This is a genomic window from Collinsella sp. AF02-46-1, assembly GCF_003465825.1.
Taxonomy (GTDB): Bacteria; Actinomycetota; Coriobacteriia; order Coriobacteriales; family Coriobacteriaceae; genus Collinsella.
In genome coordinates this window covers 1-41,578 of the sequence record NZ_QSBV01000019.1, presented here as the reverse complement: position 1 = coordinate 41,578, position 41,578 = coordinate 1, and the positions used below count along the sequence as shown (strand labels likewise).

Sequence of the window (41,578 nt, the reverse complement as noted above, 5' to 3'; positions counted from 1 at the left end):
AAGAAGGGGGAGGCCTCGCGGCCTCCCCCTTTTTTGCGTTTTATAGAGAGCTGTAATACAAGAACTCGCCTTCTTTTAGCTTGTCTTACTGTTTGGCTGTATTTTGAGTCCTTCTTTTGTATTTGCGCGATAATAACTCCCATTGGCGTTAGGGAGGACTTGATGTTTACCGTTTTTGTTTTGGGCAATATTGCTTCGGGTAAGTCGACTGCCTGCCGCTATCTCGAATCTCATGGCGCCATGCTCATCGATCTGGACGAACTTGCCAAATCGCTGTATGTGCCAGGCTCAGATATCGTCAATGCCCTCGCGGAAGAATTTGGCTGGGATATTTTGGACGAGGAGGGCGGCGTTCGCCGTAACATACTCGCTTCTCGAGCTTTTGTTTCTCCTGATGCGGTCGCGAGGCTCAATAGCATTGTGCACCCCGTTCTCATTGAGCAACTGTCACTGAGGATTCTTGATCCGGTTTGCTGCACGGTTTCTTCCCCCCGTTATCCCTTTGCGGTGGTCGAGGTTTCTGCTCCGACTGGTTTTGAGGATGCATTTGGCTTGGCTGATGAAATTCTGGTCATCAGCGCCCCTTTGTCAGTTCGTCGCGAGCGTGCTATTCAGCGTGGCATGGAGCCATCTGATTTCGATGCCCGTTCTGCTTGCCAGCCCGATGAGTCTGCGCTGTGCAATCTCGCTACAACGGTGATTGATAATGCCGCAGGCGATAATTCGCTCTTTGAGCAGCTTGACTCATGGCTTGCATGCCATGGGTTTATAGACACTGCGAATAAGGAGGATGCCGATGCCTAAGACACGTTTCTTTGCGTGGTATCGCCTTATTCCGCTGGCTGCCGTTTTTGCCTTCGGCCTTATCTCATTCGTTTACTCGTGTGCTCCCGCGGCTTTCTTTAAGCCGCTGTATCCCATTGACCACGAGGCGTATGTAAAGCAATCGAGTATTTCGCATAATCTGGATCCGTATCTGGTGTGCGCTGTCATTAAGTCGGAATCGAATTGGGATCCCGAGGCTGAGTCGAATCAGGGTGCTCAGGGATTGATGCAGCTGATGCCTGTGACTGCTCAGGATATGATCACCAAGGGCCTTGTCGACGGTGACGAGTATTCGGTCGACAACCTTAACGATCCGGCTACCAATATCGAGTTTGGCTGCGCATACCTCTCGTATCTTCTGACCTATTTCAATGGGTCGACGGATAGTGCCATTGCCGCCTATAACGCTGGCATGGGCAATGTCGACGGTTGGGCGCAGCAGAGCACGTCGCTTCATAATGCAATCACCTTTCCCGAGACGCAGGCGTATCTGATTCGTGTCAATAATGCCTGGGTTCGCTATAAGACCCTTTATCCCGATCGGTTCGTATAGGACTATGCCTGCCGCCTGCGTATACTGCAGATATATGAGTTAGGAGTATCCATGGCGGAATTTGAAGTAGAACGCGTTGGCGGTGAACTTAAGCGCTTTGGCGTTGAGGGCGCTGAGGTGCCGTTTGAAGTCGTTTCTCCCTATGAGCCTGCAGGTTCTCAGCCTAAGGCCATTGAGTCGCTTGTGCAGGGTGTGAGGGATGGAGATCGCTATCAGGTTTTGCTGGGCGTGACTGGTTCGGGCAAGACCTTCACGATGGCTAAGACTATTGAGGCCCTGGGGAAGCCGACGCTGGTCATGGCTCCCAATAAAACGCTCGCCGCTCAGCTTGCGAGCGAGCTCAAAGAGTTCTTTCCCAACAACGCTGTGGTCTACTTTGTCTCGTACTACGACTACTATCAGCCCGAGGCGTATGTGCCGCAAAGCGATACATATATCGAGAAAGACTCCTCGATTAACGAAGAGGTCGAGATGCTGCGCCATCAGGCGACCGCATCGCTGCTATCTCGACGCGATGTGATCGTTGTCGCATCGGTCTCGTGTATCTATGGCATTGGCTCTCCTGAGGACTATGCGGGTCTGGCTCCAAACGTCGACAAGAAGGTGCCGCTCGAGCGCGATGACTTTATCCATGCGCTTATCGACATTCAATATGATCGCAATGACTATGACCTGGCGCGCGGCACGTTCCGCGTGCGCGGTGATGTCGTCGACGTGTATCCGCCTTATGCCGAGCATCCGTTGCGGTTTGAGTTCTTTGGTGACGAGGTTGAACTGATAGCCGAGATCGATGAGGTCACCGGAGAGATGCTTCGTGAGTACGAGGCCATCCCCGTATGGCCGGCATCGCACTACGTGACCGAGAAGCCGAAGGTCAAGGCGGCTCTGAAATCGATCAGCGAAGAGTGCGAGAAGCGCGTGGCGGAGCTCAAGGCGACTGACAAGTTGCTCGAGGCGCAGCGTCTGCAGCAGCGCACCGATTATGATCTTGAGATGCTCGAGACGATGGGCTTTTGCAACGGCATCGAGAACTACTCGCGTCATCTGGACGGTCGCAAGCCGGGTGAGCCGCCGTTTACCCTGATCGATTACTTTCCTAAGGACATGCTCTGCATCATCGATGAGAGCCATGTGACGGTGCCGCAGATTCGCGGTATGCACGAAGGTGACCGCTCGCGTAAGGTAACGCTGGTGGAACACGGTTTTCGCCTGCCCTCGGCACTCGATAATCGCCCGCTTCGTTTCGATGAGTTTGAGGCAAGGATACCCCAGTTTATCTATGTTTCGGCCACACCGGGCGACTACGAGCTGCGGGTGAGCCAAAACGACGTGGAGCAGATTATTCGTCCGACCGGTCTGCTCGACCCCAAGATCGATGTGCGTCCGGTTCGTGGGCAGATTGACGATCTTGAGGACGAGATTCGCGAGCGCGTTGCCCGCAAGGAGCGCGTGCTGGTGACCACGCTCACCAAGCGCATGGCCGAGGACCTGACCGACCATCTGCTTGATGCCGGCATTAAGGTCAATTACATGCACTCCGATACAGCGACGATGGACCGTGTCGAGATCCTGCGAACGCTGCGCGAGGGAAAGATTGATGTTCTCGTTGGCATCAACCTGCTTCGCGAGGGCCTAGACCTTCCCGAGGTCTCACTGGTGGCAATTCTCGATGCCGATAAGGAAGGCTTCTTGCGCAACCGCCGTTCGCTGATTCAGACGATTGGCCGCGCGGCCCGTAACGCCGATGGCGAAGTCATCATGTATGCGGACGTTGTGACCGATTCGATGAAAGAGGCCATCGAGGAGACGCAGCGCCGTCGCGAGATTCAGATGGCATATAACGAAGAGCATGGCATTGTGCCCAAGACGGTGCGCAAGGCCATCAACGACATCTCAAGTTTTATTGCCGAGGCCGAAAAAACCGTGGGTTCCAAGGGGCGCTCGAAGGGCGACTCTCTTGGACATGGCGCATTCTATACGCCCGATGAGTCGGGCGAGGGTGGCGTGCCGGAAACGGTGGCGCCCGAGCAGACACTTGCGGAGCAGTTGGAAGAACTGCCGCATGACGAGCTTGTGCGGATTGTCGAAACCATGGAAGAGGATATGCGTAACGCTTCTGCCGCCATGGACTTTGAGGAGGCGGCGCGCCTGCGCGATGCCGTCGTTCAGATTCGGGCGATGCTCGAGGGTGCGTCTGAGGACGAGACGATTGAGCGCTTACGTTCGCAGGCCCGCAAGGGTTCCACGTTCGCATCGGGCAGAAGACGCCAGGGTGCACGGTTTAAGAAATAGTGAACAGGCCCCGAGTTCCCTGTGGAGCTTGGGGCCTGTGTCTTTTGCGCGCTGGAATTCGTGCGTTAGAGGTCTGCGATCAGGGCTTCGGCACAACGGATGCCGTCGGTGGCCGCGCTCATGATGCCGCCGGCATATCCAGCTCCCTCACCACAAGGATAGAGGCCCGGGGTCGACACGGCATGGCACGTTCGGTCTCGGGTGACAGTGACCGGTGAGCTCGAACGAGTCTCCACGCCGGTAAGAACGGCGTCGGGGCGGTCGTAGCCTCGTAGCTTTTTTCCGAGTAGGGGAAGTCCCAGGCGGAGCGACTCGACGATATGCTGCGGCAGGGCTTCGTCAATTGCCGTCCAGGTCACACCGAGCGGATAGGTGGGCTTTACCTTTCCGGGCGCCTTGCTGGCGCGTCCTGCGAGGAAATCTCCGACGAGCTGTGCCGGTGCGTTCCAGTTGGAACCTCCCAGGCGGTAGGCGGCCGCCTCGCAGGCGCGCTGGAGCTCGATGCCGGCGAGTGGGTCATCGTTGGGAAGGTCCTCTGGCGTGACGTTAACGAGCAGGGCGGCATTTGCATTGCGTCCGTCGCGGGCATTGAGACTGGCGCCGTTGACGCACAGGTGGCCCTGCTCGGAAGAGGCGGCGACAACCTGCCCGCCGGGGCACATGCAAAACGAGAACACGCTGCGGCCGTTGGGAAGATGGGCGACGAGCTTGTAAGGGGCTGCTCCGAGGGCAGGATGTCCCGCCGAGGCTCCGTATTGGACTCGGTCGATGTCGCGCTGCGGATGCTCGATGCGAACGCCCATGGCAAAGGTCTTTTGTGCGAGGGCCACGTTGTGGCCCTTAAGGAGCTCAAAAATATCGCGAGCAGAATGCCCGCAGGCGAGGATGAGGTGCTTTGTCTCGATTGGCTCGCAAGCGGCGTCTTGGGACGATTGGACATCAATACCGGTGATGGCGCCAGACGCGTCGATGCGAATGTCGACGAGCTTCGTTCGATAGCGGACGACACCTCCGAGCTGCTCGATGCGCTGGGATATAGCGGTGACGACCGTGGGAAGGATGTCGGAGCCAATGTGCGGCTTGGCATCCCACAGAATATCGCGGGGCGCGCCCGCCTCGACGAAGGTTTCGAGGATAAGGCGATGGGCGGGATTTTTGGTTCCCGTATTGAGTTTGCCGTCCGAGAAGGTTCCCGCGCCGCCCAGGCCAAACTGGATATTGCTCTCGGGGTCGAGGATGCGCTCCTTTAGAAAGAGGTCGATCGCCTGCGAGCGGCGAAATGCCGGGTCGCCGCGCTCGATGAGCAAGGGCTTAAGACCTGCTTCGGCGAGCGTAAACGCAGCGAAAAGGCCGGCGCATCCGGCGCCGACAACGACAGGGCGTTCTTGAGGCGCGTCGGAGGCGGGGGAGGGGAATGAAGGCTCATCGTCTTCTATCGCGCGTACGCGCGAACGGTCACGCTCGGCAACGCTGTCGACCGCTTCTCGCTCGAGGTGGGGACTAGTCAGCTCAACACGAAAGCTCAGGATAAAATGGACGTCTCGTTTTTTGCGAGCGTCGATTGACTTGCGGTGGAGCTCGATGGACTTGATCTCGGAGTCCTTGCAACGTAGGACGCGCTTGGCGACTCGCTTGCCAACAATGAGACAGGCATTTTCATCGCCGGCTTCATCGAGCGACGCGTTGACTTGGGTGATTTCAATCATCGAGGTCTCCTTAGAGGCAAGAAAGAGGCCGTCCGGTATCCCAGACGGCCCGAATGCATTTTTGATTATAGACTGCGCGGCTACAGGCTGCTTGCAGCGCGAATGCCCGAGATCCAGGCCCACGCAAGGTTAAAGCCTCCGCAATCGGCGTCGATGTCGAGCGCTTCACCGCAGACGTAAAGCGGGGCGTCGACAACGCTGCGCGCGCGTAGGCTGGGTGTTGAGATGCTCTCGACAGATATGCCACCACGCGTGACCTGTGCTGAGCGCTCCTCGGCTGTTCCTTCGACGAGCAACTTAAAGTGTTTGAGGATCGAGACCAGGTGGATGACATCGTTGGAGCCTGGATGGCACTGCTCGAACGCTGTGCAGACGACGCGGGAGAGTTGCGGGGCGAGCATGCCGTCGAGCCAACGGGGATCACGGGGCGAAAAGCCGCCGAGCAGCTCAACACGCCGGTTGAGCATATCGAGCAACTCGTCTTTGGAGAGGTCGGGGAAAACGTCGAGCAGGATCGTATCGCCGTGCTGGATACGACGAGAGAGGTTGAAGACAGCGACGCCCGAGATACCGAAGGTTCGAAACAGCACTTCACCGTCTTCGTGCCAGAGCTCATTATGATTGCGGGCGAGCGTCAAGCGGGCGCGGACGCGCAGGCCATCCAACGTCTTGAGCGCTGCCCGATCGCCAACGACCGTTGCCGATACGGGGCAGAGGACGGGGCGTAGCGAAGTGAGGGGGAAGCGAAACATATCGGCGATACCGGTGGGGTTGCCGCCCGTGGCGATAATTACGGCATGTGCCTGCAGGGCCTCGTTCTTGCGAGGGACATCGGCGAGCGCCTTCCGAAGCGAGCGGAGCTCCGATTTTCGGTCGTCGTGCTTTTTTGCCTTGAGCGCCCGCGCTGGACGGTCTATTTGGAGTGCCCAGCCTTCGGAAGCTTTGCGCGCCGAGGCAACGTTGGCTCCGCAGATTAAGGTGATACCTAGGCGGTCGCAAGCGTTGAGAAGTGCGTCGCGCACCGATTCGGCGCGAAGGGAGCGCGGGTACAGCCGGCCTTCCTCGGAGGTTGTCATGATGCCCAGCGAGGAGAAGAAACCCATAAGCTCTTGTTCGGGCTGGGGGCCCATGACGGATTCGACGAATGCGGGGTGGTTATACCGCTGAGGATCAATCGATTCGTTGGAGAGGTTGCAACGGCCGTTACCGGTCGCAAGGAGCTTGAGGCCGCAGGCGACATCGCGCTCAACGATGCAGACGCTTTTGCCAGCGCGTGCGGCCGTAATGGCGGCGGCGAGGCCTGAAGCCCCGCCGCCGATTACCAAGACGTCATAGAGGGCGCTCGCGTTCACTTAGGCCTCGTCGGTCTCGTGCGGGGTAATAGCCTCGACGGCAGAGACTGCCTTGGGCAACATGCCATCGGGCAGCGCGGTCTCGACCTCGCCCTTATCGCAGGCCTCGGCGAGTGCCGGATTAATGGGAAGCTGGCCCAAGATGTCGAGGTTATAGCGCTCTGCGACCTCGGGGAGCTTGCTCTTGCCAAAGACCTCGATCTTCTTGCCGCAGTCGGGGCACTCAATATAGCTCATGTTCTCGACAATGCCCAGAATGGGGACGTTCATCTTCTCGGCCATGTTGACCGCCTTGGCGACGATCATCGAGACCAGATCCTGCGGGCTCGTGACGATGACGATGCCGTCGACCGGCAGCGACTGGAAGACGGTGAGCGCGACGTCGCCTGTTCCCGGAGGCATGTCGACCAGCAGGTAGTCGATGGGGCCCCACGAGGTCTCGCTCCAGAACTGCCTAATGGCGCCTGCGATGACCGGACCGCGCCAAAGGACGGGGTCGGTCTCGTTTTGGAGCAGCAGGTTGGAGCTCATGACCTTGACGCCGTGCTCGGAGATTTCGGGCAGCATAAGGTTGCCAAGCGCATGGACGTGGCGTCCACTCATACCGAACATCTTGGGGATAGAGGGACCGGTGATGTCGGCATCGAGGACGCCGACTTTGTGGCCGTGACGGGCAAGCTCGGTGGCGATGGCACCGGTGATAAATGACTTGCCGACACCGCCCTTGCCGGAAAGCACGGCGATGACGCGCTTGACCTCGGACAGCGTGTTCTCCTCAAATTGCGACGGCGACGTTTGTCCGCCGGCGGCCTGTGCGTGTTCGCAACCCATGTATGACTCCTTTGTATATGCTGGGGCCGGGGCCCCGCGATGTGACACGAGCGTCATTGTACCCTCGTTTGCGAGCGGGAGTCATTTGCGATGCGTTTGGGCCGAGCGTGCTTGCAATACGATGGGCCCAAGCGAATGGGCGGGCTTACTGAACTTTGCTGGCGAACTCGAGGTATTGCATGCGCTGCAGCTTGTCGATCGTCGAGGCGTAGGGGCTGTCTTTAGATTCCAAGTCGTAGCGCAGCCCATCGGCACCGAGATAGCCGGCGACATTGATGGTGGGCACATCTGACCTTGTCGCAAGCAGGGCCTTTTGGTAATTGGTGAGCGGGGCGCCGATCTTATTAAGGGTAATGGCTGCAATCTCGTTTGCCCCGACGGTGTCGTTGACGTTGAGCTCGGTATTGCCGGCGATCTCATAGTTAGCCCAGACGAGATATGTCGACTGATAGATACGGAAAGCGTGGCTTGCCGTATCTTCCTGAGGGTACAGCTCGTCGTTGAGAGTCGTTGCGGCGCTCGGCTGATGGTCGCCAAAAAAGACAAGAACAACCGGTCTGCCGATATTGCGGAGCTCGTTGATAAAGTACTCGAGGTCCCGGTCGGATGCGTTGATGCAGGTGAGATAGGTGTTGAGCGCGCTGTTGGCGCCCTCGCTGGCTCCCTCGACCCAATAGTTTGTCAGCTCTTCGGCGGGAACGGTGCCATAGTCGTAGCCGCCGTGATTTTGCATCGTGACGTCAAAGATGAACTGCGGGGCTTCGTCGGTTCTAAGCAGGTCGAGTATCTTGTCGTAGGTGGCGTAGTCGCATACGCCGGCATGGTAATAGGGCGCACCTTCGAAATCGCCGATTGAAAGAAAGTCTCCAAAGCCCAGCTGCTGATAGATTTTATCTCGATGGTAGTTGACGGGGTTTTGCGGGTGCATAGCGGTGGCGGTATACCCAAGCTCTTTAAGGTTCTTTGCCAGGCTGTTGACGCCATTCATCTGATACAGCTGATAGGGGATTTTGCCTAATCCGACAAAGGCCGTTGTCGCTCCGGTCAAAAATTCGAATTCGGAGTTAGCCGTTCCGCCACCGGCGACCGAAGCGAGCATGGTGCCGCGAACAAGTGTGTCGGGAAGCGAGTTGTAGAATGCGGGGCCGGTGTACCCGGCCGTCTGGAGCTGCTCAAAGCACGAAAGGTCGCTAAAACTCTCGTTCATGACGGCGACAATCGTCGGCTTGATTTCATTGAACTGGGCAACGGCCGCCGCGCGCTGTTCGCTCGAGCCATATGTGCAGTCGTAGACGGCGGCGAGCTCCTGCTCGATGCTCTGCGCCTCATCGGGCGTATAGTCTTCGGGCTTCTCAATGGGCAACTCGTTGACCATTTCGGTGAACGAAGTGATAAAACCCTGAGACGCATACGTGGTGATGGGCTGCCAACGGTCAAATCCAAAATCCAGCGCCTGCTCCAAGTCGATGTTGGAAAAGCCTGAGAGCCCCACAACGGTCACTAACAGAAAAGCACAGAGGTTAGCGGCGATAGCGGGGAAGACATGGGTGGGCGTACGGAGCTTTCGCGGTCGGATGAGCGAAAGAAGCCCCAGGGAAATCTCCAGCAGGGCGAGAGAGGTTACGATTCCGGCGGTAAAGGTAAACTCGTATCCCTCGCTCACTTCCATTGCGGTGCCAAGGGCCAAGATATCGCTTGGCAGGATGGCTTCGCCTTTAAACGTTATGACGAAATGCTCGGCAATGCCAAGGATGCAACAGACGACGGGCACGAGGGCCATGACGCCTCCATGACGCTGTCCCACCAAATAAAGGGAGAGCAGAACCGTCGCGAGCAGCCCGACGGAAAACCCGAATGAGTTGGCGGGAATGCGATAGAACGTTTCGTTGCAGGCAATTTCGAGTGAAACGAACGAGAGCGCTGAAACAGCGGCGATGACAAGGATGTCACGGCATCTACAGGCAACCGTTCCCGTCGCAAGGTCGGTTTGGTCGATAAGTCCCGAAACCAAGGGCTCGACAAGAAGCATGACGGCGGCAGCACCGAGCGCCGAATAAGAAAGGACCCATAGGGAGCTGCCCTCATTTACGAGCAATTGATTCGTAACCCATGCAGCTACCACGCCGAGCGGGATGAGGAGCGTCGCGCACCAAAAGACGCGGGCAATGGGTGGCTTTTCGTTGCGTTTGATTGAAAAATACACGCGCACGACGACGGCGGCCACGATAAGGACGGCGATGAATATGGGCAGATTGGCCATGTCGCTCGAAGTGATTTCAAGGGGGATATCTTCGGTCATGGACGTTCCTCTGGTACAGCAAATTAAGTTCAGTATTAGATTACTGTAACCTTTCCACGGCATTTCGAGAAACAAAGCGCCCGATACGCAAAGCTAAAGGTCTGCGAATCTTGTATTACGAACATCTGTGCGCGTCGAGTGCGCTAAACTCATCAGCAGTATGATTCGATGCAATAGGAGGCAAGGAGCTTCCATGTCTGATTCTTCTATCGTTATTCGCGGCGCTCGTGAGCACAACCTCCGTGATATCGATGTTTCCATTCCGCGTGACCAACTCGTGGTCATTACCGGTCTTTCTGGCTCGGGCAAGAGTTCGCTGGCATTTGACACTATCTATGCCGAGGGCCAGCGTCGATACGTCGAGAGCCTTTCGAGTTATGCGCGCCAGTTCTTGGGCCAGATGGACAAACCCGACTTGGATTCAATCGACGGCCTTTCGCCGGCGGTGTCGATCGACCAAAAGACGACGTCTAAAAACCCTCGCTCGACGGTTGGCACCGTAACCGAGATTTATGACTATCTGCGCCTGCTGTTCGCCCGTGTGGGCACCCCGCACTGTCCCGAATGCGGCCGTGTCATTGAGCGCCAGACGACCGACCAGGTTGCCGACAAGGTCTTGACGGCGGGGGAGGGCCACCGCGCGTTTGTGCTGGCACCGGTGGTGCGCGGGCGAAAAGGCGAGTACACCAAACTGTTTGAGGATCTTCGCGCCGAGGGCTTTAGCCGCGTGCGTGTCGACGGTGAAGTGCGCTCGCTCGACGATCCGATCGATCTGGACAAGAAGTTCAAGCACGATATCGAGGTCGTGGTCGATCGCATCGTGATCCGTGAGAAGTCTCTGGGCCGTATCGCCGAGTCTGTTGAGCAGGCGACCGCGCTGGCGCACGGCAATGTGAACGTATACTTGCTGCCCGACCGCGACGCTCCCGAGGGGACCGAAGGCGAGTTGCTGGAGTATTCGCTGGCGTTAGCGTGCCCGGAGCATGGGCACTCCATCGATGACCTGCAGCCGCGTGATTTCTCGTTCAACGCGCCCTATGGCGCGTGCCCAGAGTGCGACGGCCTGGGCTTTAAGAAGACGGTCGATGCCGAGGCCCTAATCGAAGACCCCTCGAAGTCGATCGCCGACGGGGTCTTTGGCAGCCTGTTTGGCAACTCTAACTACTATCCGCAGATTTTCGCTGCGGTCTGCAAACACTTTAAGGTGAGCGTCGATACGCCGTGGGAGGATCTGCCTCCGCGGGTGCGTCGCGCGTTTTTAGACGGCATGGGCGACCAGAAGATTTCGGTCGACTATCAAAAGCTCGATGGGCGCCGCAGCCAGTGGGACACCAAGTTCTCGGGCGTGCGCAATATCCTGTACGAGCGCTATGCCGAGACGACGAATGAGAACACCAAGGCGCGCTTGGAGAAGTACATCCGCGAGGAGCCGTGCTCGAGTTGCCATGGTGCTCGTCTGCGCCCCGAGATGCTCGCCGTTACCGTAGGCGGTAAGTCCATTTACGAGGTCTGCTGCCTATCGTGCCGCGAGTCGCTCGAGTTTTTTGAGGACTTGGAGCTTACCGAGCGCCAACAATTTATCGGCGGGCGCATCGTTAAGGAAATCCTGGAGCGCCTACGCTTTCTGGTCGATGTCGGACTCGACTATCTGACCCTCGACCGTGCCTCGGCGACGCTTTCCGGAGGCGAGGCCCAGCGCATTCGCCTGGCAACGCAGATCGGCGCCGGCCTCATGGGTGTCCTGTACATTTTGGACGAGCCATCGATCGGCCTCCATCAGCGCGATAACGAGCGCCTGATCAAGACGCTTGAGCGCCTACGCGATATCGGCAATACCGTCATCGTCGTCGAGCATGATGAGGATACGATTCGTGCTGCCGACTATGTGATCGACATGGGCCCCGGCGCGGGCGTGAACGGCGGACACGTGGTCGCCGCGGGAACGCCTGCCGATATCATGGCGTGCCCCGATTCGATGACGGGTGCCTACCTGACCGGCAAGCGAATGATTCGGGTTCCCGATGAACGTCGCAAGCCCGGTCGCGGCTGCCTTAAGATCACGGGCGCCCGCGCCAACAACCTCAAAAACGTTACCGCCAAGATCGAGTTTGGTACGCTTACGGTTGTTACCGGCGTGTCGGGATCGGGTAAGAGCTCCCTGGTTACCGATACCATCGCACCTGCCCTTACGAATGCCATTCATCGTTCGACGCGTCCTGTGGGCCCGTATAAGAAAATCGAGGGCATCGAGTGCATCGATAAGGTTATCGATATCGACCAGTCGCCGATTGGCCGCACGCCGCGTTCCAACCCTGCTACGTACATTGGCCTGTGGGATGATCTGCGCGCGCTGTTTGCGAGTACGCCGGAGTCGAAGGCGCGCGGCTACTCGCCGGGTCGTTTCTCCTTTAATGTGAGTGGCGGGCGCTGTGAGGCGTGCAAGGGCGACGGACAGATCAAGATCGAGATGCACTTCCTTCCCGATATCTATGTCCCCTGTGAGGTCTGCGGCGGTAAACGCTACAACCGCGAGACGCTTGAGGTCACCTACCGTGGCAAGACCATCTCGGACGTGCTCGACATGAGCGTCACCGAGGCGCTGGCCTTCTTTGGGAATATCCCGCAGATTAAGCGCAAGCTCCAGACGCTGTACGATGTAGGCTTGGGCTACGTGAGCCTGGGCCAGCCCGCCACGACGCTCTCGGGCGGCGAGGCGCAGCGTGTGAAGCTCGCCAAGGAGCTTCATCGACGCCAGACGGGCAAGACGTTCTATATTTTGGACGAGCCGACGACCGGCCTTCATTTTGAGGACGTCCGCCAGCTGCTCGATGTGCTGCAGCGCTTGGTCGATGCGGGCAACACGGTGCTGGTGATTGAACACAACCTTGATGTCATCAAGGTTGCCGACCGCCTAATCGATATGGGCCCCGAGGGCGGTAACGGCGGCGGAACCGTCGTGGTTTCGGGCACACCGGAGCAGGTTGCGGACTGTCCGCAGAGTTATACGGGCAAGTTTTTGGCGCCGTTGCTCAGGCGTGACCGGGAGCGTCAGGCTCAACTTGATGCTCAATAAATAGGCGATTCAGTTTATGGGCGCCATCGACTCCTTGTGATTCGATGGCGCTTGCTGTGTCGAAGTGACGTATGCAGCCGAATTGGACATATACTTAATCCTCGCGTCCGAATGCGAGGGAAAGGATATGTCATGGCAAGGGCTGTAAAGACGCCAAAAACCAATGCGATGCGCGAGCTGGAAAGCGCCGACATTTCCTATGTTCTACATACGTACGAAGACGATGGTGATGAGTCGGCGGGCCTGGGGGTCGCGATTTCGGAGCAGCTTGGCGAGGAGCCCGGTCAAGGATTTAAGACCTTGGTCTGCGTGACGCCGTCCAACGACCACGTCGTGTGCTGCATCCCTGTTGCCGACGAGCTCGATCTAAAGTCCGCTGCGCGTGCCGCGGGGGAGAAGTCCTTGGCCATGATGCATGTGAAGGATTTGCTTGCGGCGACTGGCTACGTTCGCGGCGGCTGCAGTCCGGTCGGTATGAAAAAACGTTACCGGACGCTCATTGATGAGACATGTGTCCTTTGGGATACCATTTTTATTTCGGGAGGCAAGCGTGGTTATCAGCTCGAGCTTGCACCTGATGATTTAATTGCATTTTGCGGGGCGACGGTCGCCCCAATTACGAGAGAGGACTGAGCGATGCCGCAGGAAGAATTGAAGTGCGGAGCTCATTTTGCAAAAGAATCTGCGCCTCAGACACCCTCATCCGAAACTTCTTCGTCGCGAGACGACACTGACGACATGGGCTCGTCGGACTACTCCACGGTTGGTCGTTCCGCCGGGCTTATGACCATCCTGACCATCGTGTCTCGCGTCACCGGTTTTATCCGCACGTGGGCAATGGCGGCCGCTATCGGCATGTCGCTGCTCTCGTCTTCCTATCAGGTCGCCAACAACCTGCCCAATATGCTCTACGAACTCGTGATGGGCGGCATGCTCGTGACGGCGTTTTTGCCCGTGTACATGGGCGTGAGGCGTGAGCAGGGTCGCGAGGCCTCTAACGAGTACGTGGGCAACCTGCTCGGTATTCTGCTATTGGTGCTGGGTGGCATTTCGTTGCTGGGGACCGTGTTCGCCCCGGGCTTTATCTGGACGCAATCGTTCCTTTCGGGTGACGGCGGCAGCATGGATACCGCTGCGTTCATGTTCCGTTTCTTTGCCATCCAGATTCTGTTTTATGGTTTGGGCTCGGTGTTTTCGGGCGTCCTCAACGCACACCGCGACTACTTCTGGTCGACGTTTGCCCCGGTCCTCAACAATGTGATCGTCATTGCGAGCTTTATGGGCTTTGCGCCCGTGTCCGCACAGTTTGGCGAACGTGCCGGCATCATCTTGATTGCGGCCGGTACGACCCTCGGTGTCTTTGTTCAGATGGCATGTCAGATCCCCGCGCTTGGCAAGCACGGCGTGCATCCCCATATCCATATCGACTTTAAGGACCCCGCACTGCGCCAGACGATTGCGCTCGGTATCCCGACGCTGCTCGCCACGGTGTGCATGTTTGTCTCGACTTCTATCACCAACGCTGCTGCGCTGGTGGTCCAGCCCGAGACTGGTCCTTCCGTCATCGCCTATGCGCGCCTGTGGTACACGCTGCCCTACGCGCTGATTGCCGCCTCGCTTTCGACGGCGCTCTATACCGAGCTCTCTCACGACGCACAGGAGAAGGATTACGACAGCGTCCGCACGGGCATTTCGCGTGGCGTCGCCCAGATGCTGTTCTTCCTGATTCCATTCGCGCTGTACCTGATTGTCTTCGCGCGTCCGCTCAACATGATCTACTGCGCTGGCAAGTTCGATGAGTCCGGTGTGGCGCTGGTGTCGGAGTTCCTTATCTACCTGGCACTTTCCCTGCCGCTCTACGGCGTGGTCGTGCTGATGCAGAAGAGCTTCTCTGCCTTGCTCGACATGAAGCCCTATAGCCGCTATTGTCTGTATTCCGCCATCGGCCAGGCCGGCTCGGTTCTGCTGTTTGGCGTTGTGCTGGGCTTCGGTATGCCGGCAATCGCGCTTTCGTATGTCGTCGACTACGTGATCTTGGTCGGTTGCTCGCTGTGGTGGCTGCGTCGTCGTCTGCGTGGTCTTCAGGTTAAATCTATCCTGCATGGCGGTTTCTTTGGCCTTTTGCTCGGTGGCCTGGGTGCTGCCGCAGGCGCCGGCGTCATGTGGGCGCTTGAGCACTTTGTCGGGGCACTTGGCGGCTCGATTCTGATTACTCTTGGCTACGTTTGCGTTGCGGGTGTCGTCTCGCTTGCTGTTACCTTTGGCCTTGCCGTCGTCCTTAAGATGCCCGAGGTCTCGGCGCTGATTCGTCGCAAGTAGGTGCGCGTGGCCGGTCACGACAACATTCCAACGCTTGCCGAGCAGGTTTCGCGCGTTCCCACGCAGCCCGGCTGCTACCTTTGGAAAGACGCCAAGGGCGATGTCATCTACGTGGGCAAGGCGAAAAACCTGCGCGCCCGTATGCGTCAGTACGTGACGCTGCAGGACGAGCGCCAGAAGATCCCGCTGATGATGCAGCTGGTGGCGAGCTTTGACTATATCGTGGTGGAGACCGAGCACGAGGCGTTGGTGCTCGAGCGCAATTTGATTGGTCAGTACCATCCGTACTTTAACGTCGACCTCAAGGATGACAAGAGCTACCCCTTTATCGCCATTACAAAGGGCGACCTGTATCCCGCTATCAAATACACGCGTGAGCGTCATAAGCCGGGAACGCGCTATTTTGGACCTTATACCGATAGCCGCGCGGCACGTGAGACGATAGATACGCTGCGCAAGGTTATCCCCATCTGCTCCGCATCCTGTGCGGAGTGGCGTCGTTGTCGCCGTATCGTCGAGTCCCACAAGGGCGAGGAAGACATCGTCAATATGATTTGCGCGCAAAACGGGCGCCCCTGCTTTGACTACCATGTCGGGCGCGGCCCGGGTGCGTGTGTCGGCGCGATTTCCCCGGCAGACTATGCCAAGAACGTCAAGCGTGTCGAGCGCTTTTTGTCGGGCCATCGCAAGGATGTCGTCGATGAGCTGACCTCCGAGATGACGGATGCCGCTGAGGCGCTCGACTTTGAGCGCGCGGCACGCGTCAAACGTCGTTTGGAGGTCATCAGGGGTCTGGACGATCGTCAGCAAGTCGTTTTTCCCTCCAGTGTCGATATAGATGTCATCGGTTTCTATCGCGAGGAGACCATCTCCGCCGCTTGCGTCTTCGTCGTTCGCGAGGGCCGAACAGTTCGCACCTGCGAGTTCATTCTCGACAAGGGTCTTGATGTTGACGAGGAAGAGCTCCAGTCGGGCTTTCTTAAGCGCTATTACGACGAGACGGCTGATATTCCAGCTGAGGTCAACCTTTCCGTCGAGCTTGAGGATGCGGAGGCGCTGGGGGAGTGGCTTGCGGGCAAGCGTGAGCGTTCCTGCCATCTCCATAGGCCGCAGCGTGGCGAAAAGCACCGTCTGCTCGATATGGCATCCAAAAATGCGCGCCATGCTCTCATGCGCTACATGATGCGAACGGGGTACGCTGACGACCGCACCAATCAAGCGCTCCTGGAGCTCGAAAGTGCGTTGGCGCTGCCATCGCCGCCGTTGCGTATCGAGTGCTTCGATATCTCTACACTGCATGGCACCTTCACGGTCGCCTCGATGGTGGTGTTTACCAACGGGCGCGCCGACAAGAGTCAGTATCGTCGTTTTAAAATTCAGGCCGAATTGGACGAGGCAAACGACTTCGTGTCGATGTCCGAGGTTTTGGGACGACGTTATGCTCCCGAGCGTATGGCCGACGAGCGCTTTGGCTCGCGCCCCGATTTGCTCGTTGTCGATGGCGGTAAGCCGCAATTGACCGCTGCGATCAAGCAACTTGAGGCTCTTGGGCTCGATATACCAGTTTGTGGCTTGGCAAAGGCCGATGAGGAGGTTTTCGTGCCGTGGGACGAGACTCCCGTCGTGCTGCCGACCGGCTCCGCTTCGCTTTATCTGATCAAGCAGGTTCGCGATGAATCCCACCGATTTGCGATTACGTTCCACCGCGAGTTGCGCGATAAGGCTATGACGGTTTCGGTGCTTGACGACGTTCCAGGCGTGGGGCCCACCAGAAAACGTGCAATTATGCGCCATTTTGGCTCGATGAAGCGTTTGCGCGCGGCCAGCGAGCAGGAGATTGCAGAAGTTCGAGGCGTTCCGGCCGATGTCGCCAAAGCGGTCCACGAGGCACTTGTTGCATGGAATGCCGAGCGCGCCCAGGCATCGGCCAACCGTTCCGAAAGCTAAACGCGCTTATAAACAACTGATATACATGATTGGCCGATTTTCAATCATTTGTTTCGCGGCGATTACCTGCCGATTTCGGGTTTTATTAACGCTAAAACGTTTGACTCGACATGGTGAATAACACTGCTATCCTGCGGGTTGACGAAGACTGATATCTCACCTCGTCGATACATACTGTCTGTCGAATCATTTGTCAATGAATTCGGTGAACGGTAGTAAATACCGTTCAAGCGTATGTATGTATCGGTCGCCGAGTGCGGCACCTCAGTTGGGTTTGTCGGTAGGTAAGGTATATATCGTCCGCAAGTTGCGCGGGGGCAAGTCTAGGTGCTCCCGGGTAAGATTCTCTATTGATAGGAGAAGACATGGCCATCATCAACAAGGGTATGTCCAGGCGTTCGTTCCTCGGCCTCACCGGCAGCGTCGCTGCTGTCGCAGGGCTTGGTCTCACCGGCTGCGGTGGCAGCTCTAGCGACGAGGGTTCCGCTTCCGGTTCCGCCGATTCCGCCAACCGTGGCGGCGGCGTGATCACCGCTGGTTCCGCTTACGCTCCGTCCAGCTTCGACCCCGCCAGCACCGGCTCCGCTGTGGGCCTGGGTGCTAACTGGCACGTCGTCGAGGGCCTCTACGGCATCGATTACCACGACTACAGCACCTTCAACGAGCTCGCCACCGACGATCCCAAGTCTGTGGACGACACCACTTTCGAGGTCACCATCCGCAAGGGCGCCAAGTTCTCCGATGGCACCGAGGTCACCGCTGACGACGTCGTCGCTTCCTACACTGCTTGCGCCGCTTCCGCTACCTATGCTCCGTTCTTCCAGCCCTTCGAGTCCATCGAGGCCAAGGACGCCAGCACCGTGACGGTCAAGACCAAGGTCCCCAACTTCTCCCTGCTCAAGGATCGTCTGGCCATCGTCCGCGTTACCCCGGCCACCCAGACCGAGGAGGATCGCGCCAAGCAGCCGATCGGATCCGGCCCCTGGATGTACGACTCTATCTCCGATACCGAGATCACCCTGGTTCCCAACCCCGAGTACAACGGTGAGTATGCTGCCGAGGATAAGAAGATCCAGTACAGCATCCTGACCGACCCCACCGCTCGCGTTACCGCTCAGCAGGAGGGCTCCACGCTCGTTATGGAGCTTGTTACCGCTGACGCCGTCGACCAGCTCGAGAGCGCCGGCTGCAAGATCGATAACGTTCAGGGTTTCGGCACCCGCTTCATCATGTTCAACGTCGCCAAGGAGCCTTGGAACAACGTCAAGGTCCGTCAGGCTGTCATGTATGCGCTCGACACCGAGAAGATGGTCAGCAACACTTTCGCCGGCCTTGCCACCGCTGCCAGCTGCTACCTGCCCAAGAGCTTCACCAACTATCATGAGGCTTCCACGGTGTACAAGACCGACGCCAAGAAGGCTAAGAAGCTCATTGAGGAGTCTGGCATCACCCCGGGTGCCATCACCCTGCGCACCACCGACAACGAGCAGATCAAGGGCATGGCCGCCCAGGTCAAGAACGACCTCGACGCTCTCGGCTTCGATGTGACCATCCAGACCGATACCTCGCCGGCCACCTACGCTGCCATCGACGGCGGCGAGGCCTACGATATCCTCCTTGCCCCTGGCGATCCTTCCTGCTTCGGCGCCGACCCCGACCTGCTGCTCAACTGGTGGTACGGCGACAACGTCTGGATGCAGACCCGTTGCCCGTGGAAGGAGTCCGCTGAGTGGCAGAAGCTCCACGGTCTCATGGACGAGGCTCTTGCCGCCGAGGGCGACGAGCAGCAGAAGAAGTGGAACGAGTGCTTCGACATCATTGCCGACAACGCTGTTCTGTACCCCGTTGTCCACGTCAAGACCGTCTCCGCTTCCTGGGACGATCCGTCCACTGCGCCCAACGGCGAGGCCCTCGATGGCTTCAAGGGCATCGGCACGACGAGCATGTCCTTCAGGGGCGTCGCGACCGTCAAGGCGTAAGGCTCGCTTGAGTCTGTATGCAGGATGTCGGTCGTTGGGACCGTATCCTCATAGTTGAAACAAAGACCCGGGCGGCAACGATGTCGCCCGGGTCTTGTAATGAGTATCCGTACTCATATACCAGTTGGTCCTACCGACAAAAGAAAGGGGAGAGAACGTGAACAACTTGCTACGTTTGATTGGAAGGCGTCTTGTGGCGCTGCCGATCATGGCATTGGGCGTCACCGTCCTGGTGTTCTTCCTTATGTCGTTCTCCAAGACCGACCCCGCCTACACGGCGTTGGGTGACGGTGCCTCGCCCGAGGCGGTTGCCGAGTACCATGAGAAGTATGGTCTGGACGACCCCTGGCCCGTGCGCTACGTGCGCTATATGGGCGATTTGATTCATGGCGACATGGGCACCTATGGTGCTGCTCGCAACTCCGTTGCCAAGCGCATCTCCACGGCCCTGCCCGTCACGATGCAGCTGACCTTCATCGGCCTTGCCATCGGTGCGGTCGTTTCGTTTTTACTCGGCGTCATCGCGGCACTGTATCGCGACAAATGGCCGGATCAAGTGATCCGCGTATTTTCTATCGCCGGCTTGGCAACCCCGTCGTTCTGGCTTGCCGTTCTGTTGATCCTGCTGTTCTCTTCCTACCTTAAGGTGCTTCCGGCATCGGGTGCTCTGCCTCACTTCACCACGAATCCGGTTGGCTATCTGGGACGTATGATCATGCCCGCCGTCGCCTTGGCATTTCCGCTGACGGGCCAGATGACTCGTATCGTGCGTACCGCCATGGTCGAGGAGCTCGACAAGGACTATGTCCGTATGGCTCGCGGCGCCGGCGTTCCCGAGAAGGTCGTCGTCGGCATCAACGTACTTCGCAATGCGCTGATCACCCCGGTCACCACCCTCGGTCTTAAGATCGGCTACCTCATGGGCGGCGCCGTCGTCATCGAGGTTATCTTCAACCTCCCCGGCATGGGCACCGCGATCCTGCAGGGCGTTCAGGGCAACGAGGCGAACCTGGTTCAGGGCGTCGTCATCGTCGTTGCTCTTGCCTTCATCATCATCAACATCGTGGTTGACATGCTCTACCTGCTCATCAACCCGCGCATCAGGACGGTGTAGATTATGGTAAAGATTCGAGAGAAGCAAACCGAGCAGCTCGAGAAGGCTGCCTCCAAGGGGCTCAAGCTCGGTGGTTGGAAGAAGATGACGCTGTCTTCCAAGATTGCCGCCGTCGTGCTGGTGCTGGTCGCCCTGACTGCGATTCTGGCGCCCCTCCTTGCCCCCTATAGCCCGGTCGAGATCTTTACGGCTCGCCAGGCTCCCGGTAACGGATTTATCTTCGGTACCGACGATAAGGGTCGCGACATTCTGTCGCGTATGCTCTACGGTGGCCGTTACTCGCTGATCATCGGCTTTGGCGCCACTGCCATGGCCCTGGTCTGCGGCTCGGTCGTGGGCGCCCTTGCGGCGGTTTCGCGCAAGGCCGTTTCCGAGACGATCATGCGTATCCTGGACATCATCATGTCTATCCCGGGTATCGCCCTCGCGGCCGTCTTCGTCTCCATCCTGGGCAACTCCGTGCCGTCGATCATCTTCGCTATCGGCTTTATGTACACTCCGCAGATTGCCCGTATCGTGCGCGCCAACATCGTGTCCGAGTACGGAGAGGACTATGTCCGCGCGGTCATCGTTTCCGGCGCCAAGGCTCCGTGGATTTTGATCAAGCATGTTCTGCGTAACTGCATCGCCCCGATCATGGTCTTCACCGTTACCCTGGTCGCCGACGCCATCATCTTCGAGGCCTCGCTGACCTTCATCGGCGCTGGTATCCAGGAGCCCACCGCTACCTGGGGCAACATCCTCGCCGACGCCCGCGGCGGCGTGCTCGCCGGCCGTTGGTGGCAGGCGTTGTTCCCGGGCCTGGCCATCATGATCACCTGCTTGGCGCTCAACATCCTCTCCGAGGGCATTACCGACGCCATGGCCGCTGCTCCCTCCGCCGCCCTGGATCCGACCGATTCCTCCAAGCGTCGCGAGGCCGACCTGCTGGTCTCCGACCCCGTTCGCGCCTACAAGGAGCAGGCCCAGTCCCTCTCCGCTCGCCTTGGCGCCCTGCGCGATGTCGAGCTCAAGCGTGACGATCGCCATGTGCCCGACGAGTCTGTCGAACCGATTCTCTCGGTCCGTGACTTCTGCATTCAGTTTGAGCACCACGGCGATATCAATGTCGTCGACCATGTCAACTTTGACGTCCGTCCTGGTCAGACCATGGGCCTGGTCGGCGAGTCCGGTTGCGGTAAGTCCATCACCACGCTGGCCATCATGGGCCTGACCGACGATGACGAGCACCTTTCCGGCGAGGTCCTCTGGGAGGGCCGCGACCTGCTCAAGATGAGCAAGAAGGAGTGGTTCGGCCTGCGCGGTACCGATATCGCTATGGTCTATCAGGACGCCCTGTCCTCGCTCAACCCCTCCATGCTCATCTCTGCCCAGATGAAGCAGCTCACCAAGCGCGGCGGCACCCGCAGCGCCGAGGAACTCCTGGAGCTCGTGGGCCTCGACCCCAAGCGTACGCTCGAGAGCTACCCGCATGAGCTTTCCGGTGGCCAGCGTCAGCGTGTTCTGATCGCTATGGCCCTTACCCGCGACCCCAAGCTGGTCATCTGCGACGAGCCCACGACCGCTCTGGACGTTACCGTCCAGAAGCAGGTCATCAAGCTGCTCAACGACCTTCAGGCCAAGCTCGGCTTTGCCATGATCTTCGTCTCGCATGACCTGGCGCTGGTCGCCGAGGTCGCCCATAACATCACGGTTATGTACGCCGGTCAGGTCATCGAGCAGGCACCCACCAAGGAGCTGCTCACTAACCCGATCCACGAGTACACCCGCGGTCTTCTGGGCTCCGTTCTGTCCATCGAGAGCGGTTCGGGCCGTCTGCACCAGGTGCCCGGCGCCGTTCCGAGCCCGCGCGATTTCCCCAAGGGCGATCGCTTCGCGCCCCGCTCGAGCCATCCGCGCATCGGCCTGGACACCCGTCCGGTCTTCAAGCGCGTGCCCGGCACCGAGCACTTCTATTCCGAGCTCCCCGACGAGGTGCTCAAGGCAAATGGTTTGACCCCTCACGCGGAGGTGATGTAGATGAGCGAGACCGCAGTCAACGGCGTCGAGCCGATCATCTTCCTTGATGACGTCCACGTCACCTTTAGGACCCGTACCGGCTCGATTCTGCACCCCAACCTGGTTCACGCCGTCCAGGGTGTAACGATTAAGCTCATGCCCGGTCAGACGATCGGCATCGTCGGCGAGTCCGGTTGCGGTAAGTCCACCACCGCCAACGTCATGTGCGGTCTGCAGGCCCCCACGAGCGGCAAGGTCTACTTTAAGGGCAAGGACGTTACCAAACGTACCGCCGAGGACCGTCGCCACATGGGTCGCGTCATCTCGGTCGTGTTCCAGAACCCGGCCACGGCGCTCAACCCCCGCATGGTCGTTCGCGAGCAGCTGCTCGACCCCATGCGCGTCCACAACCTGGGTACCGAGGCCGAGCAGGAGAAGCGCGTCAAGGAGCTCTTGGAGCTCACCGGTCTGCCCAGCTCCGCCGCCGAGGTTCTTCCCGGCCAGCTTTCGGGCGGCCAGCGCCAGCGCGTCGCAATTGCCCGTGCCCTGTCGCTGAACCCCGATGCCATCATCGCCGACGAGCCCACCTCGGCTCTGGACGTTTCGGTCCGCGCGCAGATTCTGAACCTGCTGACCGACCTTAAGAAGGAGCTCGGCCTGGCCATGGTGTTCATCAGCCATGACATCCAGACGGTCCGCTATATCTCTGACGACATCATCGTTATGAATGGCGGCAAGATCGTCGAGCAGGGCGAGGCCAAGCAGGTCTTCCAGCACCCTCGGGACCCCTACACCAAGATGCTGCTCGGCGCTGCGCCGTCGCTGCTGCATCCCAAGCTCGGCGAGTAGCCTCGCTTTCCCTCCCGTGCGCCCGGTTCCCTTGCCGGGCGCACCTCCGTTGCGATTTCGAAAGGTTGGGTTCACGAGCCATGCCAAGTGCTCAAGAGCTACAACAGCAATTTGGTGAATATCGAGGCGCTATGCCCCGTCCATCGGATTTCGATCTCTTTTGGAAGGACCGCATGGCCGAGGCCGACGCCGTCGAGCTCGACTACGCTATCGAGGCGGCTTCGGTTGCGGATTCCGCGACCTGTCGGTTTTTCGACCTCTGGTATACTGGCATGTGTGGTGCACGCCTGCATGCCAAGTACCTCAAGCCGGTCTCGGAGGAGCCCATGCCGTTGGTGCTTCAGTTCCATGGATATCCGGGTGCGAGCCGCAGCTGGTTTGAGCAGGCGTCGTTTGCGGGCATGGGCATGGCGCTCATCGCCCTCGATTGCCCCGGCCAGGGTGGTCCCTCCGAGGATATTGGTGGATTTGAGGGCACGACGGTCGCGGGCCATATCGTCGCCGGTATCGACGGCGACCCGGCCAACCTCTACTATGTCCGCCTACACCAGGATATCCGCATTTTGTGCCGTATCGTTCGCGAGCTCGAGGGCATCGATCTTACCCGCGTATTTGTGAACGGCGCATCGCAGGGCGGCGGTTTGGGTATTGCAACCTGCGCGCTCAATAGCGATTTGGTTGACCGCGCGGCTATCCTCTATCCCTTCTTATCGGACTTCCGCCTGGTTTGGGATCTGGATGCCGACGATATTGCCTACGAGGGTCTGCGCTATTGGTCGCGTTGGTTTGACGAGGACTCGACTCGTATCGAGGAAGCCTATGCCAAGCTGGCGTACTTCGATTCCAAGAACTTTGCCCCCATGGTCAAATGCCCTGTTCTGTTTGGCACGGGCACGGCCGATATCGTCTGTCCGCCGGCGACGCAGTTTGCGGTCTACAACAACTTGACCTGCGATAAGCGTCATAAGTTCTTTGAGGGCTTTGGCCACGAGGAGATTCAGGACTTTGATGATCTGATCATTCCGTTTTTCTGCGAGGGAGGGGAGGCTCATGTCTAAGTGCGAGAGCAATGTTGACGAGCTGATAGTCCCCGGGCTCGTGGGAATTCCTGGAACGGTTTCGTCAAGGCTCGCAGAATATCGGGACTGGCACGGTGATGTCCAAGCAGATGTTTCTGATTTAGAGACATGCGCTTCGAATCTTGAGATTCAAGGCCTGGCCATTACGGCGATTGACTTTGTTAACCCATGCGCCCGTTACTCGGAGGTTTCCTTTGAACTCGGTGACGATGCGGTCCACGCTCGTTTGATTGAGCCTGTCGGTCGTGCCCGAGTATCTGAGCGCGTGCCGCTGTGCCTGATGTTCCACGACATTGATCGGCCTGTGCGAGGCTGGCATCACATGACGAGATTTACCGCCATGGGGTATGCCGTCCTCGCGCTGGATGACGATGTTGCTGGTGCGGACGACCTGCAGCGGGGGATTGATTCGACCGCTTTTGTCGAGCGCGTCCGTTGGGGTTGCGCGATGGCGAAGGTTGCGCGCAATCTTGATGGCATGGACCCCGACCGCATCTTTGCATGGGGCGAGGGCCTTGGCGGCGGAGTCGCGCTGGCGGTTTCTGCTCTGGATGAGCAGGGCCTCGCCTGCACGGCGGTTGCCAACCCGCTGCCCGGTGGCCTCGAGGCGCTGTCGTCTCGGGTGCGCGGCTCGGTGCTCATGGGCACTTCGCTCATGGATACCGTGAGCGACCCCAAGGGCCAGTTTGCCGTGTTCAACGGTCTTGAGTGTGACCGGAGGCATATCATCTATGCCAAATACGCTCACGAGCGCATCAATGCGTTCGAAAACGAAGTCGTCGACTTCTTTAACCAAACGTTCTACCCGTGTTCTTTGGCCTAGACGGCCTGGACACTGCCAACAAGAGTGGGTGGCATAGGGTCGCCCGCCAGACAACTAAGGAGATTCTTGTGGCAACTCAGAAATTCACCGGCGTTATCCCTCCCGTTGTTGTTCCCGATACCGAAGACCACCAGCTCGACGTTGCTTCCTTTGAGCGCAGCATCAACCGCATGATCGATGCCGGCGTCGATGGCCTGTTCTTCCTGGGCTCCTCGGGCGAGGTCGTCTTCTCCACCGACGAGCGTCGTCGTCAGATCATCGCCGAGGCCGTGCGCATCGTCGATCACCGCGTGCCTGTTCTGGTCGGCATCATCGACACCGAGACCGAGCGCATGATCGAGCACGGCAAGGTCGCCCAGGAGCTGGGCGCCGACGCGCTTGTCGCCACCTGCCCGTTCTATGCCCTGCAGGGCATGACCGAGGTCGAGGAGCACTTCCGCATCCTGCACGAGGAACTCGACCTGCCCATCTTTGCCTACGACATCCCCGTGTGCGTCCACACCAAGCTCCCCTGGAAGCTCCTTGCCAAGCTCGGCGCCGAGGGCGTCCTGGCCGGCGTCAAGGATTCCTCGGGCGATGACATCTCGTTCCGCTATCTCGTTCAGGAGAACGAGAAGAACGGCCACCCGATGAGCATCCTCACCGGTCACGAGGTTGTTGTCGACGGCGCCTACCTCGGTGGCGCCGACGGTTCCGTCCCGGGTCTCGCCAACGTTGAGCCCGAGGGCTACGTGCGTCAGTGGAAGGCCGCTCAGGCCGGCGACTGGGCTACCGTCAAGGCCGAGCAGGATCGCCTCAACGAGATCTCCCACATCTGGGATGTCACCTCGGGCGTTCAGGGCTATGCCGGCGGCGTTGGTGCCTTCAAGACCGCTATGAATCTCATGGGCATCTTCGACAGCCCGACCATGCCGCGCCCGGTGAAGGCCATGACCGGCGAGAACGTCGAGGCGATTAAGAAGGTCCTCCAGGACAACGGTCTCCTGTAAAGCTTTCCCAGGCACCCGACCTCGCACCTCAACCGTGTGGCCATGACCCATTAGGTCAATGGCCACACGGTTTCTCGGCGATCTCGGGCACCTGGATAACCTTTACTGCGCTGTGACGGCTAGCCTGACGGCGCATTTCCTGTAGTTGTTTTTATCTCCTAAGGAGAGCGACATGGAGAACAAGTACGTTTGCTCCGTCGATATCGGCGGCACCAAGATTGCGACTGCCATTATGGAGTATCCGGCTGACGGCAGCGTGCCCCATCCCGTATTTGAGGCCGAGGTTCCTACCGAGGCCCAGGAGGGCGGCGAGGCTGTCTTCCAGCGTATCGAGGCGTCCATCAAGGCCGCTCTTGAGGCGAATCCCGATGTCGAGGTCCTCGGTGTCGGTATCGGTGCCGCCGGCGTCGTCGATCCCAAGACGGGCGCCATCGCGTATGCCAACGAGATTATGCCCGGCTGGTCCGGTGTTCAGTTGGGGCCGCGTCTGCGCGAGGACCTTGGTCTTCCTGTTGCCGTTGTGGGCGACGTGCAGGCTCATGCTCTGGGCGAGGCCCACTGGGGCGTCGGTAAGGGCAAGTTCTCCGTCTTGTGTCTGGGCATCGGCACGGGCATCGGCGGCGCATATGTCGAGAACGGCCGCGTGATGCAGGGCTTCCATGGTGCTGCCGGCCATATGGGCCATATCGAGTGCTCGGCTGCTGCCGGAATTCCCTGCGCCTGTGGTCGTTCTGGCCATCTTGAGTCGGTAGCCTCGGGCACCTCGATTGGCCGTGTGTACGACGAGCGCTTCGGTCGAGTTGACCCCAGCCGTCCTTCGGTCGGTCGCGATGTGAACGACCTGTGCCGTGCGGGCGACGCAAAGGCGACCGAGGTCATCCATGACGCCGGCTTTGCGCTGGGCGCCAGCTTGGGCTCGCTTGCCAACATCTTGGATCCCGAGGTCATCGTGCTTTCGGGAGGTGTGATTCACCAGGGTCCCGATTGGCGTTCGCAAACGTGGAAGGACTCGGTGCACGAGGGCTATGCCAGCCAGGCGCTCGACCCGCTTCAGGACACGCCGATCCTCATCGGTTCTCTGGAGGGCGACGCGCCGCTCATCGGCGCCGCCGAACACCTTCTTGCGTCGTTGAAGTAAACATAACTACCAAGTGCGCCTTCTGAGGTGCCGCAGATTGACGTGAAAGAGGAGCGAAGCGTACTTCGGTACGCGAGCGACGGTTTGAACGTCAAGGTGCGGTGTCTCAGAAGGCTGTTTTGAGAAAGGTTGAGTCGAACATGACCGTTGATCCTTTGATCCAGTCCCTAAAGGGCAAGCTCGTCGTGAGCGTTCAGGCGTATATGGGCGAGCCGCTTCGTACGCCCGAAACCATGGCTCAGATGTCTCGCGCCTGCGAGCTTGGCGGTGCTGCCGCTATTCGTTGCCAGGGTCTTGCCGACATCGCCGCCATTAAGGGCCGCTGCGAGGTCCCCGTCATCGGCTTGTGGAAGGATGGACACGAGGGCGTCTACATCACGCCGACGCTGCGTCATGCTCGCGCCTGCGTTGCCGCCGGTGCCGACATCGTGGCAATTGATGCCACTGATCGCCCACGTCCCGATGGCAAGACCATCGAGGACACCTTCCGTCCGCTGCACGAGGAGGGCGTGCTCCTGATGGCCGACTGTGCCACCATCGAGGATATTCGTCGTGCTGTCGATATGGGCTTCGACCTGGTGTCCACTACGCTTTCTCATGGTGTTGCCGCTATCGATTGCACCATGGCCGACGGTCCCGACCTGCCGCTCCTGCGTCAGGCGACCGAGGAATTCCCCGGTCTTCCCATCATCTGCGAGGGCCGCGTGCACACGCCCGAGGAGGCCCGCGCCGCAATTGATGCGGGCGCCTGGGCAGTTGTCGTGGGCACCGCCATTACGCACCCCACGAGTATTACGAGTTGGTTCAAAGCCGCGCTTGAGGCGTAAGACGGACCTCGTATCCGCTTGGGGCGGTATACTCAATAAAGGCAATTGATCGCGCGGGATCCGCTGGCCGGGTCCCGCGCTTGTTTTAGGAGGCACACATGCAAAAGGGAGATGCCATGGATGCGGCGGAGCGCTCGGAGCGCATCCCCGATATCGTCATCATCACCGGAATGTCTGGATCGGGCCGAACGCAGGCCATGCATGTGTTCGAGGACATGGGCTATTTTTGCATTGATAACCTGCCTCCGCGTCTGATCGCCCAGCTTGCCGAACTCGTCGGCATCAATACGGGCGTGGGCAGGCATCTTGCCGTCACCTGCGACCTGCGCAGCCAGGGCTTGTTCGATGAGCTGCTCGATGCCGCTGCCGCACTCGAGGAGCGCGAGATGAGCTGTGACATCGTGTTTCTCGAGGCCTCTGACGAGGTGCTGATCCGTCGTTATAGTGAAAACCGCCGCCGCCATCCCATTGCCAAGCCGGGGGAGACTACGGCCGATGCGATTCAGCGCGAGCGCCTGCAGCTGCAGGGCGTTCGCGACCGAGCTGACATGATTATCGATACGAGCCGCTTGCGCACCTCTGCTCTGCGCAACAAATTGCGCATGGCGTTCTCCGAGTTGTCCGACCAGCAGCTCATGGACGTTCACGTGTTCTCGTTTGGCTTTAAGCACGGTATGCCCGTCGAGGCGGACATTATGATCGACGTTCGCTTCCTGCCCAATCCGTTCTACGATCCCGAGATGCGCACGATGACCGGTCTCGATAAGAAAGTCTCTGACTTTGTTCTGGACCATCCCAAGACCCAGGAGTTCTGGAAGGCCTGGACGCAGCTGCTCGATACGGTCATGCCCGGCTATATCGCGGAGGGCAAGCCACAGCTTTCTATTGCCATCGGTTGCACGGGCGGTCAACACCGCAGCGTTGCCATCGCCGAGGCCACAGCACGTTATTTGGAAGGCGCCCAGTATCACGTGAGCATTTCTCATCGCGACCTGTCGCGCGCCAACACGAAAGCATAGGCCTGCATGTCGTTTACCGCCGAGGTGCGTGACGAGCTCGCGCGCTGCGAACCCGAATGTGAATACTGCGATTTGTCGACGCTTGCCGCCCTGACGCGTGTGAGCGGTACACTTTCGCTGGCCGGCTCCGGGCGGTATCGTTTGACGGTCGCGACCGAGACGGGTGCCGTCGCGCGCACGATGATCACACTGACGCATCGCATCCTTAAGCTCAAAACGGAATTCACCGTTCGTAAATCGGTCTTGCATAAGGTCCGTAACTATCTCATTACCCTGCCCGATCAACCCGACCTGGACAAGGCTCTGGTGCTGCTGGGCATCCTCGACCGCAGGGGAGGGCTCGTCGCTGGTGTTCCCCGGCACATCGTTGCCCGTCCCTGCTGCAGGCTTGCCTACATCCGCGGCGCGCTCATCGCCGGCGGTTTCGTGGCCGATCCCCGCGGCGACTTTCATTTGGAGATCGCGGTGCAGGGCGAGCAGTATGCCCGGGGACTTTGCGATCTATTGGAGCAGATTGGGGTCCATGCGCGCGTTAACGCGCGGCGCGGGTCCTTTGCCGTCTACATTAAGAGCGCCGAGGAGATCGAGCAGCTTCTAAAGCTGGTCGGCGCCAAGCGCAGCGTTGCCGAGATCGAGGAAGCGCGCGCGGTCAAATTGGTTAAGAACGACGTAAACCGTCGCGTGAATGCCGAGCTGGCCAATCAGACCAGAAGTGCGGGTGCCGCCCAGCATCAGCTTGCGTTGATCGATGAGCTCGAACAGCGGGGTTTACGCGACACGCTTCCGGACGCCTTAGCAGTCTTTTGCGACCTGCGCGAGCGCTATCCCGATCTGTCACTGCGCGATCTGGGGGAGATGGCTGACCCTCCCTTGTCGAAGTCGGCCCTCTACCATCGAGTTTTGAGGCTTGAAAAGCTCATTGAAGCAAACAGGTAGTTTGAAGTATCGACTTATATACGGATTTAGCTGCTATTTTATTCTTTAAAACGTTTTAACGTAAATTTGATTTTCAATTTCGAGCATTCTCGTGAAATTCAAGTCAAAAAAAAGGTATATTAGGCGAGTGGTTAGTTTGTGGGCCTCAACGGCGGGCGCTGTAGCTCGCGGGGGCCTTACGAAAGGAGACACAATGGCAGTAAAGGTTGCTATTAACGGCTTCGGTCGCATCGGTCGTCTGGCTTTCCGTCAGATGTTCGGTCATGAGGGCTCCGAGATCGTCGCTATCAACGACCTCACCTCTCCCGATATGCTCGCTTACCTGCTGAAGTACGACTCCACGCAGGGCAACTACGCTCGCGATCACGAGGTCGTTGCTGGCGAGGATTCCATCACCGTTGACGGCAAGGAGATCAAGATCTACAAGGAGGCCGACGCCAACAACCTGCCTTGGGGCGACCTCGACGTCGACGTCGTTCTCGAGTGCACCGGCTTCTACACCAGCAAGGCTAAGGCTCAGGCCCACATCAACGCTGGCGCCAAGAAGGTCGTCATCTCCGCTCCGGCTGGCAGCGATCTGCCCACCATCGTGTACAACGTCAACCACGAGACGCTGACCGCTGAGGACAACATCATCTCCGCCGCTTCCTGCACCACCAACTGCCTCGCCCCGATGGCCAAGGGTCTGAACGACTTCGCTCCCATCGTGTCCGGCATTATGACCACCATTCACGCCTGGACCGGCGACCAGATGCCGCTCGACGGCCCGCAGCGCAAGGGCAACAAGCGTCGTAGCCGCGCCTGCGCCGTTAACATCGTCCCCAACACCACCGGTGCTGCCAAGGCTATCGGCCTGGTTCTCCCCGAGCTCAACGGCAAGCTCATCGGTGCCGCCCAGCGCGTCCCGACGCCGACCGGTTCCATCACCAACCTCTACGCTGTCGTTGACAAGAAGGTCACCGTCGACGAGGTCAACGCCGCTATGAAGGCCTACGCTGCCACCATCTCCGAGACCTTCGGTTACAACGAGGACGACATCGTCTCCACCGACATCATCGGCGAGACCCATGGCTCCATCTTCGACGCCACTCAGACCATGTGCTCTGACCTCGGCAACGGCCAGACCCTCGTTCAGGTCACCTCTTGGTACGACAACGAGAACTCTTACACCTCTCAGATGGTCCGCACCATCAAGTACTTCGAGAAGTTCGTTGCTTAATTTAGCTTTTAGCGAATAGCTCGTTGAGCGTCTAAAGAAGGGCGCGGCCTTATAGGGCTTACACCCTAGGGTCGCGCCCTTTTTATAGGAAATCGTCTGCCGTAATGGGAGGCAGACACGTACGAAAGGTAGAAGCAAACATGGCCTTTACCAAGAAGACCGTCCGCGACATCGATGTCGACGGCAAGCGCGTTCTCGTCCGCGTTGACTTCAACGTGCCTATCAAGGATGGCGTCGTTGGCGACACCACCCGTATCAAGGCTGCCCTGCCCACCATCAACTATCTCGTTGAGCACAACGCTCGCGTCATCCTCATGAGCCACCTCGGCCGTCCCGATGGCACCGGCTTCCAGCCCGAGCTGTCCCTCGAGCCCGTCGCCAAGAAGCTCGCCGAGCTCTCTGGTCTCGACGTTGCCTTTGTCGCCGACACCTACGGCGAGAAGGCTGCCGAGGCTGTCGCTGCCGTCGAGCCGGGCAAGGTTCTCGTTCTCGAGAACGTCCGCTTCGATAAGCGTGAGAAGAAGAACGATCCCGAGATCGCCAAGAAGCTCGCTTCCTATGGTGACGTCTTCGTTCTCGATGCCTTCGGCACCGCTCACCGCGCCCAGGGTTCCGTCGTGGGCCCCGCCGCTTACCTGCCTGCCGTCGCTGGCTTCCTGCTCGAGAAGGAGGTCGACACGCTGACCGGCATCTTCGCCGAGCCCGAGCGCCCCTTCGTCGCCATCGTCGGCGGTTCCAAGGTTTCCTCCAAGATCGGCGTTCTCGATCACCTCATCGACTCCGCTGACACCCTGATCATCGGTGGCGGCATGGCCTACACTTTCTTCCTGGCTCAGGGCCTGTCCGTTGGTCAGTCCCTCAAGGAAGAGGACTGGGTCGAGCGCGCTGGCGAGATGCTCAAGAAGGCCGAGGAGAAGGGCGTCAAGATCCTGCTCCCCATCGACAACCGCGTTGCCGATCACTTTGGCGAGGACGCTGTCCCCGAGGTTGTCGCTTCCGACGCTATCCCCGACGATCGTGAGGGCATGGACATCGGCCCCAAGACCGAGGAGCTTTACGCCGAGGCCGTCAAGGGTGCCAAGACCGTGTTCTGGAACGGCCCCATGGGCGTCTTCGAGTTCGACAACTTCGCTCACGGCACCCAGGCTATCGCCGAGGCTGTCGCCGAGGCCGACTGCACCTCGATCATCGGCGGTGGCGACTCCGTCGCAGCTGTCAACAAGTTCAACCTGGCCGACAAGATGAGCTGGATCTCCACCGGTGGTGGAGCTTCCATGGAGCTCGTCGAGGGTAAGGCCCTGCCCGGAGTGGAGGCGCTTCTCGATGCCTAATCGCACCCTTCTTATCGCTGGTAACTGGAAGATGAACAACGACGTCGCCGAGGCCGCCAAGCTCGCCGACGAGCTGGCTCAGGCTCTGCCCGAGGTTCCGGCTGGCGTCGAGGTGCTCGTCTGCCCTCCGACTATCGACATCACCACGGTTCATGACCGCATTCAGGCTGCCCCCATCGCCCTCGGTGCACAGAATGTGTACTGGGAGGCCAAGGGTGCCTTCACCGGTGAGTCCTCTTGCGACATGCTCAAGTCCGCTGGTTGCACCTACTGCATCATCGGTCACTCCGAGCGTCGCGACTACTTCCACGAGACCGACGAGGACCAGAACAAGAAGGCCAAGGCTCTCGTTGCCGCCGGTCTTGTTCCCGTCTTCTGCTGCGGCGAGTCCCTTGAGGTCCGCGAGGCCGGCACCTATGTCGAGCACGTCGTGAACCAGGTCAAGGCCGGCCTTGCTGGTCTTGAGATCACCTGCCCCAAGCAGGTCGTCGTCGCCTACGAGCCCATCTGGGCCATCGGCACCGGCAAGACCGCTACCGCCGAGGACGCTCAGGAGGTCTGCGGCGCTATCCGTGAGACCCTCAAGGAGATGTTCGGCGAGGAGCTCGCTAACGGCATCCGCGTCCTGTACGGTGGTTCCGCTAAGCCCGGCAACATCGCCGAGCTCGTCGCCAAGCCCGACGTTGACGGCGCCCTTGTGGGCGGCGCTTCGCTCAAGGCTGCCGACTTCGCCTCTATGGTCGTCAAGGCAGGCGAGTAGGACATATGGCACAGCGTCATCTTCCTGCACTCCTGATCATCATGGATGGTTGCGGCCTTGCTCCGGCCGATGGCGAGAACGCCGTCGCCGCTGCCAAGACGCCCTTCCTTGATAGCCTGTACGCTCAGTATCCCCACACCACGCTCGGCGCTTCGGGCGAGGACGTGGGTCTTCCCGATGGCCAGATGGGTAACTCCGAGGTGGGTCACCTCAACATCGGTGCCGGCCGCATCGTGTTCCAGGAGCTTTCGCGCATCAACAACGCCATCAAGGACGGCTCCATCGCCAAGAACGAGGTTTTCGTCAAGGCTATGGACGACGTCAAGGCTGACGGCAAGACCCTTCACCTCATGGGCCTTATGAGCCCTGGCGGTGTTCATTCTCACATGAACCACGTCGAGGCTCTGGTCAAGATGGCTGCCGAGCATGGTGTCAAGACCGTTCGCGTCCACGCCTTCATGGATGGCCGCGACGTTGACCCGCAGTCCGGTGCCGGTTACATGAGTGAGTTCTGCGCCTTCCTGGCTAAGATCTCCGAGGAGACTGGTTGCGACGCTCGCGTTGCCACCGTCTCGGGCCGTTATTGGGCCATGGACCGCGATAATCGTTGGGAGCGCATCCAGCGCGCCTACGACGTCATGGTCAACGCGTCCGATGCCGATACCGACCCCGTTGCCGGTATCAAGGCCTACTATGAGAAGGATCCGCGCGGCGACGAGTTCGTCGAGCCCTTCGCTGCCCACAACGAGGGCATCCACGAGGGCGACGCGGCCATCTTCTTCAACTTCCGTCCCGACCGTGCTCGTCAGATGACCCGCGTGTTCACGGACAAGGAGTTCGACGGCTTTGAGCGCGAGCAGATCAAGCTTTCGCACTTTGTGACGATGACCGAGTACGATCCGACGTTTGACGTCGAGGTCGCCTTCCCCAAGACGTTCCCCGAGAACGTCCTGGCCGACGTTATCGCCGCCAATGGCCTGAAGCAGCTGCACACCGCCGAGACCGAGAAGTACGCCCACGTTACGTTCTTCCTCAACGGCGGCATCGAGGAGCCCAAGGAGGGCGAGGAGCGCGTGCTCGTCGCTTCCCCCAAGGTCGCTACCTACGATCTGCAGCCCGAGATGAGCGCTCCCGAGGTTACCGAGAAGCTCGTCGCCGCAATCAACGAGGATCGCGCTGATTTCTACATCGTGAACTTCGCGAACTGCGACATGGTTGGTCACACCGGTGTCTTCGACGCCGCCGTTAAGGCCGTCGAGGCTGTTGACGATGCTTTGTCCAAGGTTGTCCCGGCGATTCTCGCCAAGGGTGGCTTTGCGCTGATTACCGCCGACCATGGCAACGCCGATCACATGTTTGACGTTGCTTCCGACGGTTCCAAGCATCCGTTTACGGCTCACACCACCAACCGCGTGCCGTTCATCATCGTTGATGATAAGGCCAAGCTCACCGGTATCGAGGACGGCCGTCTTTCCGATATCGCTCCGACCATGCTCACCATGGCTGGTATTGAGCCTTCCGCCGAGATGACGGGTCGCGTGCTCGCCACCGAGGCCTAATAGAAAACAAATACCGTTTTCTAGTAAGGGGGTTGTCCACAACCGGACGACCCCCTTTTTGGTATTTCTGCCATTTCTACCCCGTCCCTAAATGGCAGGTGGGGGAGTGTTGAAGGTTGTGGTACAGTACTGGAGTTTGAATTGTTCTATTAAGGAGCTTATCTATGGGTCCGTTCCAGATTCTTCTGTTTGTCGTTTGGGCTGTTTCTGCCGTGGCGCTGACGATTCTCGTTCTGATGCATTCCGGTAAGGGCACCGGCGTTTCGGATATGATCGCTAGCTCGCTGTATAACTCCAGCTCTGCCACGGGCGTCATGGAGCAGAACCTCGATCGCCTGACGGTAATTATGGCCGTCGTTTTTGCCGTGTGTGTCGTTCTGTGCATGTTCTTCTTCCCGCAGGGTATCGTCGGCTACTAAGCATCGGCGTATATACGTTTGTAAAGGGTCCCGCATGTGCGGGGCCCTTTTTGTTTACAGACTTGTAACAGAGTCAAAATATCCCCACATACTTCGCCCAACTAAAGAAATTCTCGACCGTTAACCGGAATTAGCCCTAAATCGTGCATAAAATGCGCTACTATATTGCAAAACGTTGGTCTGTTGTGCATAACCAGCCATAGCAGCGGGCGGCGTTTTGATGGTTCGGATCGGATTGTCTCGACATATGTCCGACTGAACATTTCTTTGTCCTATCTCATAAGGAGGATGGCATGGCTGATTCTATGTTCCACCAGCCCGTTATGGGTCGTCGCGCCTTTGTCGGCGGTACCCTTGCTGCGAGCTCCATGGCTTTTCTTGCCGCATGCGGCAAGAAGGGCGGCGACGCTTCCGGTTCTGAGTCCGGTTCGACGCTGAACTTCTACATCAACAACCCGGTCTGCATCGACCCCTACAACGTCCAGGAGGATCAGGGCACTCAGGTCGAGTACCAGCTGTTCGATGCTCTGACCTCTTACGACGCCGAGAAGGGCAAGATCGTCCCGCTGGCTTGCGAGTCCTTCGAGGCCAACGACGACGCCACCGAGTTCACCTTCAAGATCAAGAAGGCCAAGTTCCACAACGGTGACGACGTTACCTCCAAGTCCTTCAAGCTCGCTTGGGAGCGTCTGGTCAACACCAAGTCAGCCATCGCTACCGAGTACGGTCCTTCCGAGGTCTCCTATCACCTTTCCATGGTCGAGGGCTATGACGATCTGCTTGCCGGTAACGCTACCGAGCTCAGCGGTGTTACTTGCCCCGACGATGAGACCCTCGTCGTTAAGCTGTCTTCCGCTTACGCCGACTTCCCCTTCGTCGCCTCTCACCCGGCTCTGTCCCCGGTTCCCGAGTGCGCCGAGTCCGATGTTAAGAGCTTCTACCTTGCCCCGATCGGTAACGGCCCGTTCATGATGGACGGCAAGTGGGAGGATGGTCAGGAGATCAACCTCAAGAAGTTCGACGATTACTATGGCGACAAGGCCAAGATCGATGGCATCCACTTCCAGGTCATCAAGGACGTGGAGACCGCCTACAAGGAGTTCCAGGCCGGTAACCTCGATATCTGCGACGTTCCCGTTGCTCAGATCGACGCTGCCAAGAAGGATCGCGGCGTGTCCAAGGACGGCTACACCATGGGTGATGGCGAGCGCATGCTGCTCGGCTCCGAGCCTTCCACGTACTATCTGACGTGTAACACCACGGCCGAGCCGTTCAACAACGCCGACCTGCGCAGGGGTATCTCCCTGGCCATTAACCGCGAGGCCATCTGCAAGACCATCTTCAAGGGTACCCGTACCCCCGCCGACGGCATTGTTCCTCCGGGCATCGATGGCTACAAGGAAGGCGCATGGGAGTTCTGCGCCTACGACGTCGACAAGGCTAACGAGTACCTCGACAAGGTTGCTCCTGCCGGCGCTAACGGCGATCGTGGCATTAACGTGACCCTTTCCTACAACCAGGACGGTGGTCACAAGGAGATCATGGAGTCCATCATTGGCGACCTCGCCAAGGTTGGCGTTACCGCTGTCTCCGATACCCCTGAGTGGTCTGCGCTGCTCGAGCAGTACCAGAACTTCAACTATCAGTTCGGTCGTCTGGGCTGGATTGCCGACTACCCGATCATGGACAACTTCCTGTATCCGCTGTTCCACTCTGCCTCTCTCGGTGGCGACAACCGCTCTGGTTACAACAACCCCGAGTTCGACGCCAAGGTCGACGAGGCTCGTACCACGGTTGACGACGAAGAGCGCGTCGCTAAGATGCAGGAGGCCGACGCAATGGTCGCTGCCGACTGCCCGGTCATCCCGGTGATGTTCTACACGCACACCATCGCCGGCTCCGATCGCATCAAGCACCTCTATGTCGATCCGCAGAAGCACGCCGAGCTGGGTACCGCTGAGCTCGCCTAAGAGTTTGCAGCTTCCGTGAGGGTCAAGTATTTACGTAGACCTCATGGGAAACATACAGTTCTCCCTAACCTGGGGTAAACTGGCTGATGGTAATTTTGGGATGCCGGTCTGGCGATCGGCATCCCATTTAGGTTAATCCCTAGATAGGGGAGTGGTATGGGTAAGTACATCGTTAAACGTGTGCTTCAGTTCATCCCGGTATTTTTGGGCGTTACGCTGATTCTGTTCGCCCTCCAGAATATCGTGCCGGGAGATCCGATCAAGCTGATCGGTGGAGACAAGGCTCTGTCCCCCGAGGTGGAGCTTCAGCTTCGCGTCCGCTATCACCTGGTCCAGACGGACGAGGACGGCAACGCGATCCTTGACGAGAACGGCGACCCCGTTCAAACGTCGCTCGTGGACCGTTACTTGTATTACATGAACGGCCTGCTTCATGGCGATCTGGGCAATTCGTATCAGCGCAAGCTGCCGGTTACGGAAATCTTTGCCCAGAAGTATCCGTATACGGTCAAACTTGCCGCGTGCGCCATCGTACTCGAGGCAATCATGGGTATCGGTGCGGGTATCATTTCGGCGGTTAAGCGTTATTCCTTCTGGGATATTTTGGTAACGCTCACCACGTCGATCCTCGTTGCCGTCCCGGCCTTCTGGCTCGGTATGTTGCTGCAGCTGTTCTTTGGCGTCATCCTCAAGGATGCCACCGGCGGCGCATTCTCCATGCCGATTTCGGGTGCCGGCGGTTCCAGCTCTCAGTATCAGGATTGGATGCACTATGTGCTTCCGACCATTACGCTGGCTTCGGTTTCGACCGCTTATGCTGCCCGCATTATGCGCTCGCAGCTGCTTGACGTCATGAACCAGGATTACATCCGTACGGCAAAGGCCAAGGGTCTCTCCAATCGCGCGATCATCATCAAGCATGCGCTTAAGAATGCACTCATCCCCGTCGTTACCTATATTGGTGTCGACTTTGGCGGCATGCTTTCGGGCGCCATCCTGACCGAGACGGTCTTTAACTGGCCCGGTATCGGCTATGAGGTCTATCGCGCTATTAGCATGCGTGACTGGCCCATCGTTATGGGCGGCGTTACGCTCATCGTTGTCGTCGTCATGGTGATCAACCTGCTCGTCGACATTAGCTATGCATTCCTCGACCCGCGTATCCGCCTTGGCGGTCCGTCGGATAAGGCCTAAGGGAGGTACGTCTCATGCAGGAAACTGATTCTCAGTCTCAGGAGCAAGCTACCGCCACCAAGGCCGCATCTGCTCCCGCCAAGTCCCGCACGCTGTGGGGCGACGCTTTTAAGCGTCTTCGTAAGAACAAGCTCGCCGTTATCGGTGTCTGCTGGATTATCATCGTCGTTTTGGTTGCCCTGACCGCCGATCTGTGGGCTAAGCCCTGGCTCGGTTCGCCGACGGCTTCCGACTCGACCACCATGGCCGAGACGTCGCTGCTGGCTCCGTGTGCCGAGCACCCGTTTGGCACCGACGCCCTTGGCCGCGACATTCTCGTCCGCGTTATCTACGGTGCACGCGTTTCGCTGTCCGTCGGCATTATGGCCACCGCCATCTCCACGGTGATCGGTTTGGTCATGGGTGCTCTGGCCGGTTTCTACGGCGGAATCTGGGATACGATCATCATGCGCTGTGCGGATATCTTCCTAGCGTTCCCGTACGTGCTGTTCGTCGTCGCCATGATCGCCGTTATCGGCCGTGGTCTTCAGAACGTCTTTATCGCCATCGGTGTTCTCGGCTGGCCTTCGATTGCGCGCGTCTTCCGATCTGCAATCCTGACGGTCAAGGAAAACGACTATGTTGACGCTGCGCGCGCGATGGGTGCATCCGATGCTCGTATCGTCGTGCGTCACATCTTCCCGAACTCCGTTGCCTCCATCGTGGTCTACGCGACTATGAACATTGGTGGCGCCATTCTGACCGAGTCCGCTCTGTCCTTCCTCGGCATGGGCGTTATTCCGCCTACGCCTTCGTGGGGCTCCATGATTCAGGACGGTCAGCAGTATCTGCTGACTGCTCCCTGGATGATGATCATGCCCGGTCTGGCAATTCTCTCGACGGTGCTCGCCTTCACCCTGCTTGGTGACGGTCTGCGCGACGCCCTCGACGTCAAGATGAAGGACGCATAAGGATGAAGAAGAACAAGAACTATGTGGACCTGAAGGACCAGCCGGTTCCCGAGGGCCAGCATCTGCTCGAGGTCGATGACCTCAAGATGTATTTCCATACCGAGGACGGTGTCGTTCGCGCTGTCGACGGTGTGTCCTACACGCTCGATCGCGGCGAGACCCTGGGTGTCGTCGGTGAGTCCGGCTCCGGTAAGTCCGTGACCGCCATGACCATCATGGGCCTCATCTCGATGCCTCCGGGAAAGATTGAGGGCGGCGACGTTCGCTATCGCGGTCGTTCTATCCTCGAGATGACCGAGGAAGAGATGCAGCACATCCGCGGTAACGACATCGCGATGATCTTCCAGGATCCTATGACCTCCTTGAACCCGGTCTATAAGATCGGCAAGCAGGTGGGTGAGGGCCTTCGTCTGCACCGTGGTTACTCCAAGCAGGAGGCGCTCAAGCGCGCCACCGAGCTTTTGGACCTCGTTGGCATTCCCGAGCCCGAGAAGCGCGTCAATGAGTATCCGCACCAGTTCTCGGGCGGTATGCGTCAGCGTGTCATGATTGCTATGGCCCTTGCCTGCGATCCCGATATTCTGATTGCCGACGAGCCTACGACTGCCCTGGACGTTACCATTCAGGCTCAGATTATTGAGCTTATGCAGGAAATGCAGGAGAAGAACGGCAACGCCATTATCATGATCACCCACGACCTTGGCGTTGTCGCCGATATGGCCGATAAGATCATGGTTATGTACGCCGGCCGTCCCGTCGAGTTCGGTACTGCCGAAGAGATCTTCTACGAGAGCCGTCATCCCTACACCTGGGGCCTTATCCGCTCCATCCCGGAGCAGGCTATCGATGAGAAGAAGCCGCTGACGCCGATTCACGGCAACCCGCCTTCGCTCATGAACTTGCCTGAGGGCTGCGTGTTCTCTCCTCGTTGCCCCTATGCGACGGACAAGTGCCGCAAGCAGCGCCCCGAGCGCGTTGTCACCGAGTCTGGTCATTACTCTGCGTGCCACTACTCCGGTGACCCCGAGTTCCTCAAGAACGCTCCTGAGACGTCCCGTACGCGCAAGGATTCCAAGAAGGGAGGCGAGGCGTAATGGCAGATACCAACGAGCGTACTCCGCTGCTGAAGGTCGAGCACCTCTCTAAGGAGTTTCCCGCTGAGTCCGGCATGTTCGCCAAGCGCTTCTCTAAGCGTGTCGTCTCTGCTGTGAATGACATTTCGTTCGAGATTTATCCGGGCGAGACCTTTGGCCTGGTCGGCGAGTCTGGTTGCGGTAAGTCCACCACGGGCCGCACCATCATGCGCCTGACCAAGCCGACGGCCGGCAAAGTGTTCTTCCAGGGCAAAGATGTTGCCGAGATGAGCAAGCATGAGATTAAGGACATGCGTCGCGAGATGCAGTTCATCTTCCAGGACCCCTATGCTTCGCTTAATCCTCGTATGACCATTGGCGAGATCGTCTCCGAGCCCATGACCATTCATGGCGTGGGTACCAAGGAGGAGCGCATTGAGCGCGTCCGCGAGCTGCTGGACGTCGTCGGCCTGAACCCCGAGCACATCAACCGCTATCCGCACGAGTTCTCGGGCGGTCAGCGTCAGCGTGTCGGCATCGCCCGCGCGTTCGCTCTGAAGCCCAAGCTGATCATCTGCGACGAGCCCGTTTCCGCTCTGGATGTTTCCATTCAGGCCCAGGTTCTGAACCTGCTCAAGGAGCTGCAGGACAAGTTCGGTACGGCGTATCTGTTTATTGCCCACGACCTTTCCGTCGTGCAGCACATCTCCGATCGCGTTGCCGTTATGTACCTGGGCAAGATGGTCGAGGTTTCGGACTGGAAAACGCTCTATAGCGAGCCTCACCATCCGTACACGCAGTCGCTGCTGTCTGCCGTGCCGGTTCCCGATCCTGATATCCAGAAGACCCGCAAGCGCATCATCCTCGCTGGCGATCCGCCGTCGCCGCTGGATCCGCCGACCGGTTGCCGTTTCCACACGCGCTGCCCGATCGCGCAGGGCATCTGCTCCGAGAAGCTTCCCGAGTTTAAGGAAGTCGCACCGGGTCACTGCTGCGCCTGCCACTTCGCCGAGCCGTTCCCGATCAAGGAATCGCACATCGACCTGTAGTCGGTGTTCTCGTTCGGGCCCGCCCTGGTGTTGCTTTTCAGAACGTCCTCGGACATGTCGGAAGCCCCGCTGCGCGCTACGCGCTGCGGGGCTTCCTCCGTCCTGC

32 protein-coding genes are annotated in these 41,578 nt (G+C 59.0%); 28 read left to right on the top strand and 4 right to left on the bottom strand.

Going from position 1 to position 41,578, the window contains the following annotated elements:
- Window positions 1-162 precede the first annotated feature (162 nt).
- The 3 genes from coaE to uvrB are packed head-to-tail and all read left to right on the top strand — an operon-like array spanning window position 163 to window position 3,670.
- Window positions 163-804 (top strand): dephospho-CoA kinase, encoded by a 642-nt coding sequence (gene coaE / locus DWV20_RS08310; protein WP_117635947.1) that lies wholly within the window; start codon window positions 163-165, stop codon window positions 802-804.
- Complete coding sequence (locus tag DWV20_RS08305; protein WP_117635946.1) at window positions 797-1,378, top strand: lytic transglycosylase domain-containing protein; 582 nt, start codon at window positions 797-799, stop codon at window positions 1,376-1,378. The genes coaE and DWV20_RS08305 overlap by 8 nt, the downstream gene beginning before the upstream one ends.
- A gap of 51 nt (window positions 1,379-1,429) precedes the next feature.
- Window positions 1,430-3,670, top strand: coding sequence for an excinuclease ABC subunit UvrB (gene uvrB, locus DWV20_RS08300; protein ID WP_118256787.1), 2,241 nt, complete (start codon window positions 1,430-1,432; stop codon window positions 3,668-3,670).
- A gap of 65 nt (window positions 3,671-3,735) precedes the next feature.
- Here uvrB and DWV20_RS08295 read toward each other — a convergent pair whose 3' ends face one another.
- The 4 genes from DWV20_RS08295 to DWV20_RS08280 all read right to left on the bottom strand — a co-directional run bounded on the left by DWV20_RS08295 (window position 3,736) and on the right by DWV20_RS08280 (window position 9,858).
- Window positions 3,736-5,376, bottom strand: coding sequence for an NAD(P)/FAD-dependent oxidoreductase (locus tag DWV20_RS08295; RefSeq protein ID WP_118256786.1), 1,641 nt, complete (start codon window positions 5,374-5,376; stop codon window positions 3,736-3,738).
- An 80-nt stretch (window positions 5,377-5,456) separates the two neighbouring features.
- A complete protein-coding gene (locus tag DWV20_RS08290; RefSeq protein ID WP_118256785.1) occupies window positions 5,457-6,728 on the bottom strand; it encodes an NAD(P)/FAD-dependent oxidoreductase in 1,272 nt (423 codons plus the stop codon).
- On the bottom strand, window positions 6,729-7,559 hold the full coding sequence (locus DWV20_RS08285; RefSeq protein WP_118256784.1) for an Mrp/NBP35 family ATP-binding protein: 831 nt from the start codon (window positions 7,557-7,559) through the stop codon (window positions 6,729-6,731).
- Between the two features lie 145 nt (window positions 7,560-7,704).
- Window positions 7,705-9,858, bottom strand: a complete 2,154-nt coding sequence (locus DWV20_RS08280; RefSeq protein ID WP_158566354.1) for an LTA synthase family protein — start codon at window positions 9,856-9,858, stop codon at window positions 7,705-7,707.
- A gap of 193 nt (window positions 9,859-10,051) precedes the next feature.
- Here DWV20_RS08280 and uvrA point away from each other — a divergent pair, with 193 nt between their 5' ends.
- From uvrA to DWV20_RS08155, 25 genes are all read left to right on the top strand, one after another.
- On the top strand, window positions 10,052-12,931 hold the full coding sequence (gene uvrA / locus DWV20_RS08275; protein WP_118256782.1) for an excinuclease ABC subunit UvrA: 2,880 nt from the start codon (window positions 10,052-10,054) through the stop codon (window positions 12,929-12,931).
- A 132-nt stretch (window positions 12,932-13,063) separates the two neighbouring features.
- Window positions 13,064-13,564, top strand: a complete 501-nt coding sequence (ybaK, locus tag DWV20_RS08270; RefSeq protein WP_118256781.1) for a Cys-tRNA(Pro) deacylase — start codon at window positions 13,064-13,066, stop codon at window positions 13,562-13,564.
- Between the two features lie 105 nt (window positions 13,565-13,669).
- On the top strand, window positions 13,670-15,250 hold the full coding sequence (gene murJ, locus DWV20_RS08265; RefSeq protein WP_117564878.1) for a murein biosynthesis integral membrane protein MurJ: 1,581 nt from the start codon (window positions 13,670-13,672) through the stop codon (window positions 15,248-15,250).
- A 6-nt stretch (window positions 15,251-15,256) separates the two neighbouring features.
- On the top strand, window positions 15,257-17,197 hold the full coding sequence (gene uvrC / locus DWV20_RS08260) for an excinuclease ABC subunit UvrC (protein ID WP_370448155.1): 1,941 nt from the start codon (window positions 15,257-15,259) through the stop codon (window positions 17,195-17,197).
- A gap of 365 nt (window positions 17,198-17,562) precedes the next feature.
- Complete coding sequence (locus DWV20_RS08255; RefSeq protein WP_117635938.1) at window positions 17,563-19,176, top strand: ABC transporter substrate-binding protein; 1,614 nt, start codon at window positions 17,563-17,565, stop codon at window positions 19,174-19,176.
- A gap of 157 nt (window positions 19,177-19,333) precedes the next feature.
- A complete protein-coding gene (locus DWV20_RS08250) occupies window positions 19,334-20,290 on the top strand; it encodes an ABC transporter permease (protein ID WP_118256779.1) in 957 nt (318 codons plus the stop codon).
- Window positions 20,291-20,293: 3 nt separating this feature from the next.
- A complete protein-coding gene (locus DWV20_RS08245) occupies window positions 20,294-22,309 on the top strand; it encodes a dipeptide/oligopeptide/nickel ABC transporter permease/ATP-binding protein (protein ID WP_035138893.1) in 2,016 nt (671 codons plus the stop codon).
- Window positions 22,310-23,137 carry an ABC transporter ATP-binding protein gene (locus DWV20_RS08240; RefSeq protein ID WP_118081936.1) on the top strand — a complete coding sequence of 276 codons (828 nt, stop codon included), beginning with the start codon at window positions 22,310-22,312 and terminating at the stop codon, window positions 23,135-23,137. It abuts the gene before it with no gap.
- 80 nt (window positions 23,138-23,217) lie between these two features.
- Complete coding sequence (locus DWV20_RS08235; protein WP_118256778.1) at window positions 23,218-24,195, top strand: alpha/beta fold hydrolase; 978 nt, start codon at window positions 23,218-23,220, stop codon at window positions 24,193-24,195.
- Window positions 24,188-25,039: an acetylxylan esterase gene (locus tag DWV20_RS08230; protein ID WP_118256777.1), complete on the top strand. Its 852-nt coding sequence runs from the start codon at window positions 24,188-24,190 to the stop codon at window positions 25,037-25,039. Before DWV20_RS08235 ends, DWV20_RS08230 begins: the two co-directional genes overlap by 8 nt.
- Window positions 25,040-25,107: 68 nt before the next feature.
- Complete coding sequence (locus DWV20_RS08225) at window positions 25,108-26,028, top strand: dihydrodipicolinate synthase family protein (RefSeq protein WP_035138887.1); 921 nt, start codon at window positions 25,108-25,110, stop codon at window positions 26,026-26,028.
- Between the two features lie 172 nt (window positions 26,029-26,200).
- The gene (locus DWV20_RS08220) at window positions 26,201-27,166 is read left to right on the top strand and encodes an ROK family protein (RefSeq protein WP_118256776.1); all 966 of its coding nucleotides are present in this window, start codon (window positions 26,201-26,203) and stop codon (window positions 27,164-27,166) included.
- A 140-nt stretch (window positions 27,167-27,306) separates the two neighbouring features.
- Entirely contained in the window at window positions 27,307-27,993 is a 687-nt protein-coding gene (locus DWV20_RS08215) for an N-acetylmannosamine-6-phosphate 2-epimerase (protein ID WP_117773757.1), read from the top strand.
- 98 nt (window positions 27,994-28,091) lie between these two features.
- The gene (gene rapZ / locus DWV20_RS08210) at window positions 28,092-29,012 is read left to right on the top strand and encodes an RNase adapter RapZ (RefSeq protein ID WP_118256775.1); all 921 of its coding nucleotides are present in this window, start codon (window positions 28,092-28,094) and stop codon (window positions 29,010-29,012) included.
- A 6-nt stretch (window positions 29,013-29,018) separates the two neighbouring features.
- Window positions 29,019-29,948 (top strand): DNA-binding protein WhiA, encoded by a 930-nt coding sequence (whiA, locus tag DWV20_RS08205; protein WP_035138886.1) that lies wholly within the window; start codon window positions 29,019-29,021, stop codon window positions 29,946-29,948.
- 193 nt (window positions 29,949-30,141) lie between these two features.
- The gene (gene gap, locus DWV20_RS08200) at window positions 30,142-31,167 is read left to right on the top strand and encodes a type I glyceraldehyde-3-phosphate dehydrogenase (RefSeq protein WP_022094880.1); all 1,026 of its coding nucleotides are present in this window, start codon (window positions 30,142-30,144) and stop codon (window positions 31,165-31,167) included.
- Between the two features lie 140 nt (window positions 31,168-31,307).
- Entirely contained in the window at window positions 31,308-32,498 is a 1,191-nt protein-coding gene (pgk, locus tag DWV20_RS08195; protein WP_022094881.1) for a phosphoglycerate kinase, read from the top strand.
- On the top strand, window positions 32,491-33,258 hold the full coding sequence (tpiA, locus tag DWV20_RS08190; RefSeq protein ID WP_022094882.1) for a triose-phosphate isomerase: 768 nt from the start codon (window positions 32,491-32,493) through the stop codon (window positions 33,256-33,258). The genes pgk and tpiA overlap by 8 nt, the downstream gene beginning before the upstream one ends.
- A 5-nt stretch (window positions 33,259-33,263) precedes the next feature.
- Entirely contained in the window at window positions 33,264-34,817 is a 1,554-nt protein-coding gene (gpmI, locus tag DWV20_RS08185; protein WP_118256774.1) for a 2,3-bisphosphoglycerate-independent phosphoglycerate mutase, read from the top strand.
- A 164-nt stretch (window positions 34,818-34,981) separates the two neighbouring features.
- Entirely contained in the window at window positions 34,982-35,236 is a 255-nt protein-coding gene (gene secG, locus DWV20_RS08180; protein WP_006236144.1) for a preprotein translocase subunit SecG, read from the top strand.
- Between the two features lie 293 nt (window positions 35,237-35,529).
- Window positions 35,530-37,206: an ABC transporter substrate-binding protein gene (locus DWV20_RS08175; protein ID WP_233539803.1), complete on the top strand. Its 1,677-nt coding sequence runs from the start codon at window positions 35,530-35,532 to the stop codon at window positions 37,204-37,206.
- Window positions 37,207-37,362: 156 nt separating this feature from the next.
- On the top strand, window positions 37,363-38,400 hold the full coding sequence (locus DWV20_RS08170; RefSeq protein WP_117637996.1) for an ABC transporter permease: 1,038 nt from the start codon (window positions 37,363-37,365) through the stop codon (window positions 38,398-38,400).
- 14 nt (window positions 38,401-38,414) lie between these two features.
- The gene (locus DWV20_RS08165; RefSeq protein WP_118256772.1) at window positions 38,415-39,350 is read left to right on the top strand and encodes an ABC transporter permease; all 936 of its coding nucleotides are present in this window, start codon (window positions 38,415-38,417) and stop codon (window positions 39,348-39,350) included.
- A 2-nt stretch (window positions 39,351-39,352) separates the two neighbouring features.
- Window positions 39,353-40,444 carry an ABC transporter ATP-binding protein gene (locus DWV20_RS08160; protein WP_117564867.1) on the top strand — a complete coding sequence of 364 codons (1,092 nt, stop codon included), beginning with the start codon at window positions 39,353-39,355 and terminating at the stop codon, window positions 40,442-40,444.
- Window positions 40,444-41,472: an ABC transporter ATP-binding protein gene (locus DWV20_RS08155; RefSeq protein ID WP_022094888.1), complete on the top strand. Its 1,029-nt coding sequence runs from the start codon at window positions 40,444-40,446 to the stop codon at window positions 41,470-41,472. The genes DWV20_RS08160 and DWV20_RS08155 overlap by 1 nt, the downstream gene beginning before the upstream one ends.
- Window positions 41,473-41,578: the final 106 nt, after the last annotated feature.

Bases quoted from the DNA above. Each gene is read 5' to 3' on its own strand.
- uvrA (WP_118256782.1), top strand. From the start codon at position 10,052: ATGTCTGATTCTTCTATCGTTATTCGCGGCGCTCGTGAGCACAACCTC.
- murJ (WP_117564878.1), top strand. From the start codon at position 13,670: ATGGGCTCGTCGGACTACTCCACGGTTGGTCGTTCCGCCGGGCTTATG.
- DWV20_RS08245 (WP_035138893.1), top strand. From the start codon at position 20,294: ATGGTAAAGATTCGAGAGAAGCAAACCGAGCAGCTCGAGAAGGCTGCC.
- DWV20_RS08235 (WP_118256778.1), top strand. From the start codon at position 23,218: ATGCCAAGTGCTCAAGAGCTACAACAGCAATTTGGTGAATATCGAGGC.
- coaE (WP_117635947.1), top strand. From the start codon at position 163: ATGTTTACCGTTTTTGTTTTGGGCAATATTGCTTCGGGTAAGTCGACT.
- pgk (WP_022094881.1), top strand. From the start codon at position 31,308: ATGGCCTTTACCAAGAAGACCGTCCGCGACATCGATGTCGACGGCAAG.
- DWV20_RS08230 (WP_118256777.1), top strand. From the start codon at position 24,188: ATGTCTAAGTGCGAGAGCAATGTTGACGAGCTGATAGTCCCCGGGCTC.
- DWV20_RS08155 (WP_022094888.1), top strand. From the start codon at position 40,444: ATGGCAGATACCAACGAGCGTACTCCGCTGCTGAAGGTCGAGCACCTC.
- whiA (WP_035138886.1), top strand. From the start codon at position 29,019: ATGTCGTTTACCGCCGAGGTGCGTGACGAGCTCGCGCGCTGCGAACCC.
- DWV20_RS08255 (WP_117635938.1), top strand. From the start codon at position 17,563: ATGGCCATCATCAACAAGGGTATGTCCAGGCGTTCGTTCCTCGGCCTC.
- DWV20_RS08170 (WP_117637996.1), top strand. From the start codon at position 37,363: ATGGGTAAGTACATCGTTAAACGTGTGCTTCAGTTCATCCCGGTATTT.
- DWV20_RS08280 (WP_158566354.1), bottom strand. From the start codon at position 9,858: ATGACCGAAGATATCCCCCTTGAAATCACTTCGAGCGACATGGCCAAT.
- DWV20_RS08215 (WP_117773757.1), top strand. From the start codon at position 27,307: ATGACCGTTGATCCTTTGATCCAGTCCCTAAAGGGCAAGCTCGTCGTG.
- DWV20_RS08240 (WP_118081936.1), top strand. From the start codon at position 22,310: ATGAGCGAGACCGCAGTCAACGGCGTCGAGCCGATCATCTTCCTTGAT.
- ybaK (WP_118256781.1), top strand. From the start codon at position 13,064: ATGGCAAGGGCTGTAAAGACGCCAAAAACCAATGCGATGCGCGAGCTG.
- tpiA (WP_022094882.1), top strand. From the start codon at position 32,491: ATGCCTAATCGCACCCTTCTTATCGCTGGTAACTGGAAGATGAACAAC.
- uvrB (WP_118256787.1), top strand. From the start codon at position 1,430: ATGGCGGAATTTGAAGTAGAACGCGTTGGCGGTGAACTTAAGCGCTTT.
- rapZ (WP_118256775.1), top strand. From the start codon at position 28,092: ATGCAAAAGGGAGATGCCATGGATGCGGCGGAGCGCTCGGAGCGCATC.
- DWV20_RS08165 (WP_118256772.1), top strand. From the start codon at position 38,415: ATGCAGGAAACTGATTCTCAGTCTCAGGAGCAAGCTACCGCCACCAAG.
- DWV20_RS08295 (WP_118256786.1), bottom strand. From the start codon at position 5,376: ATGATTGAAATCACCCAAGTCAACGCGTCGCTCGATGAAGCCGGCGAT.
- secG (WP_006236144.1), top strand. From the start codon at position 34,982: ATGGGTCCGTTCCAGATTCTTCTGTTTGTCGTTTGGGCTGTTTCTGCC.
- gap (WP_022094880.1), top strand. From the start codon at position 30,142: ATGGCAGTAAAGGTTGCTATTAACGGCTTCGGTCGCATCGGTCGTCTG.
- DWV20_RS08175 (WP_233539803.1), top strand. From the start codon at position 35,530: ATGGCTGATTCTATGTTCCACCAGCCCGTTATGGGTCGTCGCGCCTTT.
- gpmI (WP_118256774.1), top strand. From the start codon at position 33,264: ATGGCACAGCGTCATCTTCCTGCACTCCTGATCATCATGGATGGTTGC.
- DWV20_RS08285 (WP_118256784.1), bottom strand. From the start codon at position 7,559: ATGGGTTGCGAACACGCACAGGCCGCCGGCGGACAAACGTCGCCGTCG.
- DWV20_RS08305 (WP_117635946.1), top strand. From the start codon at position 797: ATGCCTAAGACACGTTTCTTTGCGTGGTATCGCCTTATTCCGCTGGCT.
- DWV20_RS08220 (WP_118256776.1), top strand. From the start codon at position 26,201: ATGGAGAACAAGTACGTTTGCTCCGTCGATATCGGCGGCACCAAGATT.
- DWV20_RS08160 (WP_117564867.1), top strand. From the start codon at position 39,353: ATGAAGAAGAACAAGAACTATGTGGACCTGAAGGACCAGCCGGTTCCC.